Source organism: Bradyrhizobium sp. USDA 4504, assembly GCF_054063995.1.
In genome coordinates this window covers 6486138-6543808 of record NZ_JBSSGV010000001.1, presented here as the reverse complement: position 1 = coordinate 6543808, position 57671 = coordinate 6486138, and the positions used below count along the sequence as shown (strand labels likewise).

Sequence of the window (57671 nt, the reverse complement as noted above, 5' to 3'; positions counted from 1 at the left end):
GCGAGACCGAGGCGCGATACTCGATGTCGCCGGGGAAACGCTCCTCGGCGAGCGCGAGATGGGCCACATTGATGCGGTAGATGATCTCGAGATGCCGCGGCAGCAGCCGCTCGAACAGTTCGACCGGCCAGGTCTCGAGCGCCTCGGGCAGCAGCGTGTGGTTGGTGTAGGACAGGGTCGCGACCGTAATCTTCCAGGCCTCGTCCCAGCGGAAATTGTGCAGGTCGACCAGGATGCGCATCAGCTCGGTGACCGCAAGGCTCGGATGGGTATCGTTGAGCTGCACGGCCGCCTTCTGCGCAAGATTGCGCAGGCCGCCGTCGGAGGCGAGATGCCGCTTGACGAGATCCTGCAATGAGGCCGAGACGAAGAAGTATTCCTGGCGCAGCCGGAGCTCGCGGCCCGCCGCGCTCTCGTCGTTCGGATAGAGGAATTTGCAGATCGCTTCCGCGCGCGCCTGCTCGGCGCTGGCCGAGACGTAGTCGCCGGTGTTGAAGACGTCGAGCTCGAGCGGATCGGGTGCATGCGCCGACCACAGGCGGAGCGCGTTGACGTGCTGGCCGCGCCAGCCGACGATCGGCGTGTCATAGGCCATGGCCTCGACGGTTTCCGCCGGATGCCAGGTGGCGCGGTCGCGGCCGCGCTCGTCGACATGCTCGACATTGCCGCCGAAGTGAACGTTGTAGACCACCTCCGGCCGCTGGAATTCCCAGGGATTGCCGAAGGCGAGCCACTCGTCGGGATATTCCTGCTGCCAGCCCTGGTTCATGATCTGGCGGAACAGGCCGAAATCGTAGCGGATGCCGTAGCCGGTCGCGGGGATCGCCAGCGTCGCCATGCTCTCCATGAAGCAGGCCGCGAGCCGGCCGAGGCCGCCATTGCCGAGCGCCGCATCCGGCTCGCATTTGCGCAGGTCCGAAAGATCGACGCCGAGGTCGCCGAGCGCCGCCTCGAACAGCGGCAGCAGTCCCATATTGTTCAGCGCGTCGGTGAACAGGCGGCCGATCAGGAACTCGAGCGAGAGATAATAGACGCGCTTGGCGCCGGCGTCGTAGCTCTGCTTCTCGGCCGTCAGCCAGTGGTGCACGATGCGGTCGCGCAGCGTCAGTGCCGCGGCCTTGTACCAGTCGCGTCTGGTCGCAACGGTGGCGTCCTTGCCGATCGCAAGCCGGAGCTTGGCTAGGATCGCGCTCTTGATCTCGGTCAGCGCCAGCTCGTCGATCGGCTGGTTCAATGCCGGGTAGTTTGTCTGTTCCTGCAACGCGCCCAATCCCTGCCGTTCAACCGGAACATGATGCGGTGATGCGCATCATGACCCCATCTCATTGGTGGAGCATGGTTCCCCGGAGATCCCGGTTCCGCGGCCTTCCGATTACGCTCCAGCGCAATGATACCCGCCTTGCAAGGCAATCGAAACCGTCAGGGACGATGCCATACACAGCGCTGCCGTGATTTTATGCAAGGACCGGGCCGCTTCGGGAACCTTCCTGACCAGCCGTCATGGGTGTTACGATGGCGCTGCAGAAGCCGGGATTTCGCGACAATTGACCGGAGGATGCGTGATGAGACTCTTGATCGAAATCGCGGCCGCGGCGTTGCTCGTGGTGTGCATCACGGCGACCAGCGCAGCCGATGCCGCGGGCAGACCGGGCCGCAGCGCCGACGGCCTGAATTGCGGCTTCAGCGTGGCGCAGAACGCATCGCCCGCCGCGCGCTGTGCCGCCATCAAGCGGCAATGCGGCGGCAAGTTCTACGCAAATGCCTGCGGCGACAAGCTGCTCTCGGCGATGAATTGAGCGGCCGCGCAACGCGCTTTCACGCTCAATCGGGACACCGTGGTGATACGGATTTCCAAGCCTTAACGGAGCCTTTACAAACACAGCTGTCGCTCGTGGGGCGGGCACATTTTTCAGCTCCGACGCATTTCATTCCGAAGCCATTTTCAACGGGCCGCTGACCTGGTCAGCGGCCCGAATTGCTTTTTGGGGCGGCATATGCGCGCGACGGGGCGATGATACTCACTCGCGCCTCAGCCGTCGTCCTGGCGAAAGCCAGGACCCATTACCCCAATAGTCAGATGAGGCCCGACAGGTCGTTCCAATCCGGATTTTCTGCTTCGATCAGCTTGATCTTCCAGTCGCGCTTCCAGAACTTCAGCTGCTTCTCGCGGGCGATCGCTTCCTGCGGCGTGGCGAATTCCTCGACATGGACGAGGCGGAAGACTTGGTATTTGTACACAAACTTGGAGCCTCGACCGGAGCGATGCAATTCAAGCCGCGCGCCGACATCGTTGGTGACCCCGATATAGATCGTGCCGTGATGCCGGCTTGCGAGGATGTAGACGTAGTAGCTGCTTGCTGCGCTCATCGTTTGGCCCAATCTCGCGAGATGTCGGCCTATTGGGCTAATGGGTCCTGGCTTTCGCCAGGACGACGTCCGGGAACGATCATTAAACCAATCAGAACGAATTAAGAACACTTTAGCAAGTCTTTGATATATCATTGTGATTCGGCGGCTGCGCCGACACAATATCTATGGTCTTTCAGTCTCTGCGAGGACTACATGTCCACCATCGCCTTCGATCAATTCGCCCTGACCCGGATTGCCGATTTCGCGCGGTCGCTGTCGCGGCTGCACCAGGCCTCGCGCCGCCAGCCGATCGACGACGACCAGCTCGATCGCGAGTTCAACGCGGTCTGCATGTCGATCTGGGGCTACACCACGGATGATTTCAGCGACGAACTGTTCTCGGACGAGGATCACGCCTGGCTCGACTCGCTCGATGAAGCGCATGCGCGGATCTTCGCCGGCGAGCAGGGTTATGATCTCGTCGACGACCACGGCATGCTGACGGACTGGTGGGGCTATTGCTGGATGATCCTCGCCGAGAAGCGCGGCATCCTCAATCCGGAGAACCGCGCGGCCGCGCGGGCCGCGATCGAGGAGAAATACATGGCCGCGCCGAACGTGATCGGCGTGATCGTGGCGCGCTGATAGTTGTCGCGATGTCATTCCGGGGCGATGCGAAGCATCGAACCCGGAATCTCGAGATTCCGGGTCTGGTGCTTACGCACCATCCCGGAATGACGGGCTGACGCCCGTCAGTTCGCTTCGGCGCGCCTTGCCGGCTTTGCAGCGTTGCCCTTCGGCGCAACAGACGACGGCGGCGACGGCGCGACATCGCTTCTGGTTTCCGGCAGCGGCGCGTCGCCGGCGATCTCGGCGCTGACCGGGGCGACCTTCATTTCGCCGAGCCGCGCGCGGACCGCCGAAGTCAGTCCGGGATAGGAGGCAACCGGCGTGAAGTCGAACGACTGCTCGTTGCCGACACGGATGCCGGTATAGGCGACGAGGCCGTCGGTGGTCGCGATCACGTCGCCGGCACGCAGCGAGGCATCGAGCGCGAGGTCGACCGGCGCGAGCCCCGCCGGGTCGCGGCCGTTGCAGGTGCAGTCGGCGCGCAACGCCTTGCGATAGGCGAAGGCGTTCTCGCTGTCGGCGTAGCGTTCGCCAGCGGTCGATGCGGCGCTGTCGATATGGCTGCCGTAATAGACCTTGGTCGCGCTCGCCGGACAGAACGCCTGGCAAAGCTGCGCCGGCGTGGCGTTGCCGCGCATCGTCAGCGGAAAATATTTGCCGTCGCAGCTGCGCACGCAATACGCCGGTCCGGAACCGGCCACGCGCGGCGCGGAGATGGGGGCGGACGGCTGCCGTTCAGCCTGCTGGTTGAGGCCGAACGGGTCGGCGAAGAAATTGGCTTGCGGCGGCGCCTGCCGGCTCTGCTGCTTCTGGGAACCGCCGAAGAAGAAGTCGAACAGCCCTTCGGCCGACACAGGCGCGGGCACCACCAGGATGGAACCCGCAAAGGCCGCGGCGGCAAGCATCACGCGGCGCCGCATGCGCCGATCACTCAACTCTGTACGCAACGCCAACTCCACCCGACGCGCCACGCCGCGGCGACAAGCTGCCCCGGCGGCTTCACCTTAAGGCGTGATGGTAAACGAGCGATTGATTGAGCGTGACTGCGTCACAGGAAAGCGAATCTCGCTTACCTCGCCCCGCTTGCGGGGAGAGGCATAGGCCGCCTTCGGCGGCCGTCCTCAAGAACGCCGAAGCAAGGCTTCGGCTATGTCGCATCGTAAGATGCGATCCGGGTGAGGGGGTACAGGTCTCTCGACAATTGCAAGCGCGGAGAGAGGCCCCTCACCCCAACCCTCTCCCCGCATCCGCCTTCGCCCGAAGGCGGGCTTCGGCGGACAAGAGAACGGGGCGAGGGAGAAGAGAGCCGTCAGTCCTTCTTGAACTCGCCGGCCTTGTACAGCGCGCGGAATTGGAGCCCGGCTTCGGCGAACGTCTCGGTGGCGCCTTCCTCGCGGTCGACCATGGTGAAGACCAGGGCGATCTCGCCGCCGGCCTCGCGCACGGCTTCCACCGCCTTCAGCGCCGAGCCGCCTGTCGTGGTGACGTCCTCGACGATCACGATCCGCTTGCCCGCAAGGCTTTCGCCCTTGGCCAGCCCTTCGACGGACAGCTTCGCGCCGTGCTCCTTCGGCTTCTTGCGCACGAAGAACGCCGCGATCGGGTGGCCCTTCAGCCAGGACAGTTGCGCGATGGCGCCGGCGAGCGGCACCGCGCCCATCTCGAGCCCGCCGACGAAATCGAGCTTGTCGTCCTTCAGCGCTTCATAGGTGAGCTCGGCGAGCAGCGCCGCGCCCTCGGGATCGAGCATCGTCGGCTTCAGGTTGAAATAGAAGTCGCTCTTGCGGCCCGACGCCAGCGTGATCTCGCCGCGGCCGAACGAGCGCTTGCGGATGATCTCGGCGAGGCGGGCGCGGGAGGCTGATTTGGACAAAGACTTTTTCCCTTGAGGGTTTGAGGCGGGCGGCAATCTATCCACGCTTACCGGCACATTCCAGCGTGGAAATCGGGCCGTCAACAGTGCCCAAGCCGCGATTTCCGCGGGCGTGCTTTCCGGAAAGCGCGGTTGTGCGGCCGTTCCGTTCCCCGTAAGCAGGCGCCAAACACTCGGCCGAACACTTGCCCAAACACTTGCACGGGAAGCGGAAATGACCATCGAGCTGCACACCTGGAACACCCCCAACGGCCGCAAGATCTCGGTGGCGCTGGAGGAAATGGGGTTGCCCTACAAGGTGATCCCGGTGAACATCAGCAAGGGCGAGCAGATGGCGCCCGCTTTCCTCGCGATCAGTCCGAACAACAAGATCCCCGCGATCGTCGATCCGGATGGGCCGGGCGACAAGCCGGTCAGCATTTTCGAGTCCGGCGCGATCCTGCTCTATCTCGGCGAGAAGACCGGCAAGTTCCTGCCGAAGCCGCTGGCGGAGCGGATCCCGGTCTATGAGTGGCTGATGTGGCAGATGGGCGGCTTCGGCCCGATGCCGGGCCAGGTGCACCATTTCATCGCGCTGGAGAACGAGCAGGACCGCGCCTATGGCCTGAAGCGCTACATGGCCGAGACGCGGCGGCTCTACGGCGTGCTCGACCGCCGGCTTCAGGAGCGCGAATTCGTCGCCGGCGATCTCTCGGTCGCCGATTTCGCCATCCTCGGCTGGGCCTGGCGCCATCCGCGCCACAAGGTCGAGCTATCAGACTTCCCCAACGTCAAGCGCTGGTACGAGACGCTGATGGCCCGCCCGGCGACGAAGCGGGGAATGGAGGCAAAGCTGGATTGATCTTCTCCCTCGCCCCGCCCTTGCGGGGAGAGGGGTGGGGTGAGGGGCTATCTCCCCGATAACGGTGGGAATTGAATTTGCGGATGCGCCCCTCACCCGGCGCTACGCGCCGACCTCTCCCGCAAGAGCGGGGCGAGGTGAAGAAAGCTAGGCCCGCCGCGCTTCGAGCGCCATCTTCATCGCCAGCCCTGCGAGCACCGTGCCCATCAGCCAGCGCTGCACCAGGAGCCAGGTCGGGCGAGTGCCGAGAAACACCGCGATCGAACCGGCGGCGAGCGCGATCATCGCGTTGACGCTGACGCTGATCACGATCTGGATCGAGCCGAGCGCGAGCGACTGCGTCAGCACGCTGCCGCCGGTGGGATCGATGAACTGCGGCAGCAGCGCCAGATAAAGCATCGCGATCTTCGGGTTGAGCAGATTGGTGACGAAGCCCATCGCGAACAGCTTGCGCGGGCCGTCGACCTTCAGCGCCTTGACCTGGAACGGCGAGCGGCCGCCGGGCCTCACGGCCTGCCATGCCAGCCACAGCAAATAGCCCGCGCCGGCAAAGCGCAGCGCGTCATAGGCGTAGGGAATCGCAAACAGCAATGCGGTGATGCCGAACGCCGCGCACAGCATGTAGAACACGAAGCCGAGCGCCACGCCGCCGAGCGAGACGATGCCGGCCGCGGGCCCCTGCGTGATCGAGCGCGAGATCAGGTAGATCATGTTCGGCCCCGGCGTCAGCACCATGCCAAGGCAGATGAGCGCAAAGCCGAGCAAAGCGGATGTGTGGGGCATGACGGGTCTCGCGAGGGATGCGCACGCTTCTAGCGTGCCGTCCGCCGCGCGGCCATCGCGGAATTGCTCTCGGAGCAATGTGGCGGGGCGGTGGTGCGCTCCCTCGCCCCGCTCTCTTGTCCGCCGAAGCCCGCCTTCGGGCGAAGGCGGATGCGGGGTCGAGACGAGCGAAGCTCGCTCTGAGAGGGTTGGGGGTGAGGGGTTCTCTCAACGTGCAAGGACCGAGGTGAGACCTGTACCCCCTCATCCGGATCGCAAGAGCGATCCGACCTCTCCCCGCAAGCGGGGAGAGGCGAAGGAGCGGCTAATGCGCCTCGTCCCAATTGTTCGCGGCGCGGGCGTCGACCTGCAGCGGCAGCGACAGGATCACCGCCGGGAACGGCGCGTCCTGCATCACCTTCTGCACCACCGGCAGCGTCGCCGCGACCTCGTCGTCGGGCACCTCGAAGATCAGTTCGTCATGCACCTGCAAAAGCATCTGCGCCGAGAGTTTTTTCTCGGTGAGCGCGTCCTCGACGCGGATCATGGCGCGGCGGATGATGTCAGCCGCGGTGCCCTGCAGCCGCGCATTGATGGCGGCGCGTTCGTTGAAGGCGCGCACCGAGGCGTTGGACGCCTTGATGTCGGGGTAGTAGCACTTGCGCCCGAACAACGTCGTCACATAGCCGTTGCGGCGGCAGAAGTCCTTGGTCTCGTCCATATAGGCGCGGATGCCCGGGAAGCGCTCGAAGTATTTCTTGATGTAGGCCGAGGCCTCCTCGCGGGCGATGCCGAGCTGGTTGGCGAGGCCGAACGCCGAGATGCCGTAGATGATGCCGAAGTTGATCGCCTTGGCGCGGCGGCGCACCTCGCTCGGCATGTCCTTGATCGGCACGCCGAACATTTCGGATGCGGTCATGGCGTGAATGTCGAGCCCGTCGCGGAAGGCCTGGCGCAGCACCGGCACGTCGGCGATCTCGGCGAGCAGCCGCAACTCGATCTGGGAATAGTCGGCCGACACCAGCTTGTGGCCCGGCGTCGCGATGAACGCGCGGCGGATCTTGCGGCCGTCCTCGGTACGAACAGGGATGTTCTGCAGGTTCGGCTCGTTCGACGACAGCCGGCCCGTGGTGGTCGCGGCCAGCGCGTAGGTGGTGTGGACGCGATGGGTCTGCGGATTGACATAGGTCGGCAGCGCGTCGGTGTAGGTCGATTTCAGCTTCGAGACCTGGCGCCACTCCAGGATCTTCTTCGGGAATTCGTGGCCTTGCTCGGCGAGCTCGTCGAGCACCTGCGCGGTGGTCGACCACGCGCCGGTCTTGGTCTTGCTGCCGCCGGGCAATCCCATCTTGCCGAAGATGATGTCGCCGATCTGCTTCGGGCTGCCGACATTGACCGGCTCGCCGGCGATCTCCTGGATCTCGGCCTCGACGCGCGCAGCGGTCTGGGCGAAATCGCCCGACAGCCGCGACAGCACCTGGCGATCGATCGAGATGCCGCGCCGTTCCATCCGCGCCAGCACCGAGACCAGCGGCCGCTCCAGCGTCTCATACACCGTCGTCATCCGCTCGGCGACGAGACGCGGCTTCAGCACCCGCCACAGCCGCAGGATCACGTCGGCACTTTCGGCCGCATATTCGCTGGCCTTGTCGATCGTGACCTGATCGAAGGTCAGCTTGCCCTTGCCGCTGCCGACGAGGCCGCCGTAATTGACGACGGCGTGGCCGAACCAGCGCTCGGCGAGCGCCTCCAGCGCATGCGAGCCGCGGCCGGCATCGAGCGCGTAGCTCATGAGCTGCGCATCGTCGATGTTGCGCAGGGTGATTCCGTGCTGCGCCAGCATCACCGAGGTGAACTTGACGTCAAAGCCGACCTTCTGGATTCCAACGGACTCCAGCAGCGGCCTCAGCGCCGCCAGCGCCTCGGCGGTCTTGATCTGGCCCGGTGCGAGGCCGGCATCGAACAGGCCCGCGCCACCGCCGGCCTGCCGGTGGCCGAGCGGGACGTAACACGCAACGTTTGGCGCCAGCGCCAGCGCAAGGCCGGCGAGCTCGCCCTGCATCGGGTCGATCGATTCCGACATCGCCTCGATCGCGACATAACCGGTGTCGGGCACGCGGGCGATGAAGGCGTTGAGCTGATCGAGACTGCCGATCGCCTGATACGCCTTGCGGTCGAAGCCAATTTTCCGGATCGCCTCGCCACGGGCCTCGGCCAGCGTCGCCGGCGTGCCCTTGCGGCTCGAATTCTTGTCGTCGCGCGCGCCGGTCGGCTTGGCTTTCGGCAGCGGCGCCGCGGCCGATGCCGGAGCGTCTCCGGGCGCCGGCGTCACATCCGACGGCGGCAACGGCGAGAACACGCTCGCGCCGCTCTTGTTGCCGGGATCGGCATCGACATTGGCCGGGTCGATCTGCGCGTAGTCGGCGACGCGGCGGGTGAGGGTGGTGAACTCCATCGCCTTGAGGAAGGCGATCAGCCGGCGCGAGTCGGGCTCGTTCACGGCGAGGTCGTCGAGCGGCACTTCGAGGTCGACCTTGTCGTCAAGCAGCACCAGCTGGCGCGAGATGCGCGCCTTCTCGGCGTTCTCGAGCAGCGCCTCGCGCCGCTTCGGCTGCTTGATTTCGCCGGCGCGGAACAGCAGCTGATCGAGATCGCCATATTCGATGATCAGCTGCGCGGCGGTCTTGATGCCGATGCCGGGCACGCCGGGCACGTTGTCGGTGGAATCGCCGGCCAGCGCCTGCACTTCGACCACCTTCTCCGGCGGCACGCCGAACTTCTCGATCACCTCGTCGCGGCCGATGCGGCGATCCTTCATCGTGTCGTACATCACGACCTTGTCGTTGACGAGCTGCATCAGATCCTTGTCCGATGACACGATCGTCGTGGTCGCGCCGCGCTCGCTGGCGAGCCGCGCATAGGTCGCGATCAGATCGTCGGCCTCGAAGCCGACCTGCTCGAGGCAGGGCAGTTCGAAGGCGCGCACCGCCTCGCGGATCAGCGCGAATTGCGGGATCAGATCGTCGGGCGCCGGCGGCCGGTGCGCCTTGTAGTCGGGATAGAGCTTGTTGCGGAACGTGATCTCCGACTTGTCGAACACGATCGCCAGATGCGTCGGCCGGTTGTCCTCGGGCATGTCGCGGAGCAGCTTCCACAGCATGTTGCAGAAGCCGAGCACGGCGTTGACCTGCAGCCCGTCGGATTTGCGGTTCAGCGGCGGCAGCGCGTGGTAGGCGCGGAAGATGTAGGACGAGCCGTCGATCAGGAAGACATGGTCGCCCTTCGCCGTGGCCTTGGCGGCAACGGGCTTGGGGGCGGTCTTCGATGCGGGCTTGGCGGGGGCTTTGGAGGCTGTTTTCGGCATGGCCGAAACTTAGGGATTTTTGCGCGGATTGACAGCCTTTGCTGTGTGGATTCTGGGTGTGTCGCACAGCCAAATCGATAAATTCGAGGATGATGCAGGGCGTAGTCCCGTCATCCTGAGGTGCGAGCGCAGCGAGCCTCGAAGGATCGACGGCCACCAGCCGGGGCCGTGCATCCTTCGAGACTCCGCTGCGCGGCTCCTCCAGCGACAAAGGCGAAGCCTTTGCGCGGGGATGACGGGGACGGCACCGGAATGACTACGCCTTGTCGCCGGTCGGCGAGAACAGGTAGCCGCCGCCGCGGATGGTGCGGATCACGGACGGCTTGGTCGGGTCGAATTCGATCTTGCGGCGGATGCGCATGATGCGCAGGTCGACGGCGCGGTCGAAGGCCTCCGCGTCGCGCGCATTGGCGAGTTCCAGCAGCCGCTCGCGCGACAGCACCCGCTTCGGGTTGGCCGCGAACACCTTCAGCAGGCCGAATTCGGAGGCCGTCAGCGGATGCTCGTTGCCCTCGTCGTCGCGTAGCGCCTGGGCCTCGAGATCGAGCCATTTGGTGCCGAACCGAACCAGCTGCTCCTTTTCGGCCTTCGCGTTCGCCGGTTCCGGCGCCGCCGCTTTCGCCGGCCCGCTCCGCCGCAGCACCGAGCGGATGCGTGCCATCAGCTCGCGCAATTCGCAGGGCTTGGCCACGTAGTCGTCGGCGCCGAGCTCCAGCCCGACCACCCGGTCGATCGGGCTGGCAGTAGCTGTCAGCATGATGACGGGGACGTTGATCTTGCTCTTGAGGTCGCGAATGATCGACAGCCCGTCCTCCTCGGGCATGTTGAGGTCCAGCACCACGAGATCGGGCGTGCAGCCCTCGATCTCCTTGCGCAGGCTCTTGCCGCCGTCGCACAGCGTCACGCCGAAGCCGTGCATCTTGAGGTAATCGCCGACCATTTCGCGGGCCGGCGCCTCATCGTCCACGATGAAGATATGCGGGTTCTGGCTCATGATGTCTCTGTTGCCGGCAGTGTAACCGTAAAGGTCGACCCCTGTCCGGGGCCCGGGCTCTGCGCGGTCACATGGCCGCCATGCATGTCGATGATGCGCTTGACGATGGAAAGGCCGAGCCCGGTCGAGCTTTCGCCCGCGGTCGGCTTGGCCGACAGCCGCTGGAACCGGCCGAACAGCCGGCCGAGATCCTCGGGGCTGAGGCCGGGTCCCTGGTCGGCGATCCGGATCACGGTGTCGTCGCCCTCATGGCTGACTGTGACCGTGATCTTGCCGCCGATCGGCGAGTACTTGATGGCGTTGCTGACGAGGTTGTCGATCGCCTCGCGGATCCGGTCGGCGTCGCACATCGTGACGAATTGCTGCGGCCCCGAGACCGAGATGCTCTGCTGCTTGTTGACCGCCGAGGGCAGATTGGCCTCGGTGACCTCGTTGACGAGGGCCGCGACGTCGACCGGCTCGCGGCGGATGGTGATGTCGAACGCATCGGCCATCGCGTCCGAGATCAGATGGTCGACCATCGAGGTCAGCCGCTTGGTCGCGTCCCTGATGTGCTCGACCTGCGACGTGACGTTTTCCTTCGGCGAGCCGGCGCCGATCAGTTCGGTCAGCATCTCGGTGCGTCCGAGGATCACGCCGAGTGGGTTCTTCAGATCGTGAGCGACGGTGCCGAGGATTTCGTTCTTGAAGCCGTTGGCGCGCTGCAGCCGCAGCCATTGCGCCGAGAGCCGCCGGTTGGCCTGCATCAGCGCGCGGGTGCGCTGCGCGACGCGGTCCTCGAGCTGGGTGTTGGCCTCGTGCAGCTGCTGGTAGAGGATCACATTGTCGAACGCGATCGACAGCCGGCTCGAGAATATCTCGACCAGCGCACGGTCGGTGTCGGAGAGCTGGCGCTCGGCCTGCAGCAGCACCACGACCTCGCGGCCGCTGCCGGTGCGCGAATAGAGCACGCTGCGGTGGTCGGCGAACTCGTTCTTGCGGCGCTGGAATGCTTCCTCCACCATGTGCCGCAGGTCCGGATCGAGCGCCTTCGACGAGGTGGTGCCGATGAAGCGGCTGTAGCAGCCCGAGCAGGCCAGCACCGAGAAATCGGCCGCCGCCGAATTGCCGTCGTCGCGCAGCACCAGAATGCCGGCGCAGTCGACGTTGAGCAGCGAGGCGAGCTGGGTCAGCACGCCCTCGGCCAGCCGCTGCATCGATTTGAAATCGTACAGCGTCGAGGCCGCGTCGATGATGATCTCGAGCCCGCGCCGCGTCTGCACCATGCGCTCGAGCTGCTGGTAGCTGCGCAGCGCGGCGGTCAGCGACGTGAACAGCTTGTCGGCGGTGAGCTCGGTCTTCGCCTTGTAGTCGTTGATGTCGTATTGCACGATGACGCGCCGCTCCGGCGCCTGGCCGGGCTGGCCGGTGCGCAGGATGATGCGCACGGTCTCGTTCTTGATCTCGTTGCGGATGAACTCGACGAGCTCGAGGCCGGCGACGTCGGTCTCCATGATGACGTCGAGCAGCACGGCCGCGATGTCGGGGTTGTCCCGCATCAGCGTGCGGCCTTCGGCCGCAGAGTAGGCCGAGAGGATCTCCAGCGTCGAACCGTTCAGGTTGTAATCGCTCAGCGCGAAACGGGTGCCTTCATGGACGGCGTGATCGTCGTCGATGACGGCGATCTTCCATTTGCGGGCCGACGAGTCCTCCGGGGGGCTCTCGGTATCGTCGATCAGTTGGAGGACATCGTCCTGTTCGGCCATTGACTGGTTCCGTCGGCTGCTGCGTCAGCGATCGTGGGCTCGCCCTTGGCAGCCCCCTTGGCGATCCTGGGCATGATAATGCGAAAAGTGGTGCCTTGTCCTACCCTTGACTCCAGCATCATGCGTCCACCGAGCTGCTGGGTGACGAGGTTATAGACGATGTGGAGGCCAAGGCCCGTACCACCTTCGTTGCGGCGCGTCGTAAAGAACGGGTCGAACGCCTGCCGCTGCACGTCCGGCGTCATGCCCGCCCCGTCGTCTGCGAAGATGATCTCCACATCGTCGGCGCCGCGCCCGCGCGCCGAGATGGTGATGGTGCCGGAGCGGCCATCGGCAAAGGCATGATTGACGGCGTTGAGGAAAAGATTGGTTAAGATCTGCCCATAGGCGCCGGGATAGCCGTCGATCAAGAGCCCCTCGGGCACATCGACCGACAGCGCGATCGCGGCCTTCTTCAGCACCGGCCGCAGGCTCGCCACGATCTGGTCGGTGGATTCGCTCAAGGCAAACTGGCGGCGCTCGGCATGCGATCGGTCGACGGCGACCTGCTTGAACGACTGGATCAGCTCGCCGGCGCGCGTCAGGTTCGAGACCAGTTGCTGCGATGCGTCACGCGAGGCGCGGACGAACTCGTCGAGCCTGGAGCGGCGCAGCGGCTCGGTCTTCAAATCGTTCTCGAACATCTCGCTGCGGCGGGCAAAGCTCGAGGCCACCGTCAGGCTGATGCCGATCGGGTTGTTGACCTCGTGGGCGACGCCGGCAACGAGGCCGCCGAGCGCGGCGAGACGTTCGGCATCGATCAGGTTCTGCTGCGCGGTGTTGAGCTCGAGCAGCGCGCTTTCGGCCTCCTCCTTGGCGGTGCGCAGCTCGTCCTCGGTCTTGCGCTTGGCGATCGCGTTTTCACGGAACACTTCGACCGCGCGCGCCATGGCGCCGACCTCGTCCTTGGCCGACGTGCCCTGCACCGGCCGGTCGAGGTCCCCCGAGGTGATGGTGCGCATCGCGGCCATGATCTGCGCCAGCGGCAGCCGGATCGACAGCGCGATCATGACGCCGGCCGACATGATGACGCCGAGGAAGATCACGGCAATCGACAGCACCCGGCGCGAGATCGAGGTCAGCGTCTTGTCGAACGTCTCCTGCGCCTTCTGCTCGCGCTGGCGCATCTTCACCGAGAGATCGTCGATCGCGCCGATCGCATCCGCCTGGCTGGCGTCGATCGAGTTGCGCAGCAGATCGGTGCGGTTGGTGAGCTGCTCGCTGAGCTTGCCGAGCCCGTCGCGCAGCTCGGCGGTCTTGACCTTGAGCCGCGCCAGCGCCATGCGCTGCAGATCGTTCTCGGCCAGATCGGTCATGACCGGAATCGTCCGCTCGATCGTATCGATGTTGCGGCGGGCTTCCTCGGCCGACGAGGAGGCAAGCGAGAGGTAGTAGGCGTTGGCGGCGACCAGCAGCGAGGTGAACGCCTCGCGCGACTTGCCGAGCGCGGGCCAGATCAGTGCATCGCGATGGCCGGTCGCGCCCTCGATGATCGAATAGAGCCCGGCCATGTCCTTGGTCGGCGACAGCACCTGCTCGTCATAGGTCTTGGCGATCCTGGTCTGCACGGTGCGCAGTTCGCCGAAGCCGTCGAGGAAACGGCTGGTGACGCGCTCCAGCTGCTCGACCGAGCCTGACAGCATCGGGTCGGTCGAGGCCCGGTTGGTCAGCGTGCCGAGCACGGCCTCGCGGAGCAGCAGGATTTCAGCGAACAGGTCCGGGCTCGGCTGATTGATGTAGCGATGGATCAGGTTCTGCAGACGGCTGGTCTCGCTTTCGAGCTTGGCCAGGATCTTGTCGGATTCCCGCACCTGGCGGACATCCTCCCAGGCCGAGCCGAGCACCTTCGAGCCGTTCCAGATCAGCACCGCCAGCACGATCACGACCGCGGAGTTGAGCAGGGCGATCGAAAGGATGCGCCAGCGGATCGGGACCGCACGCAGCAACTGGACGATGCGGAAACGGCCCTGCGGCCCGAAGGCCGCCCGCCGTCGCTTCGTCCCGTCCTGCTCTGGTGCGTCCAAGATCCGGTTACTCCATGTTGCGGATGCGTTCGATCAGCGCTGATATCGCAGGATCGCGCTCGGCCCTGGCGTAGATGCCGGCCATCGCGGCTTCGAACGGCTTGCGGTCGATGTCGGTCACGATCTTGACGCCGGCCAGCTCCGCCTGCTGGCGCGAGCGCTCCTCGAGGTCGCGCCATCTCTCGCGCATGTAGGCGCTGGAGCGTTGCGCGGCCTCGCGGAAGATCGCCTGCTCCTCCGCCGAGAGGCTGGCCCAGGCCTTTTGCGACATCAGCAGCACGTCCGGACTGAAAGTGTGCCGGGTCAGCGTGTAGTAGCCGGCATATTTGTAGTGGCCGGTGGTGACGAAGGACGCCCAGTTGTTCTCGGCGCCGTCGATCAGCCCGGTGGCGAATCCGGTCAGCACCTGGCCGTAGGGCATCTGGACCGGCTGGGCGCCGAGCGCGCGCACCATGTCCGACATCCGTTCGGATTGCTGCACGCGCACCCGCAGTCCCTTGAGGTCGTCGAGCGAACGCACCGGGCGCACGCTGTTATAGATCGAGCGGGCGCCGGAATCGTAGAAGGCCAGCCCGACGAAGCCGTGATCCCCGAGACTGTTCAGGATCTCGCTGCCGATCGGTCCATCCAGCACGGTTTGCAGGTGTTCGGGCGATCGAAACAGGAACGGCATTGCCAGCACGTTGACCGACGGCACCATTGTCCCGATCAGCGCGACATTGGTCCGGTTCAAATCGATGGCGCCGGCCCGCGTCTGCTCCAGCGTCTCCTTCTCCTCACCCAGCTGGCGGGAATGGAAGACCACGATGCGGTGCCGGCCGGCGGTGCGTTCGGCGATCAGACGGTCCATGTAATTCAGCGCCTGGACGGTCGGATAGTCCTCATTCTGGGTATCGGCGGTCCGGAATTCGCGCGCAAAAACGCTCGCCGGGACCGCTGCCCATGACAGCGCGACGGCAAGCATCGTTATCCGCGAAAGGCCGGCGCGGCGGTACACAGGCTACTATTCCCCTTGTGAATTGTGTCCAGGGCGGGAAGAAAAGGTTCAACGCATTTTTAGCAGAATGGCGCTGGTTCGCCATCGGCCAAACGTTAAATCCGCGGTGCAACCTGCGGTGTAGGTTGAATCTGCGGTTGTGGCGCCTTATGAGGGCGTGGTGGCATCCGGGAACGGCTCGTCGTGAAGTTCGCTTTGAAGCTCGCCTTGAAGCTTTTGTACCTCGTCGTCGCGGCTCTTCTGCTTGTGTCGCCGGCGCGGGCGGCCACCGAGATCATGTGGTGGCACGCGATGTCGGGCGAGCTCGGCAAGCAGCTCGAGAAGCTTGCCGCCGATTTCAACGCCTCGCAATCCGACTACCGGATCGTGCCCGCCTACAAGGGCAACTATACCGAGACCGTCACCGCGGCGATCTTCGCCTTCCGATCGCGCAGCCAGCCGGCGATCGTTCAGGTCAACGAGATCGCGACCGCAACCATGATGGCGGCCCGCGGCGCGATCTATCCGGTGTTCGAGCTGATGCGCGATCAGTCCGAGGCATTCGCGCCGTCGGCCTATCTGCCCGCGGTGGCCGGCTACTATGCCGATGTCGACGGCAACATGCTGTCGTTCCCCTTCAATGCCTCGACGCCGATCCTCTACTACAACAAGGATATGTTCCGGTCCGCCGGGCTCGATCCGAGTGTGCCGCCCAGGACCTGGCCGGAGCTCGGCGTCGTGGCCAAGCGGCTGCGCGCGGCGGGCGCGATGTGCGGCGTGACCACGTCGTGGCCGTCCTGGATCAATGTCGAGAACTTCTCCGCCTTCCAGAATCTGCCGATCGCGACCAAGGCCAACGGGTTTTCCGGGCTGGACGCCCAGCTGATCTTCAACAATCCGCTGGTGGTGCGCCACATCGCGCAGCTCGCGCAGTGGCAGGCCGACAAGACCTTCGACTATAGCGGCCGCGGACAGGCGGCCGAGCCGCGCTTCCAGAAAGGGGAGTGCGGCATCTTCATCGGCTCGTCGGGCACGCGCGCCGACATCAAGGCCAATTCCAAATTCGAGGTCGGCTACGGCATGATGCCGTACGAACCCGACGTGCAGGGCGCGCCGCAGAACTCGATCATCGGCGGCGCGACGCTGTGGGTGCTGCGCGACCGGCCGCGCGCCGAATACGCCGGCGTGGCGAAGTTCTTCGCCTATCTGTCGCGGCCGGAGGTGCAGGCCACCTGGCACCAGAACACGGGCTACCTGCCGATCACCCGCGCCGCATTCGATCTGACCCGCGCGCAGGGTTTCTACGATCGCAATCCCGGCGCCTCGATCTCGATCGAGGAGGTGACGCTGAAGCCGCCGACCGACCATTCGAAGGGCATCCGCCTCGGCTCGTTCGTCCTGATCCGCGACGTGATCGAGGAGGAGCTCGAGCAGGTGTTTGCCGGCAAGCGATCGGCGCAGGCCGCGATGGACAACGCCGTCGAGCGCGGCAACCGCCTCTTGCGCCAGTTCGAGCGCGCCAATCCGGATAGGTGATGAGGTTATGCGTTGCCTTAACCTCCCCTTGAAGAGGGGAGGTCGCTTTGCTCGCCAGAGCAAAGCGGGCGGGGATCTTCTCTCACCACTTGCAGCGTCGCTTGCAGCTGACCCCCATCCCGACCTTCCCCCTTTCAGGGGGAAGGAGAAGACGGCTGTGTAGCCCGGATGAAGCGAAGCGAAATCCGGGGCCGGTCTTTCAGGCGGCACAGAATCCCGGATTACGCTTCGCTTCATCCGGGCTACGAAATAGCTTCCCGTCATTGCGAGGAGCGAAGCGACGAAGCAATCCATTCGCTGTACAAGCGGTGCCATGGATTGCTTCATCCGGCGGCGCTTCGCGCCGACCGGGTGGCTCGCAATGACGGTCCGAGAGATGATCGCTTCCCTTCCACTCCTCACCAACTACGACAGCTACCGCGCCTGGCGCAGCGACACGTCGCGCTGGTTGCCGGTCGCGCGCGATATTGCTGATGGCCACGGGCTGTCGTGCGTCGCGCCGCATGTGTTCTCGACCGGCACCAATCTGGTTGTCGGGCTGGACGATAACCTGATCCTCAAACTCTTCCCGCCGTTTCTGCGCCCGCAATTCGTGTCCGAGCGCGGCGCGCTTGCCGGGTTGCGCGGACGGCTCGGCATTCCGATTCCCGACCTTGTCGCGGAGGGCGAACGCGACGGCTGGCCGTATCTCGTCATCACTCGCCTGTCCGGCACCGTCGGCTCGGAGGTCTGGCCATCGCTGTCGGAAGCCGAGCGCGAGCGCGTGCTCGCCGAGATCGGGGCCGTGATTGCCGAGGTGCAGCGCGTGCCGCCCGGCAGCCTGCGCGCTATCGAGCCGCGCTGGGAGGCCTTCATGCGCGGGCAGATCGCGCAGTGCCGGGCGCGCCATGAGCGGCTCGGCCTGCCCAAAAAATTCCTCACCTCGCTCGACGATCTCCTGCGTGACGCCGCTGAGTTGATCCCAATGAACGCGCCGCCGGTGATCCTGACCGGCGAATACATCCCGGAGAACTTTCTGCTCGGACGCCGGGCCGACGGCTGGCACGTCGCCGGCCTGTTCGACTTCGGCGACGTCCGGGCCGGATGGGGCGAGTACGACCTGCTCGGTCCCAGCGCCTTCATGGCCGCCGGGCATCCGCGCCGGGTGCGCAGCCTGTTCGACGGCTTCGGCATCTCGCGCAGCGATGTGACGTTCACGCTGAAGCGGCGGCTGATGGCGCTCTTGATGCTGCACTCTGCCAGCGATCCGCTCCGGCACATCTGCATCGACGGCTGGCCGGACCGGGTCGACGACTTCGTGCAATTGCAGGAGCTGATTTGGCCGGATTAGCGCGCTTCAGCGCGCGGCCTCTATTGCCGGCCACAAAGCAAGCAGAAGCCGCTTCATGCTCATTTTTTGAGCATATAGCCTGGCTTTGTATGCAATTGGCGATCTAAGATTTTGCCCGACCGGGATACCGGCCGACGTTTTACCTCGCTCCGGCAAGGCATTAGCAGTACATAAGATTTCGTTAAGGGTTGGCACAATCCTTGCGATCTGAGTTCCAAGGCCGTTTCCCAAGGCGTTGGAGCATCACATGAAGCGTCGCGATTTCCTCAAATCGGTGTCCGGGCTGGCTGCGGGGGCGCTGGCGCCGACCGCGCCCGCGATCTGGTCGCCGGCCAAGGCCGACGCGCGCTCCGAGACGCTGCTCATCGTCTCCGAAGGCGGACCCAACAATCTCGATATCCACGGCGTCGGCACCAACGTGCCGGGCTACGAGGTGTCGTGGAATTGCTACGACCGCCTGATCAGCCACGAGATGAAGAGCGGTCCGGGCGGCGTGCCCTATTACGACCGCGACAAGTTCAAGCCTGAGCTCGCCGAGGACATCAACATCGGCGACATGTCGGTCACCTTCAAGCTGCGCAAGAACGCCAAATTCCATGACGGCACGCCTGTCACGGCGAAGGACGTCAAATGGTCGCTCGACCGTGCCGTCTCTGTCGGCGGCTTTCCGACCTTCCAGATGAGCGCGGGCTCGCTGACCAAGCCCGAGCAGTTCGTGATCGTCGATGACACCACGGTGCGCGTCGACTTCCTCAGGAAGGACAAGCTGACGATCCCCGACCTCGCTGTGATCGTGCCCTGCGTCGTCAACTCCGAACTCGTGAAGAAGAACGCCAGCGAGAAGGATCCGTGGGGCCTCGAATTCACCAAGCAGCAGACCGCGGGCTCCGGCGCCTACAAGGTGACCAAATGGACCGCCGGCACCGAAGTCGTCATGGAACGCAACGACGAGTGGGTCTGCGGTCCGCTGCCGAAGATCAAGCGCGTGATCTGGCGCATGGTGCCGCAGGCCGGCAACCGCCGAGCGCTGCTCGAGCGCGGCGATGCCGACATCTCCTATGAGCTGCCGTTCAAGGACTTCCAGGAGATGAAGGCGAGCGGCAAGCTCAACGTGGTCTCGCTGCCGTTCTCCAACGGCATCCAGTATATCGGCATGAACGTGACCAAGCCGCCGTTCGACAATCCCAAGGTACGGCAGGCGATGGCCTACGCGATGCCGTATCAGAAGATCATGGATGCGGTGCTGTTCGGTCTCGCCAACCCGATGTTCGGCGCGGCCAAGGACAGGCCGACCGAGGTCGCCTGGCCGCAGCCGACCAAATATTACACCGACATGGAGAAGGCCAAGGCGCTGCTCACTGAAGCCGGCTACGCCAACGGATTCGAGACCACGATCTCGTTCGACCTGAATTTCGCAGGGGTCAACGAGCCGCTCTGCGTGCTGGTGCAGGAGAGCCTGGCGCAGCTCGGCATCAAGACCACCATCAACAAGGTGCCCGGCGCCAATTGGCGCACCGAGCTCACCAAGAAGGAAATGCCGCTGTTCACCAACGTGTTCTCGGGCTGGCTCGATTACCCCGAGTACTTCTTCTACTGGTGCTACCACGGCAACAATTCGATCTTCAACACGATGAGCTACAAATCGCCCGAGATGGACAAGCTCATCGACGGCGCACGCATTGCCGCCGCGAATGGTGACACCGCGGCCTACGACGCCGACGTCAAGGGTTTCGTCGATCTCGCCTTCGCCGACATCCCGCGCATCCCGCTCTATCAGCCCTTCGTCAACGTCGCGATGCAGAAGAACGTGACGGGCTACCAATACTGGTTCCACCGCCGCCTCGATTATCGCGCGATGGCGAAGGGGTGAGGCGCTCATGCTTGCGATGATCGGCAAGCGGCTGCTGTTCGCGATCCCGTCGCTGATCGGGGTCGTGATCGTGACGTTCCTTTTGACGCGTGCGCTGCCGGGCGATCCCGCGGCGTATTTTGCTGGCCCCGCGGCCACCAAGGAGGCGGTCGACCAGATCCGGAAGAAGCTCGGCTTCGACAAGCCGCTGATCGAGCAGTTCGTCCGCTACACCAACGATCTCGCCCATGGCGATCTCGGCACATCGCTCACCACCGGCCAGCCGGTGGCGGCCGAGCTGCGCAACCGCCTGCCGGCGTCGGCCGAGCTCACTCTGCTCGGCCTCGTCGTCTCCATCGTGATCGCGATCCCGCTCGGCGTGCTGGCGGCGACGCGGCCGGGCTCCTGGATCGACCATCTCTGCCGCGTCACCACCACGGCCGGCGTGTCGCTGCCGGTGTTCTTCACCGGGCTCGTGCTGGTCTATCTGTTCTACTTCCGGCTCGGCTGGTCGCCGGCGCCGCTCGGCCGGCTCGACGTGTTCGCTAGCGCACCGCCGACCGTCACCGGCTTCTATCTCGTCGACACGCTGATCGCGCGGGACTTCGAGGCGTTTCGTTCCGCGCTCAGCCAATTGATCCTGCCGGCGGTGACGCTCGCGATCTTCTCGCTGGCGCCGATCGCGCGGATGACGCGGGCCTCGATGCTGGCGGTGCTGGCGTCCGACTTCGTCCGCACCGCGCGTGCCAGCGGCCTGTCGCCCGGCAAGGTGATCGTCACCTACGCCTTCCGCAACGCGATGCTGCCGGTCATCACCACGCTCAGCATGGTGTTCTCGTTCCTGTTGGGCGCCAATGTGCTGGTGGAAAAGGTGTTCGCCTGGCCCGGCATCGGCTCCTACGCGGTCGAGGCGCTGATCGCATCCGACTTCGCGCCGGTGCAGGGCTTCGTGCTGACCATGGCGGTCATGTACGTGCTGCTCAATCTGCTGATCGACATCCTCTACGGCGTGATCGATCCCCGCGTCAGGCTGGAGGGCTAGAGCATGAGCACCGTAGCTCCAACCGTCGAACCCGCAGGACCCGCCCGCACGTCGGGGCTTGCCGCGGCGTTGGAGCAGACCCGCTACGTCTTGAGCGAAAACAAGGTCACCGGCTTTGCCTTCGCGCTGCTGGTCCTGATCCTGTTTGCCGCGCTGTTCGGGCCCTACGTGGTGCCGTACGACCCGCTCGCCTCCGACACCGCGGCTGCATTGAAGCCGCCGTCCGCCGCGCACTGGTTCGGCACCGATCAGCTCGGCCGCGACATCTTCAGCCGCGTCATCGTCGCGACGCGGCTCGACACCTTCATCGCGGTCGCCTCCGTCGTGCTGGTGTTCCTGATGGGCGGGCTGGCCGGCATCGCCGCCGGCTATTTCGGCGGCTGGACCGACCGCATCGTCGGCCGCATCGCCGACACCATCATGGCGTTTCCGCTGTTCGTGCTGGCGATGGGCATCGTCGCGGCGCTCGGCAACACCGTGCAGAACATCATCATCGCGACCGCGATCGTGAACTTCCCGCTCTATGCCCGCGTCGCACGCGCAGAAGCAAACGTCCGCCGCAATGCCGGCTTCGTGCAGGCGGCGCGGCTGTCCGGCAACGGCGAGTACCGCATTCTGCTCGGGCACATCCTGCCCAACATCATGCCGATCATGATCGTGCAGATGTCGCTGACCATGGGCTATGCTATCCTCAACGCCGCGGGCCTGTCCTTCATCGGGCTCGGCGTCCGGCCACCGACCGCGGAGTGGGGCATCATGGTCGCCGAGGGCGCGGGCTTTATGGTGTCGGGCGAGTGGTGGATCGCGCTGTTCCCGGGCCTGGCGCTGATGATCGCGGTGTTCTGCTTCAACCTGCTCGGCGACGGCCTGCGCGACATCGTCGATCCGCAGCGGAGGACGTGATGATGTGGACCTGGCTAACGCATGCGCGCTTTCTTCGCCTCTCCCCGCGTGCGGGGAGAGGCCGGGCCGCGTTAGCGGACCGGGTGAGGGGGGCGCTCCGCGCACTCCTCAGCCAGTTGTACGTGCCGATAGATGCCCCTCACCCCAACCCTCTCCCCGCAAGAGCGGGGCGAGGGGGCGCACTGGACAGGCGGAGAACATGATGCCTGTCCCGGTCCGGTGCCGTGCTACCGCTCCGCTCCTTTGCATGGGGTTGATTTGCGGATTTTTGGATGACGCACCCCATGAGGGGAGGCGCGCATGACCGCCCAGCCGCTGCTCGACGTCAGCGACCTCACGGTCGAGTTCACCACCCGCCGCGGCATCGTCAAGGCGGTGCAGCACGTCAACATATCCGTCGGCAAGGGCGAGACCGTCGGCATCGTCGGCGAGTCCGGCTCCGGCAAGTCGGTGACTTCCTATGCCGTGATGCGCATCCTCGACCGCGCCGGCCGGATCGCCGAGGGCTCGGTGATGTTCTCCGGTATCGACGTCAAGTCGGCCTCGGAGAGCCAGATGCGCGATCTGCGCGGCCGCGAGGTCTCGATGATCTTCCAGAACCCGCGCGCCGCGCTCAATCCGATCCGCAAGGTCGGTCACCAGATCGAGGACGTGCTGCGCCAGCATGTGCAGCAGGCGCAGGTCACCGATCGCGGCGAGACGGCGATCGAGGCGCTGGAGCAGGTCAAGATCGCGCGCGCACGCGAGCGCTACCACGCCTATCCGTTCGAGCTGTCCGGCGGCATGTGCCAGCGCGTGGTCATCGCGCTCGCGCTGGCCTGCAATCCGCAGCTTCTGATCGCCGACGAGCCGACCACCGGGCTCGACGTCACCACCCAGAAGGCGGTGATGGACCTGATCGTCGAGCTGACCCGGCGCCGGGCGATGTCGACGATTCTGATCACGCATGACCTCGGCCTCGCCGCCGCCTATTGCGACCGCGTCGTGGTGATGGAGAAGGGCCGTGTGGTCGAGACCGCCAAGTCGGCGGACATCTTCGCCGCGCCCCGGCATGCCTACACCAGGAAGCTGATGCGCGCGACGCCGCGGCTCGGGGTGTCGCTCCGGGATCTGTTGCCGGAGGAGGATTCGCTTGCCTCTCCCCGCGTGCGGGGAGAGGCCGACACGCTCGGCAGCGCACTCGCGCGCCAGAGCGTGGCGGGTGAGGGGGACCCTCCACGGGCCGTGCCTGCGGATGCGGCCCCTCACCCCAACCCTCTCGCCGTAAAGAACGGGGAGAGGGGGCGGATGGAGCCTCTCCTGTCAGTCGAAAGGCTCGTCAAGGAATACCCGCGCCAGGGCGCGGGCGGGATGCTGGCAAAGTTGTTCGGGCGCAAGCCGCCGGTCGAGGAAGAGACCTTCCGTGCGGTCGACGGTATCAGCTTCTCGATCGATCATGGCGAGAGCGTCGGGCTGGTCGGCGAATCCGGCTGCGGCAAGTCGACGACGTCGATGATGGTGATGCGGCTGCTGGACCAGACCTCCGGCCGCATCATGTTCGACGGCGAGGACATCGGCGGCATCACGCCGCAGTCGTTCGCGCGGCTGCCGCGGCGCAGCCAGATCCAGATGGTGTTCCAGGATCCGACCGACAGCCTCAACCCGCGCTTCACCGCGGCGCGCGCCATCGCGGATCCGATCATGCAGCTCGGCGACATCCGCGGGCGCGACGCGCTCCGCACCCGCTGCGAGGAGCTCGCGCGGCTGGTCGGCCTGCCGGTCAATCTGCTGGATCGCTTCCCGCACCAGCTCTCCGGCGGCCAGAAGGCCCGCGTCGGCATCGCACGCGCCATCGCGCTGCACCCGAAGCTCGTCATCCTCGACGAGCCGACCGCGGCACTTGATGTCTCGGTGCAGGCGGTGGTGCTCAATTTGCTGCAGGACCTCAAGCAGTCGATGGGCATGAGCTATTTGTTCGTGTCGCACGACCTCAATGTCGTGCGCCTGCTGTGCGATCGCGTCATCGTGATGCGCGCCGGTCGCATCGTGGAGCAGGGCACATCCGAACACGTCTTGGGCAATCCGCAGGATGCCTATACAAGGGAGCTGCTGACGGCGATCCCGCATCCGCCGCTGCCGGTGTCTTGACGCATGATCCGGAAAAGTGGGGACCGGTTTTCCTCGCGACAAACGCGGAACGCGTTTGCGCGGAGATCATGCGCAAAATCGTTATTGGGAGCGAAATGACCGATCATCTCGACGACTATATGAACGCCGTCGCCCGCGCGATGGCGTTGCCGCTGGAGGACGCCTGGCGTCCGGCGGTGCGCGCCAATCTCGACGTCTCGCTGCGACTGGCGCGGCTGGTCGATGACTTCCCGCTGCCGGACGACGTCGTGTCGGCCGCCGTCTATTCGACCTGAGACCCCGATGTCCGAAACTCCCGTTCCCATGTCGGCCGCCGAGATCGCGCAGGCCGTCTCAAACCGCAAGATCACGGCTCTTGCCGCGACCGAGGCTGCGCTGGCGCGGATCGCCGCGCATGACAAGGTCCTCAATGCCTTCACCGACGTCACCGCCGATCGCGCGCGCGCCAGGGCCAGCGCGGTCGATGCCGCGATCGCCGCCGGTCAACCGGTCGGCCCGCTCGCCGGCGTGCCGTTCGCGGTCAAGAACCTGTTCGATGTGCAGGGCCTTCCGACCCGCGCCGGCTCGAAGATCAACCGCGACCTGCCGCCGTCGCCGCGCGATGCGACGCTGATCGAGCGGATGGAGGCGGCCGGTGCGGTGCTGGTCGGCGCGCTCAACATGGGCGAATACGCCTACGACTTCACCGGCGAGAATGTGCATGACGGCCCGTCGCGCAATCCGCATGATCCGGCGCGGATGACCGGCGGCTCCTCCGGCGGCTCGGGCAGCGCCGTCGGCGGCGCGCTGGTGCCGATCGCGCTCGGCTCCGATACCAACGGCTCGATCCGCGTGCCGTCGTCATTCTGCGGCACGTTCGGTTTGAAGCCGACCTACGGCCGGCTGTCGCGCGCGCGGTCCTATCCGTTCGTCGCCAGCCTCGATCATCTCGGCCCGCTAGCGCGCAGCGTGAAGGACCTCGCGCTCGCCTACGACGCCATGCAGGGGCCTGATGCCGATGATCCGGCCTGCATTGTGCAGTCGGTCGAGCCGACCGTGCCGTTGCTTGCCAATGATATTGGCGGGCTGCGGGTTGCGATCGCCGGCGGCTATTTCCAGCAGAATCTGTTTCCGGAGGCGGCAGAGGCGGTCGCGCGTGTCGCGAAGGCGCTCGGTGCCGCGCGGATCGTGGAGCTTCCCGAAGCTGCGCGCGCTCGCGCCGCGGCCTACATCATCACCACGACCGAGGGTGCCGCGCTGCATCTCGATCGCCTGCGCAAGCGTCCCAACGATTTCGATCCGGCGGTGCGCGACCGTCTCATTGCGGGCGCGATGATCCCGGCGGTCTATGTCGACAAGGCGCAGAAATTCCGCCGCTGGTATCGCGCGAAGGTGATGGAGCTGTTCCAGTCGGTCGACGTGATCCTGGCGCCGGCGACGCCGTGCACCGCGCCGAAGATCGGTCAGGCCAGTTTCACGCTCGACGGCGTCGAGCTTCCGGTGCGCGCCAATATCGGCATCCACACCCAGCCGATCTCCTTCATCGGTCTGCCGGTGGTCGCCGTGCCGGTGCCGCTTGAGCCGCTGCCGATCGGCGTGCAGATCATCGCGGCGCCCTGGCGCGAGGACGGCGCGCTACGGGTCGCCTATGCGCTGGAACAGATGGGCGTTGCGGCCGCGCCGGCGCCGAGAGGACTCTGATATGGAAATCGATATTCCCGACGTCGTCGCTGAGGTCACCGCGCAGTTCCAGCGATATGAGAAGGCGCTGGTCTCGAACGACGTCGCGGTGCTCGACGAGCTGTTCCGCGACGACCGCCGCACGCTGCGTTACGGTATCGGCGAGAACCTTTATGGCTATGCCGAGATCATGGCGTTTCGCGCCGGGCGCTCGCCGGTCGGGCTGATGCGCAAGCTCGAGCGGACCGTGATCACGACCTATGGCCGCGACACCGCGATCGCCTCGACGCTGTTCTACCGGGACAGCGCGCCGGGTAGAGTGGGGCGGCAGATGCAGACGTGGATTCGCTTCCCCGAGGGCTGGAGAATCGTCGCCGCCCATGTCAGCGTCATCGACGAACCCAAAGGTGCTTGAAGGGCGCTTGAGGATGAGCCTGGAAGATCTGCCGCAGGGCGCAGAATCCGAGATGACGGTGCGCCGCATCGATCGGCCGTCGTCGCTGGTCGACAAGGTCACCCGTGCCGAAGAGCTGCGGCTGCAACTCGCCGACGAGATCGTGCGTGGCACGCTGCCGCCGGGGGCCGGGCTCGATGAAACCGACCTTGCGCGGCGCTTCAACGTCTCGCGCACCCCGGTGCGCGAAGCGCTGCGGCAGCTTGCCGCCAGCGGCCTGATCGATGCCCGAGCGCATCGCGGCGCCGTGGTGGCGCGGCCCTCGCTTGAACGGCTCACCGGCATGTTCGAGGCGATGGCCGAGCTGGAGGCGATCTGTGCCGGCCTCGCCGCCGAGCGGATGACGGCGGCGGAGCGCCACGCACTGGAAGCGATCCACGAGGAGTTGCGGGTGCTGAGCTACACCGGCAATCCCGAGCGCTTCCATGAGGTCAATGAGCGCTTCCACAACGCGATCTATGCCGGGTCGCAGAACGCCTACATCGCCGAGATCACTTTGGCGACGCGGGTGCGCGTGCAGCCGTTCCGCCGCGCCCAGTTCCGCAACCTCGGCCGTCTGGCAAAATCCCACGCCGAGCACGACCGCGTCGTCGTCGCCATCATGCGCGGCGACAAGACAGGCGCCGCCGCGGCGATGCGCGCCCATATCGAGCAGGTGCGCGGGGAGTACGAGACCTACGCGGTGTCGGTGTAGCTTCTCCTTACCTCGCCCCGCTTGCGGGGCGAGGTCGGATTGCATCGCAGACGCAATCCGGGTGAGGGGGTACAGGTCTCTCGATAGTCCTCCGCGCGGAGAGATGCCCCTCACCCCCACCCTCTCCCCGCGAGAGCGGGGCGAGGGAGCGCACTTCCGCTGCGGCTAGGCTTTCGCCCTCTCCGCCATGAATGCGCGCCAGCCGCCATAGGCGGAAATGTCCTTCGCGCCCTGGATCGCGGCGGGCTCGACGATGAAGCCCTTGGCCTGCCGTCCGTCGGCGAGCCTGATCGTGCCGATCGACAGCGGCGGCGGGATCGCGGCGACGAACGTTCCGAATGCTGCCGGTGACATCGCCCACAGTTCGAGCTTGATCGCTGCGCCGGCACCGGCCTCGATGCGCAGCATGCCGGGCTTCGGCGGCGTGGTGTCGAGCGCGTAGAGCCTGTAGTCCGGTGCGGTGACCGCCTCTTCCAGCAGGCGCGCATCGAGCGTCGTCAGCTCGTGGTTCAGCGCCATGCCGGAGAGATGCGCACCGACCACCGCGATGGTGATGTCGTCGGAGCCGGCCTGCGTCGGCGCGGCGGTGAGCGGCGGCTGCGGAAGTGAATTGGCGCCGAGTGTAAGTCCGGTGTCGGCGTGAAACACGCGGCCGATGCCGGCAAGCTCGGCGTCGCGGCCGGCGCGCGCGAGCAGCGTGATGCCGAACGGCGCGCCGTCGGGCCGCATCGCTGCCGGCAGCGCCAGGCCGCACATATCGAGCAGGTTGACGAAATTGGTGTAGGTGCCGAGCCGCGAGTTCAGCTCGATCGGATTGGCGAGCACATCGGCGGTGGAATAGACGGTCGGGGCGGTCGGCAGCACGATCGCATCGAGTTGCGCAAGGCTGCGCTCGGCGACGCGGCGCAGCGCCTCGAGGCGGTACAGCGCAGAAAAAGTATCGGCGGCAGTTGGACGCGATCCGCCGACGGTGATCTCGCGCGTCACCGGATGGACCGCCTCGGGCGACGACGCCAGCAGGTCGCGGATCACGAGATAGCGTTCCGCCACCCACGGGCCCTCATAGAGCAGCCGCGCGGTCTCGTAGAACGGCGCGAGGTCGAACTCGACGAGGTTGGCGCCAAGCGCCTGCCAGCGCTTGCACGCCTCGCCATAGGCCTCCTCGGCCTCGCGATCGCCGAAGAATTTCAACTGGCCGGTTTGGGGAATGCCGAGCTTCAGCTTGGCCGGAAAGCTCGCCAGCGGGGCCAGCGCCCGGTCGCGCGAATACGGATCGGACTGATCGGGCCCGGACATGACGGCGAGCGCGGCCAGCGCGTCGTCGGCGGTGAGCGAGAAGATCGAGACGCAGTCGAGCGTGCGGCAGGCCGGCACGACGCCGGTGGTCGAGATCAGCCCGAGGCTCGGCTTGAGCCCGACGATGTTGTTGAGCATCGCCGGCACGCGGCCGCTGCCCGCGGTGTCGGTGCCGAGCGACAGCGGCACCAGGCCCGCGGAGACCGCGACCGCGGAGCCCGAACTCGACCCGCCCGGCACCAGATCGCCGCGCACCGGGTTCCTGGGAATGCCGTACGGCGAGCGCACGCCGACCAGGCCGGTGGCGAACTGGTCGAGATTGGTCTTGCCGATGATGACGGCGCCGGCCGCGCGCAGTTTCGCGACCACGGTGGAATCCTGCTCAGGCAGATAGGAGAACGCCGGGCAGGCGGCGGTGGTCGGCAGGCCCGCGACGTCGATATTGTCCTTCACCGCGACCGGCACGCCGTAAAGCGGCAACGTCGGATCGGCGAGCCGCTCGGCCTCGGCAAGCGCATCCTTCTCGTCGCGCAGGCTGATGAAGATGGCGGGATCGTTGTGCTCGCGGATGCGCTGGTAGCTGCGCGCCACGGTTTGGGCCGGCGTCATGGTCCCGGCGCGGTGCGCGGCGACGATCGCGGCGACAGTTTCAGTCACGTGCTTGGCCTCATCTCGTGAGCGGGAGGCGTCGGATGCCATCCGCAAGGGAATTGCAGCCTGGTCGAAGCAAGCAATGTGCCATTGTGTACAATTCGCCCGCGTCCGTCGCGCGGCGGATTATTGCACAATATCAGTTGCTTGAAATGCTCGTCGGGAACGGACGTAGGCCGGTATGAGAGAGTATCTGCCCAATTTAAAGGCAAATCCGGTCAAGCCGAAATCTCGGTCGAAAGGTCAGGTGAAGGAGGCGAGGATGCGCAACAAATGCTCGCGGTTTTCCTTGCCGATCTTCTCGGCCACATGCCGCTCATGCTCGGCGGCGAGCCGCTTGAACTGCGCCAGCGCGGTCTTGCCGCGCGCGGTCAGATGCAGCGCATGGGAGCGGCGGTCTGTCGCGGAGGGGACGCGGCTGACGAAGTCGCGGTCTTCCAGGCTGTCGAGCAGATGCACCAGCCGCGCGCGCTCGATCCCGAGCCGCTTTGCCACCGCCATCTGACTGAGGCCTGGATTGGCCCCGATCACGGTCATCACCGAATACTGGGTTGGGCGGATATCGACCGTCGCCAGCGTCTTGATGAAGTCCTGAAAGATCCAGAGCTGGAAGCGGCGCACCGCATAGCCGGCGTGACCGACCAGCGCGTCGAGGCCGATGTCGTCGCCGGCCTCGCCGTTGGGCGCCGCGCCATTTGCTCCGTGCGATCGGGGGCGGCGGATTGCCGCTGCCGTTCCTGCCGCCTTGCGCGATGTCTTTTGCTGGCTCGCCATGACCGCAAGGCTAGCGCGCCCAAGCTGGGATGGAAAGATTGTTGTTGACGACAACAATTGATGTCCGCAACATTATGACCAAAGAGCCCGGCCGGGACCGCGGCGCCGCACCATGTTGCGGCGCGATCCCGATAAGACACGGGTGACAAGACTTGGGCGAGGAGGAAACCATGACGATGGCCGCCGCCAGCGGAGACAATCCGAGCAGCCTGTTCGCGACGCCCGCGATCGTTGCGGATCGCCGCGACGACGGCAGCATCCTGGTCCGCTCCACCACGCCGCTGAAGCAAGGCGCCCGCTGCGTCGGCGACTGGCTGGAGCATTGGGCGCAGCAGGCGCCGGATCGCATCTTTCTCGGCGAGCGCGCCAATGCCGATGCGCCCTGGAGCACCGTCAGCTATCGCGACGCGCTCGGCATCGTGCGGCGGGCCGCATCGTGGGTGCTAGCGCAAGGGCTGAGCACGGAACGTCCGCTCGTCATCCTCTCCGACAACGGCATCGATCACGCGTTGTTCGCGCTCGCTGCGCAGCATGTCGGCGTGCCCTCGGCCGCGATCTCGCCGGCCTATTCCTTGATGTCGAAAGACTTCGACAAGCTGAAGAGCATGATCGAGCTGCTCGACCCCGGCGCGATCTACGTCGCAAGCACAAGGCCGTTCGCGGCGGCGCTTGCCGCAATCAAGCCGCTGCATCGCGCAACCATCGTCAGCGGCAATCCGGACGACGCCGACGCATTGTCGTTCCGTACCGTCGCTGCCACGCCGGAAGCGCCCGGGGTCGCCAAGGCGTTCGCGGCGGTGACGGCTGACACGATCGCAAAATTCCTGTTCACCTCGGGCTCGACGGGCACGCCGAAGGCCGTGATCAACACCCAGCGCATGCTGACCTCGAGCCAGCAAGCCAAGGCGCAGACCTGGACGTTCCTGGAGCAAGCGGGCGAGGAACTGGTGATCCTGGACTGGCTGCCGTGGAGCCACACCTTCGGCGCCAACCACAACTTCAACCTGGTGCTGCGCAACGGCGGCACGCTCTATATCGACGGCGGCAAGCCGGCGCCCGGGCTGTTCGCGACCTCGCTGGCCAACCTGCGCAGCGTGGTGCCGACGGTCTATTTCAACGTGCCGCGCGGCTTCGACATGCTGATCGCGGCGCTGCGCACCGACGACGAACTGCGCAGAAAATTCTTCGAGGGCACCAAATTCGCCTTCTATGCCGGCGCGGCGCTGCCGCAGAATCTGTGGGACGCGCTGGAGGACTTGTCGCTGCGGACGGTCGGTCGCCGGCTGCCGATGGTGTCGGCCTGGGGTTCGACCGAGACCTCGCCGCTGGCGACCGATTGCCACTTCCTGGCCAAACGCTCCGGCAATATCGGCGTGCCGATCCCCGGCACCGAGCTCAAGCTGGTGCCGTCGGGCGACAAGCTCGAGGTGCGCGTGCGCGGGCCCAACGTCACGCCGGGCTACTGGAAGGCGCCCGAGCTCACCGCTGAGGCCTTCGATGCCGAGGGTTTTTACAAGATCGGCGACGCCGTCACCTTCGCCGATCCCGCACGGCCCGATCTCGGCCTGTTCTTCGACGGCCGCGTGGCGGAGGATTTCAAGCTCAATTCCGGCACCTGGGTCAGCGTCGGCACCTTGCGCGTCGCCGGCATCGCGGCGCTGGCGCCGCTCGCGCAGGACATCGTCGTCACAGGCCATGGCCGCGACGAGGTGCGCTTCCTGGTGTTTCCGAACCTCGCCGCCTGCCGTTCGCTGGCAGGGCTGCCCGAGAGCGCCGATGCGCGGGAGGTGATCGGTCATCCGGCGGTCCGTGCTGCGGTTGGGCGGGGGCTGGCGACGCTGAAGGCGCAAGGCGGCCATTCCTCCGGCCATGCCACCCGCGCGCTGCTGCTGGCCGAGTCCGCCTCGGTCGACGGCGGGGAGATCACCGACAAGGGCTACATCAATCAGCGCGCCGTGCTGACGCGCCGCGCCGCAGCAGTGGCGGTATTGGAGGACGACGGGTCGGGTGAGGCGATCGCCTGCGCGGGCGTGTGAGGCGATTTGTGCATCTGACGCGCCAGCAGCGCGCCGCGTACACTGCCGTCGTCCCTGCGGAAGCAGGCACCCATACTCCGCGGCCGAAATTGTGAACAAAGTTCGTCGTTCCGCCGACATGCGATAATCAGCATTTTGTGGTTATGGGTCACGGCTCGGAGGCCGGGACGACACCGCGTTTGTGGCACGGATCATCCAAGTTTCAGCTGTCCAACCCGCCAAGTCCCCGCTGCTTCCACTTGCCGCGCTGCACGCGGTTGCCTTTTTAGTTGCCATAGCAACTAAGCTGTGCGAGTTTCCGAACCCATAGGGACAGGGCCGGTCAACGGCCACGCGTTTGGGAGGAGAATGTTGCGCAGCACGGCGCCAACGGCACGCATGGAAGATCGGGCGAAGACCGCGGGGGTGCCGGGCGCCGCCCATGGCCCGGCTGTGCCGTCAGGTCGTGCTTTGCCCGGTGACGGCGCCGAGATTCTCGTGCAGCCGGCGCAGCAGCTCGATCAGCACCTCGCGCTCGTCCTTCTTCAGGCACGCCAGCAGCCGCCGCTCGCGCTCCAGCGCCGCGACGATGACCTTGTCATGGACGGCGCGGCCGCGCGCGGTCAGCGTGATCGAATGGGTGCGGCCGTCGTCCGGAGCGGTGCGGATGGTCAGCAGGCCGCGCTTCTGCAATGCCGCGAGGTTGCGGCTGACCGGCCCCTTGTCGAAGCCGATCACTTGGCAGATCCGGGAAGCGGGAATCCCCGGCTCGATCGCCAGCTGCGAGATGATCCGCCACTCAGTGACGTTGACGCCGAAATTCTTCTGGTAAAACGCGGTGGCGCTGTTCGACAGCTTGTTGCCGATGAAGGTGATGAACGCCGGCACATAGCGATCAAGGTCCAGCAGCGGGCCGTCACTGGCGTCTGCGGGATCGGCCGGTCTCGGCCGGCGGGGCTTTCGGGGGAGGGGCTGGCTGCTCATCTCTCAAATCATCGCTGCGAAACTGTCCGGGAGCAATAGATATGCGGCCCGTGTTGACAAGATCAAACCTCGGGAGGTCCCGATGACTGCAACAGAAGCTGCGTCCGTCCCGCATCTCGACGTCGATCCGTTCGCGCTCGAGTTCTTCGCCGATCCATTCCCGACCCATGAGCGGCTGCGCGAGGCCGGGCCGGTGGTCTATCTCGACAAGTGGAATGTCTATGGCGTGGCGCGCTACGCCGAGGTCCATGCGGTGCTGAACGACCCCGCGACCTTCTGCTCCAGCCGCGGCGTCGGCCTCAGCGACTTTTCCAAGGAGAAGCCGTGGCGGCCGGCGAGCCTGATCCTGGAGGCCGACCCGCCCGCCCATACCCGGACCCGAGCCGTGCTGAGCACGGTGTTGTCGGCGACCGTGATGAAGCAGCTTCGCGGGCAATTTGCCGCCGCCGCGGAGGCCCGCCTCGATGCGCTGCTGGAGAAGCGCAGGTTCGACGCGATCGCGGACCTTGCGGAAGCCTATCCGTTGTCGATCTTCCCGGATGCACTCGGCCTGAGGCCGGAGGGCCGCGAGCATCTGCTGCCCTACGCCAGTCTGGTGTTCAATGCCTTCGGCCCGCCGAACGAGCTCCGCAAGGAGGCGATCGAGCGCTCGGCGCCGCATCAGGCCTATGTTGCCGAGCAATGCCAGCGCGACAATCTCACCCCGGGCGGCATCGGCGCCTGCATTCACGCCCATGTCGATAGCGGCGCCATTACCGCGACCGAGGCGCCGCTGCTGGTGCGCTCGTTGCTGTCGGCCGGTCTCGACACCACCGTCAACGGCATCGGCGCCGCCGTTTACTGCCTCGCCCGCTTCCCCGACCAGTTCCAGAAGCTGCGCGCCGATCCGACGCTGGCGCGCAACGCCTTCGAGGAAGCCGTGCGGTTCGAAAGTCCGGTCCAGACTTTCTTCCGCACCACGACGCGCGACGTCGAGCTCAGTGGAGCCAGCATTCCTGAAGGCGAGAAAGTGCTGATGTTCCTGGCAGCGGCCAATCGTGATCCGCGCCGCTGGGAAGCGCCCGATAGCTATGACATCACCCGTCGTACGTCGGGCCACGTCGGCTACGGTTCGGGCATCCATATGTGTGTCGGCCAGCTCGTCGCTCGCCTCGAAGGGGAGGTGATGCTGGCGGCGCTGGCGCGTCGTGTCGCCAGGATCGACATCACCGGCGAGCCGAAGCGCCTTTTCAACAACACGCTGCGCGGGCTCAGCAGCCTGCCGGTCGAGATCACGCCGGCCTGACGAGACGCTCAAGACCAGCAAAAGGTCGATTGAGGAAACATGGGAGGGAGACGATGAGGGGCTTCGGGGTTGGGCGATTTAGGATTGGACTTGCGCTGGCACTGGCCTGCGCCGCGGGCAGCGCACGCGCGGAGATTTCCGGCGACGTGGTCCGCGTCGGCGTGCTCAATGACATTTCGGGCATCTTCCAGGACACCAACGGCATGGGTTCGGTGGAAGCCGCGCGCATGGCCGCGGAAGATTTTGGCGGCGGCGGCAAGGGCATCAAGGTCGAGATCGTCTATGCCGATCACCAGAACAAGGCCGACGTGGGCTCTGCGATCGCGCGCAAATGGCTCGATGTCGAAGGCGTCGACGCCATCGTCGACGTGCCGAACTCGGCGGTCGGGCTCGCCATCAACACCATCCTGCGCGATAGCCGGATGACGTTCCTGGCGTCGTCGACCGCAAGCTCCGATCTCACCGGCAAGGCCTGCTCGCCGAACACCATTCAATGGGTCAACGACGCCTGGGCCACCGGCAACACCACCGCGGCCGCGATGATGCAGCGCGGCGGCAAGGACTGGTATTTCGTGACCGTCGATTATGCGCTCGGCAAAGGCATTGAGGCCGAGGCGACGAACTACATCGAGAAGCACGGCGGCAAGGTTTTGGGCTCGAGCAAGCATCCGCTCGGCACGTCGGACTTCGCGTCTTTCCTGCTGCAGGCGCAGAGCTCGAAAGCAAAAGTGATCGGGCTCGCCAATGCCGGCGGCGACACCATCAATGCGGTGAAGCAGGCGGCCGAGTTCGGCATCCAGCAGGGCGGCCAGACCATGGTGGCGTTCCTGCTGTTCGTGAACGACATCCACGGCATGGGCCTGAAGGTCGCGCAGGGCCTGCAGTTGCTGGAAGCCTTCTACTGGGACATGAACGACGACACCCGCGCGTTCGCAAAGCGCTTCGCCGCCCGTCCCGGCATGAACGGCAAGATGCCGAGCGGCAACCAAGCCGGCGTCTACGCCTCGACGCTCGCCTACCTCAACGCGGTTGCCGCCACCGGCAGCGACGACGCCAAGGCGGTGGTGCCGCAGATGAAGACCTTCAAGGGCAAGGACAAACTGTTCGGCGACACCACGATCCGCCAGGACGGCCGCGTCATCCACCCGATGTATCTGTTCGAGGTGAAGAAGCCCGAGGAGTCGAAGTACCCCTACGACTATTACAAGCTGATCGCGACCATCCCGGCCGACCAGGCGTTCCGCGCGCTGGCCGATGGCGGCTGCTCACTGGTGAAGTGAGCTCTTCGCCGCGAATGCTGCTGCGCTCCCTCTCCCCTTGTGGGAGAGGGCTGGGGTGAGGGGTATCTCTGCACACGGCGCACGGGCCGGAGAGACCGCAACCCCTCACCCGGATCGCATTGCGCTTCGCTTCATGCGATCCGGCCTCTCCCACAAGGGGAGAGGCAGACTAAGTTTGTGGCGCGCTGTTGGCGACTCACTACGCAGCCTTCGCCGCTCCGTCACCAGCCTTCACCCGCGCCAGCATCTCGGCCGCCGTCATCACATGTGCCGTTGAGAATGCGAGGATCGTCAGCGTGGCGCGGTGTACTTCGTCGGCGGACAGCGCGCCCTGGCCGACATCGGGATAGTCGAACGTGCCGGTCGCGTCCGACAGGAAGACGACCTTGTAATTGTGGAACATGGCGTCGCGCGCGGTGGCGTGGCAGCAGTTCTCGGTCGTGGTCCCCGAGATGATCACCGTGGTGATGCCCCATTCACGCAGGATGAGATCGAGATCGGTGGCGAAGAACGCGCTGTAGCGGTGCTTCTTGATGACGTGCTCGCCGGGGGCGGGGGCGAGGTCGTTGAAGATCTCGACGCCCTCGCTGCCGTCGACCAGCGACGACCGGTCGGCGATCGGCGAATAGAGATCGTCATAGAGCCCCATGTCGCTGCCGTCGCGGCGATGCACATGCGCGGTGTAGATGACGCGGATGCCCTTGTCCCGGCAGGCCTTCAGGGTCTGCGCCAGCCGCGGCACCATGGCGGCGGCCTGCGCCGAACGCAGCTTGGCGCCCTCGGCCACGAAATCGTTCTGCATGTCGACGACGATCATGACGGTTCGCGCCGGATCGATGGTTTCGCATTGGTAGCCCATGTGGTGTCTCCTCCTGGTGAGAGACAATTTCTACGCCGGTTCCCGCGATCGTTCTTGGCTGCGCCGGCCAGTCGCTGGTCTCTGCTTGCCAGAAGGGAGGGCTGGACGCAGAATGTCCCGCTGCCGGGTTGGGCGGGAGCAAGGTCCGATGCAGACCCCAGATCACACAGTCGTCGCGCAAACGCTTGTCGCGCCGGGTGACAGTTTCGACCGCTGGCATCACGTCACCTGCCGCGAATTCTCGCTGACCGAATGCCGCCGCGTCGCCGACGAGGCGTTCCAGGCATCGATCTCGATCCGCCATCTCGGCCCGCTGGCCATCAACGACATCTGGTCGTCGACGCCGGCCGCCGACCGCATCCGGGTGATGCGCAGTGCGAGCGACGTCCGCAGGGATCCGCGCGACTATTTCATGCTGTGGCTCACGCTGCGCGGCGAGGTCAGCTTTGCCCAGGGCGGCCGCGACGTGCGCATGCGCCGGGGCGATCTGATGCTGCATGACCAGGCGCAGCCGTTCACGCTCGAATTCGCCCCGAGCGCGCGCGCGATCATGGTGTCGATTCCGCGGCCGCTGCTGCTCGCACGCCTGCCGGATGCGCAGCGCCTGACGGCGCGGCGGGTCGGCAACGCGTCGAAAGTGGGAGCGCTGGCGGGATCGCTGATCCGCCGGCTGACGCGGCTCGACGACGCGGCCGGACCTGCGGCGACACGGCTTGGCGCGGCGGCGCTCGATATTTTCGCAACCACGCTGCAGACCGAGCTGACGGACGAAGGGCCGCAGCGCGGCGACGAAAGGCTGGCGCGGGTCAAGGCCTACATGCTGGCCAATCTCGACGATCCCGGGCTCGATCTCGATGCGATCGCCACCGCGCAGAACATGGCGCCGCGCACGCTCAATCGCCTGTTTGCGCGCGAAGGCACGACCCCGATCCGATGGCTGTGGCAGCAGCGCCTCGCCGCCGCCTATCAGGCGCTGGCGGAGCGGCGCTTCAGCCATGTCACCGATGTCGCGCTGAGCTTCGGCTTCAGCGACGTCTCGCATTTCAGCCGCGCCTTCAAGGCCGCGTTCGGCCGCTCGCCGCACCAGGTGATGGGGTGAGAATGCGTACAGCGCTGAGAGGCTAAGACAGATTGTTATCCGTCATCCTGAGGTGCGAGCCTTGCGGCGCAATTGCGGCGCTGGGCGAGCTTCGAAGGATGTACGGCCACTAGCGGGGCCGTCGATCGTTCGAGACGCGCGTGCCGCGCTCCTCCAGCGACAAAGGCGGAGCCTTTGCGCGGGGATGATGGATAACAGGATAGCGCAGTGCCGAGCCACCTACTGCGCGACCTTGCTGCTGCCTTGCGTGATCAGCCGCGCGGCGCGCTGGTCGCGGGTGTGGATCCAGAGCCAGTTCATCGCCACCGCAATCCGATGCCGCACGCCGATCAGGAAGTAGATGTGGGCGAGGCCCCAAATCCACCATGCCAGCGAGCCGCGCAGCTTGAGCCAGCCGAAATCGATCACCGCTTTCTTCTTGCCGATCTGGGCGAGGCTGCCGGCATGCTTGTAGCGGAACGGCGGCAGCGTCTTGCCGTCGAGCCGGGCCTTGATCTGCGCGGCGACATAGCGTCCCTCCTGCTTGGCGGCCGGCGCGATGCCGGGCACCGGATTGCCGTCGGGATCCTTGATCGTGACGGTGTCGCCGACGGCGAAGACATCGGGATGGCCGGGCACGGTGAGATCCGGCTCGACCTGCAGCCGATGGGCGCGATCGGCCGGCGCGTTCAGCCATTCGGCGGCGCGCGAGGCGCGCACGCCGGCGGCCCAGACGATGGTGCGCGCCTCCAGCCTCTTGCCGCCGAACACCACGCCGTCGGCCGAGCATTCGGTGACCGGCTCGCCCAGCATCACCTCGACGCCGAGTTTTTCCAGCGACGCCTGCGCGTAAGCCGAGAGATCGTCGGGGAAGCCGGCCAGCACGCGCGGGCCGGCCTCGATCAGCACCACGCGCGCCTTGCGCGTGTCGATGTGACGGAAGTCTTGCGGCAGCGTGTCCTTGGCGAGGTCGGCGATGGTGCCGGCCATCTCGACGCCGGTCGGGCCGGCGCCGATGATGACGAAGGTCAGCAGCGCCGCGCGCTTGTCCGGATCGGTCTCGCGCTCGGCGCGCTCGAAGGCGACCAGGATGCGCCGCCGCAGCGTCGTCGCGTCCTCCAGCGTCTTCAGGCCGGGCGCGAACGGCTCCCATTCGTCATGGCCGAAATAGGCGTGGCGGGCGCCGGTGGCGAGGACCAGCGTGTCGTAGGGAATGCTGCCGCCGTCGTCGAGCGCTACCCGCTTCGCCGCGGCGTCGATGCCGCAGACATTGGCGAACAGCGTCGTCACCTCGGGCCGGTCGCGCAAGAGATAGCGGATCGGCCAGGCGATCTCGCTGGTGGCAAGCGAAGCGGTCGCGACCTGATAGAGCAGCGGCTGGAACAAATGGTGGTTGCGACGGTCGATCAGCGTGATCTCGACCGGCGCCCCTCTGAGACCGAAAGCGGCTTCCAGGCCGCCGAAGCCGGCGCCGACGATCACCACGCGATGAGGTTTGGCCGGCGCTTGCGTCATCTGATGTCGCTCCCGGTTTCGAACGGCTTCGTCGTTTGATTATGTATTCATTCGCAGCCCCATTCCAACACGAAATGCCTGATCGCCCGATAGCAAAACCCAATCGCCGCAAGCTTCACGCGTCCTGCGGCGCGGCCGCGGCCACGGCCCGCCGCCGCATCGGCAGGAACAGTCCCGCGACCGCGCCGGCGAATGACAGCGTTGCGGCAAGGCTCATCGCCGACGCGAATCCGTTTGCGAAATGACCGGATGAATCGTCTGCGCCATTGGCGGAGAAGCTCGCCACCAACGCCGCGATACCGAACATGCCGCCGAGGAAGCGGCCCATGTTGAAGACGCCCGACGCCTTGCCCATCTCGCTGACGGCGACCGCACCCAGCACCGCGTTCTGCGCGGCCGGCATCGCCATCGACACGCCGACGCCGGCGAGCACCAGCGGCGCGACCAGCGCCGAATAATGCACTGTGGGGCTCACGATCTCGCTGATCCATCCGAGCCCGATCGCCTGCATCAGGAGGCCGGTGACGACCAGCGTGCGCTCGCCGAACCGGTTGACCGCGGCGCCGGCGATCGGCGCGGTGACGAACAGCGTCGCCGTCCACGGCAGCAAGCGCAGCCCGGCGCCGAAGGCGTCGAAGCCGAGCGCGATCTGCAGGAACTGCGGCAGCAGGAACAGCACGCCATACATCGCGGCGTAGAACAGCACGCTTGCGGCCATGCCTGACGCAAACGGCCGTGCCGCGAACAGCCGCATCGGCACCATCGGGCTTGTGGCACGCAGCTCCCACAGCACGAACAGCGCCGCCAGCGCGACGCCGGCGATCAGCGCGCCCGTCACTTCCGCGCTGGCCCAGCCGACGCCGTTGCCGCGCAGCAGGCCCCAGACCAGCGCCAGCGCCGCGAGCGCGACCAGCGTGAGGCCGGTGATGTCGAGCGGCGCCGTCGGCCCAAAACTTTCGCGCAGGCGCGTGATCACAAGGGCGATCGCGATCAGGCCGACCGGTAAGTTGATCCAGAAAATCCAGCGCCAGCCGAGATGCTCGGTGATGAAGCCGCCGATCGCGGGACCTATGATCAGCGCGCATCCGGTGATGCCGCTGAAAATGCCGAGCGCGCGGGCGCGCTCCTCCCGGCCGAACGCGCCGCTCAGGATCGCCATCGCCAGCGGCATCACCAGTGCCGCGCCCGCGCCCTGTAAGGCGCGGGCGGCGATCAGGGCCGCGGCGTTGCCGGCCAGCGCGCAGGCCGCGGACGCCACGACGAACAGGCCGATCCCGGCCGCGAACATCCTGCGCCGCCCGAAACGGTCGCCGAGCGCCGCGCCGGTCAGGAGCAGCACCGCGAAGGTCAGGTTGAAGGCATTGACGGTCCATTGCAGCGTCTCCACGGCGCTTCCGAAATCGGCGCGGATGGTGGCGAAGGCCGTGGTCATGATCATGGCGTCGAGCGCCATCATGAAGGATGCCAGCGCGGTGAGGCCGAGCACCCAGCGCTGTTCGGCGCGCTCTCGAGGGGTCTGCATGGTCGTTCTCCGTTGCTGCGCCGCGAGGTTGCGGCGCGCTTCGCCGGCAAGGACGAACCGGAACGGGCAAAGGATGCGGCGAAGAACTATTTTTGAATTTATTTTTGCCGGACCGCATCCTTTGGCGGTTCGCAAACGTCCTTGGGTCTGACGCGGCCGGTTCGGGCCGCAGAACCAGGCCAAGGAGGCCGCGATGAGACGGACCCTGATCAGGTACAAGGCGAAGCCGGAGATGGCGGAGAAGAATGCCGCGCTGGTGTCGGCCGTGTTCGCCGAGCTGAAGGCGGCGAGGCCCGACGGCGTGCGCTATCTGACCCTGCGGCTGGAGGACGATACCTTCATCCACATGGTCGAGACCACGGCCGAGGACGGTTCGAGCCCGATCCCGAAACTGGCCGCGTTCCAGGCGTTCCAGGACGGCATCCGCGATCGTTGCGCCGAGCCGCCGCTGGTTCGCTGTGCGGTGATTGTCGGGAATTATCGTATGCTGGATGAGCCGTGAACCGGCGGGCAGTGCACCGATCTGGCGGAGCCATCATGATGTCACCACACCAAGCGCCGGCCGCGACCGACGTCGACACGCTGTTGGCGGCGATGCGGCCGAGGCTGCATCGCTACTGCGCCCGCATGGTCGGATCCGTCATCGACGGCGAGGATGTGCTGCAGGACGCGCTGATCAAGGCGGTGGAAGCCTTCGGGTCCGCCGCGCCGATCCAGAATCCGCAAGCCTGGCTGTTCCGGATCGCGCACAACACCGCGCTCGATTTCCTCAGGCGGCGCAACCGCCAGGAAGCGCTCCACGCGCCGGAGGAGGTGGACATGATGGCCGGAGAGCTCGATGATTTGGGCCGCCGCGAGATCGCCGCGACCAGCCTGCGCACCTTCATGCGCTTGCCGGTGGCGCAGCGTTCCAGCGTGATCCTGATGGACGTGCTCGGCTGCTCGCTGCAGGAGATCTGCGGCATCATGGATTTCAGCCTGCCCGCGGTGAAGGCCGCGCTGCACCGTGGACGCACGCAGCTGCGCGAGTTTGCCAGCGAGCCGGACGACGCGCCGCGGCCCGGCCTGTCGCCGGCCGATCGCGTCAGGCTCAACGCCTATGTCAGCCATTTCAACGCCCGCGACTTCGACGCCATCCGCGCCATGATCGCCGATGACATCAGGCTCGAGCTCGTCAACCGCACGCGGCTGAACGGCAAGGCCGAGGTGTCGCGCTACTTCGGCAATTATTCGAAGATCGACGACTGGCACCTGGTGACCGGACAGGTCGAGGGACGCCCCGCGATCTTGGTGTTCGATCCGACCGCTCTGGACGCGCCGCCGCGATCGTTCATGCTGCTCGACTGGTCGGCCGACAAGGTTGCGACGATCAGGGATTTCCGCCACGCGTCCTATGCGATCGACGGCGCCGAATGGGCGGTGGACAAGGGGTGATCGGCTTTCGCCCCAGCCTTTGGCTCAGTGATCGCGCGGCAAACTCCGCGTCGTCCCGGACAAGCCAACGGGTCGGCGCGAAGCGCCGCCCGATGACAGGCTCCGCGCGATCCGGGACCCATAACCACCAATGGGAATCGTCTTGGATCGCTGAGGCCCCAACCCTCTTCAACAATCTAAGCCTGTGGTTATGGGTCCCTGCTCCCGTGCGCAATTGCGCACTAGGCAGGGACGACAATAGGGAGGGAGCCGCTACCGCGTCTTTCCGCCGAATTCGCCGTTGGCGATCCGCGCGACGCGGCTGCCGCCTGTGGCCGGCGTACTGCGTCTTTCGAACGGGCCATCGCCGCCGGTCTCGCGCGGCGATGGCGGGGCTTCTTCGTAATAGCCGCCGCTCCGCCAGACCAGCAGGACGATGTTCATTGCGCCATTGACGGCGGCGCCGACCACCGTTTCGGTGTGCTGATAGGTCAGCGCATATTCGGGAAATCGTCCGGCAATCGCCCTGTCGAGCACGAGGAGGGCGATCCATGCCGCCATCACGCAGACCGGATCCCAGCCCATGTCGCGCACCCGCATCGATTGCAGCATGAAGCAGATGACGAGCATGCCGTAGAAGGCAATGACCAGCACGGGGTTGCTCGATGCCTGTGCCAGCAGCACGTCCATACTGCCGCTCGCCGGTGCGTTGCCGGTGACGCCGTAGACCAGCATCATAAAGCCGAGGCCCACCACGAAGGTGCAGAAGAAGAAAGCCAGTCGGCCCATCCGGGCATTGAAGCCGAAGATGTAATTCAGCATGTGACGCACCCCTTTGCGGCAGCGTCGGCCAGGGATGCTTTCCGGACCATGAAGCCCGCAGGCGCTTGCCGGCCTGTGGTTTCCGGGTGCTTTACCGGATCGTTAAAGCCTGCTGCAGTGCGGGCGTGGGTCGTTGCGGAAGGCCGGTGCCTGCGACAATCGTTGCCCACGCAACCGGCATTATATTTCTTGCCATGGTCGATTTAGACGAATTATGATGCAAGGTGCTGGGGTATGCGCCGAAGGTTCTAAGTCAGCGCCGTCGGTTCATGCTTGCTGCAGACTTGCGATATCGCGCACAAAATACGTCACAGAACGACGCGCGCAAAGCGTGACCCCCCGGGCCCTCGTGATCGAGCCTGGTGGGATCTTTGGTTGAGGAGGGGAGTGAATATGAAAAAGGCATTTTGGCTGGCAGGCGCCATGGCTGTGGCGCTGGCGCAGCCCGCGATGGCGGCTGACAGCGTCAAGATCGGCTTCGTCTCGACCTTCAGCGGTCCGACCGCCGTGATCGGCAACGACATGCGCAATTCCTTCGAGCTCGCGCTCGACCATCTCGGCCGCAAGATCGACGGCAAGCCGGTCGAGGTGATCTACGAGGACGACCAGCAGAAGCCGGATGTCGGCAAGCAGAAGACCGAGAAGCTGGTGCAGTCCGACAAGGTCGACTTCATCGTCGGCTACATCTGGTCGAACGTGCTGCTGGCGTCGCTGAAGACCGCGGTCGATTCCAAGACCTTCCTGATCTCGGCCAATGCCGGTCCGTCGCAGCTCGCCGGCGAACTGTGCTCGCCTTACGTGTTCTCGACCTCCTGGCAGAACGACCAGACCCCGCAAGCGGTAGGCACCTACATGAACCAGAAGGGCGTCAAGTCGGTGTTCCTGATCGGCCCGAACTACGCCGCGGGCAAGGACATGCTGGCCGGCGTCAAGAGCACGTTCAAGGGCCAGGTCGTCGGCGAGGAATATACGGTGTGGCCGAGCCAGCTCGACTTCTCCGCCGAGCTCACCAAGGCGAAGAACTCCAAGGCCGAGTCGATCTTCGTGTTCTATCCGGGCGCGGCCGGCGTGCAGTTCCTGAACCAGTATGCGCAGGCCGGTATCAAGCAGCAGATTCCGCTCTACACCGCCTTCACCATCGACGAATTGTCGCTGCCGTTGCAGAAGGACAATGCGCTCGGCGTTCCCGGCGCGCAGCAATGGGTCAACGACCTGCCCAACGAGGAGAACAAGAAGTTCGTCGCCGACTACCGCAAGAAGTATCCCGGCCTGCGGCCGACCTTCTACGGCGCCCAGTCCTACGACGCTGCCAACCTCATCAACAGCGCCGTGGTCGCGGTGAAGGGCGACCTGACGAAGAAGGACGCGATGAAGGCCGAGATGGAGAAGGTGAACTTCAAATCGGTGCGCGGTCCGTTCAAGTACGGCAACAACCACATTCCGATCCAGAACTTCTATCTGCAGGACGTGGTCAAGGACGCCGAGGGCCAGCTCTCGCTGAAGACGGTCGCGACCATCGTCAAGGACGACCAGGACCGCTTCCACGACAAGTGTCCGATGAAGTGATTGTCGGGCGTCTTTTTGGCGCGCGGCTTGCTTCTCTTTACCTCGCCCCGCTCTTGCGGGGAGAGGTCAATCGCGAAGCGATTGGGTGAGGGGCTCTTTACCGGCATTCGGTTTGCGGAAAGAGCCCCTCACCCCAACCCCTCTCCCCGCAAGAGCGGGGCGAGGGAGAACCCGCAATGTGCAATGCGGCGGCGTGCTTGCGCTGCCGCTGTTTTGTTTCAGCCCGGTATGAAGGATCCATGTATCTCGTCGTCGAACAACTGCTGAACGGCCTGCAATTCGGCCTCCTGCTGTTCCTGCTGGCGGCCGGGCTGACGCTGGTGTTCGGCATCATGGACTTCGTCAATCTGGCGCACGGCTCGCTCTACATGATGGGCGCCTATTTCGCGGCGACCTTCGTGGCCTGGACCGGCAGCTTCGTGCTCGGCGCGCTGATGGCGCTGGGCGCCACGCTGCTGCTCGGCATCGTGCTGGAATATGTCGCGCTCAGGCATCTCTATGGCCGCGACCATCTCGACCAGGTGCTGGCGACGTTCGGTCTGATCCTGTTCTTCAACGACGCCGTCCGGCTGATCTGGGGCCCGGCGGGCCTCGCGCTGCCGCTGCCGGCCTGGCTCACCGTGCCGGTGCAGATCATCCCCGGCGTTTACTATCCGGCCTACCGCCTCATGATCATCGTGGTCGCGCTGGCGGTCGCAGCAATGCTCTATCTCGTCGTGATGCGTACCCGCATCGGCATGCTGATCCGCGCCGGGGCCTCCAACCGCGAGATGATCGGGGCGCTCGGCATCAACATCAAGCTGCTGTTCACGCTGGTGTTCGGCCTTGGCGCGGCGCTCGCCGGCCTCGCCGGGCTGATGCAGGCACCGATCCTCACCGTGCAGATCGGCATGGGCGAGAACATCCTGATCCTGGCCTTCGTCATCATCGTGATCGGCGGCATCGGCTCGATCCGCGGCGCGTTCATGGCCGCGATCTTCGTCGGCATCATCGACACGATGGGCCGCGCCTTCCTGCCGGACCTGCTGCGCAAGGTGCTGAGCGGGGCGGCGGCGTCCACCGCGGCGCCGGCGCTGTCCTCGATGCTGATCTACCTCCTGATGGCCATCATCCTTGTGCTGCGGCCCGAGGGGCTGTTCCCGGCGGCCAAACGATGATGCGAAAGCTCAACGTCTCCAATGCGGTCGCGGCGCTGATGTGCGCCGCCCTGATGCTGCTGCCGCTCTATTCGGCGGTCACGGGCAATATCTTCATCCTCACGCTGTTCACCCGGATCGTGATCTTCGCGCTCGCCGCCGCGAGCCTCAATCTGATCATGGGCTATGGCGGCATGATGAGCTTTGGCCACGCCGCCTATCTCGGCATCGGCGGCTATGCCGTCGGCATCCTCGCCGCCGAGGGCATCGGCTCCGGCTTCATCCAGTGGCCGGTGGCGCTCGCCGTCTCGGCGCTGTTTGCGCTGCTGATCGGCGCGCTCAGTTTGCGCACCCGCGGCGTCTACTTCATCATGATCACGCTGGCCTTTGCGCAGATGGCCTACTACATCGCCTCCGCGCTGTCGCGCTACGGCGGCGACGACGGGCTCACCGTCTACAAGCGCAGCGATTTCGCCGGCCTGATCAACCTGTCGGATCGCAACCAGTTCTATTACCTCTGCCTGGCCTGCCTGTTCGGCGGCCTCTACCTGATCTGGCGCATCGTCAATTCGCGCTTCGGCCTCGTGGTGCAGGGCGTCCGCTCCAACGAGCAGCGCATGCAGGCGATCGGCTTCCATGCCAATCGCTACCGCCTGGTCTGCTTCGTGATATCAGGCACGATCTGCGGCCTGGCCGGCGCGCTGCTTGCCAACAACACCGATTTCGTCAGCCCCGCCGTGATGTACTGGACCCGCTCCGGCGATCTCATGGTGATGGTGATCCTCGGCGGCATGGGCTCGCTGTTCGGTCCCGTCATCGGCGCGATCGTCTATCTCCTGCTCGAGGAGCTGCTGTCGCAGTTCACCGAATATTCGGGGCTGATCCTCGGTCCGGTGCTGCTCCTGATCGTGCTGTTCGCGCGCGGCGGCATCATGGGCCTGCTCGGGAGGATGCGCCGTGGCTGATTCCTTGCCTGATCCCTTGCTCCGCGTCGACAATCTGGTCCGCCGCTTCGGCGGCATCACCGCGACCGACAACCTCTCGATGGAGGTGGTGCCAGGCGAATTGCACGCCATCATCGGCCCCAACGGCGCCGGCAAGACCACGCTGATCAGCCAGCTCACCGGACAGGTGATGCCGAACTCCGGCACCATCCGCTTCGCCGGCCGCGACGTCACGAACCTGCCGTCCTACAAGCGCAGCCGCCTCGGGCTGGCGCGCTCGTTCCAGATCACCTCGCTGCTGAAGGATTTTTCCGCGATCGACAATGTCGCGCTGGCGGCGCAGGCGCATGACGGCCACTCGTTCCGCTTCTGGGGCAGTGCGCGCAAGGAACGGCATCTGCGCGAGGCCGCGCGCGCGGCGCTCGAGCGCGTCGGCCTCGGCACGCGCGCCGATATCGTGGTGTCGCAGTTGAGCCATGGCGAGCAGCGCGAGCTCGAGCTCGCGGTCGCGCTCGCCACCAGGCCGCAACTGTTGCTGCTGGACGAGCCGATGGCCGGGCTCGGCGTCACCGAATCGACGCGGATGGTTGCGCTGCTGAAGGAGCTGCGCAAGGAAGTCACCATCGTGCTGGTCGAGCACGACATGGAGGCGGTGTTCGCGCTGGCCGACCGCATCACGGTCTTGGTTTATGGCCGCGTCATCGCCTGCGACGTGCCGGACGCGATCCGCAAGCACGACGAGGTCAAGCGCGCCTATCTCGGCGAACAGCATGCGGTGACGCGCCATGGCTGAGACCAAAATGACTGAAACCTTGCTTGCAGTGGATGGCATCGAGACCTGCTACGGGCTGAGCCAGGTGCTGTTCGGCCTGTCGCTCAAGATCAAGTCGGGCGAGATGGTCGCGCTGATGGGCCGCAATGGCATGGGCAAGACCACGACGATCCGCTCGATCATGGGCCTGACGCCGGCGCGGTCAGGCGCCATCCGCTTCGCCGGCGAGGCGGTGCGCGGCCTGCCGTCCTACAAGATCGCAAAGCTCGGCATCGGCCTGGTGCCGGAAGGCCGCCAGATCTTCCCCAACCTCACGGTGCGCGAAAATCTCGTCGCCGCGTCGGGCAATCGCTTCAGTGCCTCCGATCCGTGGACCATCGACAAGATCCACGCGCTGTTTCCTCGGCTCGCCGAACGCACGAATAATATGGGCGTCACGCTGTCGGGCGGCGAGCAGCAGATGCTGGCGATCGGCCGCGCGCTGATGACCAATCCGAAATTGCTGATCCTCGACGAGGCGACCGAGGGTCTTGCGCCCCTGATCCGCGACGAGATCTGGAGCTGCCTGTCGATGCTGAAGGAGCGCGGGCAGTCGGTGCTGGTGATCGACAAGAACGTCGGAAACCTCGCCCGCATCGCCGACCGCCATTACATCATCGAGCGCGGCCGCACCGTGTGGAGCGGCACCAGCGAGGAGCTGATCGCCGAGCCGGATCTGCAGCACAAGTATCTGGGGATTTGAGCAGCAAGCATTGCCGTATCGCCGTCATCCTGAGGAGCCTGCGTTGCAGGCGTCTCGAAGGATCGATGGCCCGGCTGGTGGCCGTGCATCCTTCGAGACGCGCTACGCGCTCCTCAGGATGACGGATCAGAGAGGCGGGCTGCCGCGGCTTACCGTGAAGAGCCTCGCAGCAGTCGTTTCGCTGCGTCGGCCGCTGCTGCGGCATAGGCGCGATCGCCATGCACCAGCATCAGGGAGATCGCGCCCTCGGACAGCAGCCAGATCTCGCGCGCACGGCGGTGAGCGTCGCGGACACCGGCCCGCTTCAGCAGCGCGCCGAGATGGGTTTCGAGCAAGGCCTTGTGCCGGCGCGCAATTGCGCGTGCGGGATGGCCAGGGAGATCGGCCAACTCGATGACCAGCCTGGTGAATCCCGAGCCGGCCCATCGCGGCCTGTCCGCCCAGACCGCCAGGTCGCGGAACAGGCCGTCGATGATCGCCGCCGGCGAGCCGGACAGCTTGTCGCCGAACGTCGCGAACGCGGCCAAGGCCAGTTCGTTCTGGGCTTCGAGCACGAAGGCGAGCAGCTGATCCTTGCTTTGAAAATGGTTGTAGAGCGTGCGCTTCGTCACCCTCGTCGCCGATGCGATTTCGTCCATGCTCACGCGGCTGTATCCGCGCTGGCGAAAAAGGACGTATGCGGCAGCAAGGATGCGCCGCCGTGTCGGTTCTGCAGATCGCGCCATGCAGTCACCTCTTAAATATACCGAGTAGTGAATTTACATCGGTTGAAAAACCAATTGGAATGGCTTCCGGGATTTTTCGGCCCGCGCCAGTCAGCTTCCTCGCGCTGCGAAAGCCATTGCCATGCCCGATTCATTGACGCTCAGAGAGATCAAAGCTCGTCCGGTGGTGCTGAAGCTGAAGCGGCCCGTGGTCGCGCGCATTGTCACGATATCGGAGTGGCCGCTCGTCCTCATCGATCTGGTGACGGAGGAGGGCATTGTCGGGCGCGGCTATCTCGAGCCTTACATCGTGAAATCGCTGCGATATCTGGTTCCGGTGTTGCATGATCTCGGCGAATTGCTCAGAGGTCGGAGCGTGGCGCCTGTCGAGTTGTTCGAGGCGGCGCGCAAATCGCTTCACTTTGTCGGCTATGAGGGATTGTCGATGATCGCGGCGTCGGGCCTCGACATGGCCGCGTGGGACGCGTTGGCGAAAGCCGCAAACAAGCCGCTGTGCGTGCTGTTGGGGGCGACGGTCGGCGCCGTGAGATCCTACAATAGCAACGGCCTTTGGCTGAAGGAGCCGGCCGCCGTCGCGGCCGACGCTTTGGAATTGCGCGACGAAGGAGGGTTCTCAGCCCTGAAATTGCGCCTCGGCAGAAGCGATCCGCGCGAGGATCTGACGACCCTTGACGCCGTTCGAAAAGCAGTCGGGGATCGGATGCATTTGATGGTGGACTACAACCAGGGGCTAAATCTCGCCGAAGCCATCGAGCGGTGCCATACGATCGATGACTATGGCCTCGACTGGATCGAGGAGCCCGTCGTCTATGACAATCTTGACGGGCACGCCCGACTGGCGGCGGAGCTGAAGACGCCGATCCAGATCGGTGAGAACTTCTATGGTCCGAGGGAGATGCATAAGGCGATCGCGAGAAAGGCCTGCGACCTGGTGATGCCGGATTTCATGCGTATCGGCGGAGTGACGGGCTGGATGCGGGCGGCTGCGATCGCCGGCGCCGCGGGTATCCCCATCTCAACGCATCTTTATCCGGAAGTCGCCGCTCACGTCATGCGCGCAACCGAGACCGCTCACTGGTTGGAATGGCAGGACTGGGCCGATCCGATTCTCGAACGGCCGTATGAAATCAAGGATGGTCTTTTGCATATTCCCGACACGCCTGGTGTCGGTCTGGAATGGAACGAAGCGGCCGTCGCGGCTCACCTTGCAAGCGTCTAAAGCGCGATGAGATTGGGTTGAATCGTCATCGCGCTTTAGCTCTTTGTTTGAGCATGATCTTTGCGGAAAATCGCTTCACACTTTTCCGGATCATGCTCTAGAGCGGCGGAGCGCCTACGCCGACGCTTCCGTCAAAACATCTCGAAATATTCGCGGTGCTCCCAGTCCGACACCTCGGCCTGGAAGCGTTCGATCTCCGCGTTCTTGATGAAGACGTAATAGTCCACGAATTCCGGCCCGAGCGCCTGGCGGAAGAACGGATCGTCGTTGAGCGCGAACACGGCCTCGCGCAGCGACTTTGGCAACAGCGCGGCCTTGGCCTCGTAGGGCGTGTCGGCCGACGGGCCGGGGTCGAGCTTGCGGTCGACGCCGTCGAGGCCGGAGAGGATCTGGCTTGCCATGTAGAGATAGGGATTGGCGGCGGGTTCGCCGATCCGGTTCTCCAGCCGGGTCGCCGGATCGCCGGCGCCGCCGAGCACGCGGATCATCACGCCGCGGTTGTCGCGGCCCCAGATCGCGCGGTCCGGCGCCAGCGAATAGGAGCGGTAGCGCTTGTAGCCGTTGATGGTCGGCGTCGTGAACACGGTCGAGGCCCGGGCGTGCTCGATCAGGCCGGCGAGCCAGCCGCGGCCGAGCGCACTGAGCGGCTCGCCGGTCTCCTTGGCCATGAAGGCGTTCTCGCCATTGGCGCGCGACACCAGCGACTGGTGCAGGTGCCAGCCGCTCGCGAACACGTTCGGCAGTTTCGGCCGGCACATGAAGGTCGCGTGATAGCCGTGGCGGCGCGCGATCTGCTTCACTGCCGAACGAAACAGTACCATGGTGTCGGCCGGCGCAAGACCGACAGTCGGTGCGAAAGTGAATTCGCACTGGCTCGGACCGAATTCGACCTCGACCGAGCGCAACGGCAGGTCGAGCGCGATGATGTCGCGGCGGATGATCTCGAGCGCCGGCTCCATCAGGTCGTAGCGCTGCTCGGTGAGGTATTGATAGCCGTGCGATAGCAGGCTGACCGACGGCGGCCGTCCGGGCTGGCCGGCATCCTCCGGCGCCATGTGGGCGTCGTCGAGCTTGAACAGGTGGAATTCGACCTCGAGGCCGGCGACGAAATCGTAGCCGCGGCCGGCGAGCTGATCGAGCACCTTGCGATAGAGGTTGCGGGTCGCGAACGGCACCGGCCGGCCGTCGCTGAAATAGAGGTCGCAGAGCAGCCAGCCGGTGTTTTGCGCCCAAGGCAGCACGCGGAAGGTGGTGGGGTCGGCGACCATCAGCACGTCGGCCGCGCCTTCCATCTCCTTCATGCCGAAGCCGCCGCCTGATGTGAACACCGGAAACACCGTCTTGTGCGAGGTGTCCTTGGCGAGCATCGTCGTGGTGATGGAGCAGCCGCTTTCCAGCGAGCGCACCGCTTCGCCGGCGATCAGCGTCTTGCCGCGCAGGATGCCGTGCTGGTCGGGGAACGACAGGCGGATGACTTCGAGGTTCTTCTCCTCGACGATGCGGCGGAGGCGTTGTGCGGCCTCCTTCTGCTCATCCGACCACAGGCCGTGACGCTCGACGAAGCTCACCGCGTCACTCCTTCACTTCTCCCTCGCCCCGCTCTTCGCGGGGAGAGGGTCGGGGTGAGGGGCTCTCTCCGCCGACTCGATATGCCGATAGACCTGTACCCCCTCACCCGGATCGCTAACGCGATCCGACCTCTCCCCGCAAGCGGGGCGAGGTGAAGGATACAATGCGGAGCCATTGATACCATCTTCACTCCGCCGCCGTCAGATGATGCACCTTGCCGGCGATCTCGCGCGGCACGGGAGCTGCCCATGGTGCGCCGCGGCGGCGCTTGACGTCGACTTCCATCCAGTAGAGCTCCCAGCCCTGGGTCGGGCCGATGCCGTCCATCGTGGCCGGGCCCTGGATACTGCGCGCGGAGGCGTCGTCGAGGAACAGCATCGGCTTCTCGCCGCCGGAGACCTTCTCGATCTCCTGCCGCAGCAGGCGGCGGTACTGCACGATCGCCTTGTCGCTCTGGCCGAGATGCTCGTTGGTGCGGTCCTGAATCGCCCCCATCGACTCCACTGCCCACTGGTCGTGGACATTGATGTCGGTGCCCATGCCGGTATAGGTCTCGGTCGCCTGCTCGTGCGGATCGAAGCCGTAATCGTTGCTCTTGTTCTTGCGCGACTTGTAGTCCGGCAGCGTATAGAGCTCGAGCCGCTGGTCGCGCATCTTCTGCTTGTCGACCGGCGCCGCATAGCTGGTGAAGATCGCGTACCAGTAGCAGTTCTCGTCGTCGACCGGCACGTGCCACTGCGTGATCGTCATCTCGGTCGACATCGGGATGACGAAGCCGTGCGGGAACAGCTGGTTGGTGACGCGCACATGGGTGCGCTCCGCGTCGAGCTCGCGCAGCGCAATCAGGCGCAGGCCATATTCGGTGTGCTCGACATTGATGATCGGCCGGTCATATTCGCGCAGGATCTTGGTCATCGGCATGTCGCTGCCGGCCGAGGCGCCGCGGAACTGCTTGCCGTAAGCCGCCGAGGTGTCCTCGTCCTCGAAGAAGCGATGCAGAAAGGAGGCGTGCGCCGGATCGATGCCGACCTCGAGCGCCTGCAGCCAGTTGCAGTTCATGTGGCCCTTGAACGCAAACGTATGGCTTCCGGGCGCAACGAAGCAGTCGAGCTCCGGAAAGGCGGGCGGGGCGCCTTCGCCGAGCCAGGCCCACAGGATGCCGCTCTTCTCGACCACGGGATAGGAACGCTGCCTGATGCCCTTGCACAGCTGCGAACCGGCCGGCTCCGCCGGCGTCTCGATGCACTGGCCTGACGTGTCGAATAGCCAGCCGTGGAAGGCGCAGCGCAGCCCGCCATGCTCGAGCCGGCCGAAGGCGAGATCGGCGCCGCGATGCGCGCAGTGGCGATCGATCAGCCCGTAGCTTCCGTCCTCGCCGCGGAACAGCACCAGGTTCTCGCCGAGCAGCCGCACCGGTCGTACCGGGCGCGGCCCGTCCAATTCGTCCACCAGCGCCGCCGGCTGCCAGTAGCTCCGCATCAGCTTGCCGCACGGGTCCTTGCGCCCGGTGCGGGTGATCAGATCGTTCGCTTCCTGGCTCATCATGGCGGCGTCTCCCGGATTTGGATTTGTTCGCCTATTGAACGAATGTGCGAATTATGCCATGTCTGTTTTGGACAGCAAGCGCAATTTTTGAACCGTTCAAAGCCAAAGCCCAACCTGAAAACGCCATGCCCAAGCTGAAGCGGACCGACCAGGACGAGCGCGCCACCGACTTCGTCGAGGCGCTCGATCGCGGCCTGCGCCTGTTGCAGGTGTTCGGCACCGTGTCGGGTCCGGCGACGCTGAGCGACCTCGCGCGCGCCGCCGATCTGCCGCGCGCCACCGCGCGCCGCATCGTGTTCACGCTGGCGCATGGCGGCTTCGTTGCCACCGACGGCAAGCTGTTCACGCTGACGCCGCATGTGCTGACGCTCGCGGGCTCGTTCCTGCAATCCAACCAGGTGGTGACGGTGCTGCAGCCGGTGCTCGATCGCATCGCGAGCGCGGCACAGGAGATCGCCTCGCTCGCCTTGCTCGACGGCGACGACGTCGTGTTCGTGGCGCGCTCGAGCCCGACGCGCGTGTTCTCCGCCGGTCTCGACATCGGCTACCGGCTGCCAGCGTTCTGCACCTCGGTCGGCCGCACCATGCTCGGCCGCCTCACTGATGCCGAGCTCGCGACGCGGCTGAAGGCGATGCGCCGCGATCCGGTGACGCCGCAGACCACGACCGATCCGAAGAAGCTGCTCGCCACCATCGTCACCGACCGCGCGCAGGGCTATTCCCTCGTCGACCGCGAGGCCGAGCCGCATTTCCGCTCCATCTCGGTGCCGGTGCGCCGCTACGACGGCACCATCGTCGCCGCAATCAACATGGGCGCGCATGTCGATCGCGTACCGATGCAGGAATTGATTGACCGCTTCCTGCCGCTGCTGCGGGATGGTGCTGATGATGTGAAGAGCCGGCTGCTCTAAGGTAGTCCAACTTCGCTGACGATTTTCGTCATTGCGAGGAGCGATAGCGACGAAGCAATCCATGCATCCACGCGCGCGGAGAGATGGATTGCTTCGCTTCGCTCGCAATGACGGGGGTAGTGTTTCTTTTTGTGCTGTGAGATTACAGCGCCACGCTGCGCAGACCGAACGAGCGCGCCTCGTTCTGCAGTACCGGCCGCACGGAATCGATCAGCCGCGCGGCGGCGGCGTCGACCGAGAGGCCGGCGGTGTCGACCACCGCCGATGCGCGGGCGTAGAGCGGCTCGCGGCTGACCAGGATGTTGCGCAATTCCGCCATCGCCGAGCGGTCGTCGGCCATCGGGCGCAGATCGCCTTGGCGGCGCACGCGCGCCATGTGCTCCTCCGGCTCGGCCTTCAGCCAGATCGTGTAGAACGACGACAGGATCAAATCGAAGGTCAGCGCCTCGGAGACGATGCCGCCGCCGGTCGCCAGCACCATCAATTCCTTGCGCGCCAACAGCTGCGTCAGCGCGGCCTGCTCCATGCGGCGGAAGCCTTCCTGGCCGTACAGCGCGATGATCTCGGCGACCGAGAGGCCGTTCTGCGCCTCGATCTCCTTGTTGAGCTCGACAAAGCTCCAGCCGATCTTCTTCGCCAGCATCCGGCCGAGCGTGGTCTTGCCGGCGCCGCGCAGGCCGATCAGCGCAATGCCGGAGAACGAGGCGCGCCGCGGCGCCAACGGGCTGCTGCCGGCGAGCATGTCCTTGGCCTGCGCGATCTGGTTGGGCGACGCCTTGCGCAAGAGATCGCGGATCACGGCCCAGTCCGGCACGGGCTCGCTGGACGGGATCAGGTCCTCGAGATGCGCGCCCATTGCGCCTGCGACACGGCGCAGCAGCACGATCGAGACATTGCCTTTGCCGCTCTCGAGCTGGGCGATGTAGCGTTCGGAAATGCCGGAAACCTTGGCGAGCACCTTGCGCGACATGCCGCGCAGGGCGCGCATCGTGCGCACGCGCTGGCCGAGCTGTTCAAGGAAGTCGGTTTCCGGGTCGTTGGCTGCGGTCATGATCCCTGTGCGACGCGCGGTCCTGACTGAATCAGACCGAGGTTCTAGGAAACATAGTGCCGATAAGGATTGACAGCAAGCCAACGTGGTGGCTTTGTATGAATTATAATTCTTAAATTCACAGGAGAGGGAAGCGTGGCACGTCCGGGTCCGAGGAGCGGAGCATGACTTACAACGCGGTCTCCTGGCTGCTCGACCGCAACGTCGATGAAGGCCGCGGCGACAAGGTCGTGTTCGACGATACGGTGTCGCAAATCACCTATGGCCAGTTGCAGCAGCAGACCCGCCGCGTCGGCAACATGCTGCGCCAGCTCGGCGTCCGCCGCGAAGAGCGGGTCGCCATGATCATGCTGGACACGGTCGATTTCCCGATCGTGTTCCTCGGCGCGATCCGCGCCGGCGTGGTGCCGGTGCCGCTCAACACGCTGCTGACTGCGGAGCAATACGCCTACATCCTCGGTGATTGCCGCGCCCGCGTGCTGTTCGTGTCGGAAGCGCTGCTGCCGGTCGTGAAGGACATCATCGCGCGCATGCCCGACCTCGAGCATGTCGTGGTCTCCGGCAAGGATGCGCATGGCCATAAGAAGCTGTCCGATGAGATCGCGCGCGAGAGCGACGTGTTCGCCACCGCGCCGACCCATGCCGACGAGCCGGCATTCTGGCTCTATTCGTCGGGCTCCACCGGCATGCCGAAGGGCGTGCGCCATCTGCATTCCAATCTCGCGGCGACCGCGGAGACCTACGCCAAGCAGGTGCTCGGGATCCGCGAGGATGATGTCGGCCTGTCGGCGGCCAAGCTGTTCTTCGCCTACGGGCTCGGCAATGCGCTGACCTTCCCGATGTCGGTCGGCGCCACCACGGTGTTGAACTCCGAGCGGCCGACGCCGGCGGTGATGTTCGCGCTGATGAACAAATATCATCCCAGCATCTTCTTCGGCGTGCCGACCCTGTTCGCGGCGATGCTGAACGACGAGGCGACCAAGGCGCAGTCCGGCGGCAATCGCCTGCGCGTCTGCACCTCGGCCGGCGAGGCGCTGCCGGAGTCGGTCGGCAATGCCTGGAAGACGCGGTTCGGCGTCGACATCCTCGACGGCGTCGGCTCGACCGAGCTGTTGCACATCTTCCTGTCGAACGCGCCCGGCGACATCAAATACGGCTCGTCCGGCCGTCCGGTGCCCGGCTACAAGGTGAGGCTGGTCAATGAGGCCGGCGCCGACGTCGCGGACGGCGAGGTCGGCGAACTCTTGGTCGATGCGCCCTCGGCCGGCGAGAGCTACTGGAATCAACGGGCCAAGAGCCGCGCCACCTTCGAGGGCGCCTGGACCCGCACCGGCGACAAATACACGCGCGATGCCGACGGCCGCTACACCTTCTGCGGCCGCGCCGACGACATGTTCAAGGTCTCCGGCATCTGGGTGTCACCGTTCGAGGTCGAGAGCGCGCTGATCACCCATCCCGCGGTGCTGGAGGCGGCGGTCGTGCCGGAGGCCGATCCGGAAGGGCTGCTCAAGCCGAAGGCGTATGTCGTGCTGCGGCCCGACAGTTCAGTCGCCGGCCTGCACGAGGCGCTGAAGGAGCACGTCAAGCAGAAGATCGGCCCGTGGAAATATCCGCGCTGGATCGATGTGGTCGACAATCTGCCGAAGACGGCGACCGGAAAGATCCAGCGGTTCAAATTGCGGGAACACGAGCACTAGCTCCCCGCGTCGTCCCGGCCTAGTGCGCAATTGCGCACGGGAGCCGGGACCCATACGCCGCGGCCTTCGTTTCGAGAGACGCTGTTCAACAGCTTTGCGCAACAACTAACGCCTGTGGTTATGGGTCCCGGCTTTCGCCGGGACGACGATGAGGAAGGCCTACCATGACAAACTTGAAACCCTCCGGCTTCCTCAGCATCGACGGCGCCGAGCTCGAATACCGCATGATCGGTCCCTCGCCGGACGCGGCGCCGACCATCGTGATGCTCCATGAAGGCCTCGGCTCGGTCGGGCTGTGGGGCGACTTCCCCGAGAAGCTGCAGGCGGCGACCGGCGCCGGCGTGTTCGCCTATTCGCGCGCGGGTTATGGCGCCTCGTCGCCGGCGAAGCTGCCGCGTCCGGTCGACTACATGCACCGCGAGGCGCTCGACGTGCTGCCGAAGCTGCTCGATCGGATCGGGTTCCGCCGCGGCTTGCTGCTCGGTCATTCCGACGGCGCGTCGATTGCCGCGATCTATGCCGGCGCGCAACAGGATCATCGCCTGCACGGCCTGGCGCTGCTGGCGCCGCACTTCATCGTCGAGGACATTTCGGTGAAGTCGATCGCCGAGATCAAGACCGCATACGAGACCACCAATCTGAAGGAGAAGCTGGCGCGCTGGCACAAGGATGTCGACAACGCCTTTTATGGCTGGAACGGCGCCTGGCTCGATCCGGCATTCCGCGACTGGGATATCTCCGACTATCTCGCCTATATCCGCGTGCCCGTGCTGATCGTGCAGGGCGCGGCCGACCAGTACGGCACCATGCGCCAGGTCGAGATCGCCCAGGAGGAGTGCTACTGCCCGGTCGATGTCACGGCCATCGATGGTGCCGGCCATTCGCCGCATCGCGAGGCGCCCGCGGTGACGCTCGAGGCGGTCGCCGAATTCGCCAAAGCGGCGCTGCGCGACGACCCGGCACTGGCGGCCTGACCTTTGGTGCCGATGCCAGGTCATTGGCCGAGCGAGTGAATTTCGTGAACATGAAACAAAATGCATGTTTTTGCGTTTTGAACTAGACCAGATCAAAAACATGCATTATTGTGCATGAAGACCTCGACGACGAAC

At 65.6% G+C, this 57671-nt stretch carries 49 protein-coding genes (1 of these 49 only partly in view); 28 read left to right on the top strand and 21 right to left on the bottom strand.

The features are described 5' to 3' along the window. Positions 1–1270, bottom strand: partial view of a glycogen/starch/alpha-glucan phosphorylase gene (locus ACVMB1_RS30755; RefSeq protein WP_141339784.1) — the 5' portion only. Its footprint begins 1250 nt before the window's first position; the window shows 1270 of its 2520 coding nt (coding positions 1–1270); it begins with the start codon at positions 1268–1270; its stop codon lies off the left edge, out of view. 292 nt (positions 1271–1562) lie between these two features. Between ACVMB1_RS30755 and ACVMB1_RS30750 the strand changes: the two genes are divergently transcribed. Beyond that, complete coding sequence (locus ACVMB1_RS30750; RefSeq protein WP_057019498.1) at positions 1563–1796, top strand: hypothetical protein; 234 nt, start codon at positions 1563–1565, stop codon at positions 1794–1796. A gap of 277 nt (positions 1797–2073) precedes the next feature. On the opposite strand, the gene ACVMB1_RS30745 is transcribed toward ACVMB1_RS30750, so the two are convergent. Next, positions 2074–2367 (bottom strand): GIY-YIG nuclease family protein, encoded by a 294-nt coding sequence (locus ACVMB1_RS30745; protein WP_076831108.1) that lies wholly within the window; start codon positions 2365–2367, stop codon positions 2074–2076. Positions 2368–2562: 195 nt separating this feature from the next. Here ACVMB1_RS30745 and ACVMB1_RS30740 point away from each other — a divergent pair, with 195 nt between their 5' ends. Then, positions 2563–2994: a hypothetical protein gene (locus ACVMB1_RS30740; protein ID WP_016843277.1), complete on the top strand. Its 432-nt coding sequence runs from the start codon at positions 2563–2565 to the stop codon at positions 2992–2994. Between the two features lie 107 nt (positions 2995–3101). On the opposite strand, the gene ACVMB1_RS30735 is transcribed toward ACVMB1_RS30740, so the two are convergent. Together ACVMB1_RS30735 and pyrE are read right to left on the bottom strand one after the other, a co-directional pair. Further along, positions 3102–3899 (bottom strand): DUF2865 domain-containing protein, encoded by a 798-nt coding sequence (locus ACVMB1_RS30735; protein WP_076831105.1) that lies wholly within the window; start codon positions 3897–3899, stop codon positions 3102–3104. A gap of 389 nt (positions 3900–4288) precedes the next feature. Next, positions 4289–4852, bottom strand: a complete 564-nt coding sequence (pyrE, locus tag ACVMB1_RS30730) for an orotate phosphoribosyltransferase (RefSeq protein WP_076831103.1) — start codon at positions 4850–4852, stop codon at positions 4289–4291. Between the two features lie 214 nt (positions 4853–5066). On the opposite strand from pyrE, the gene ACVMB1_RS30725 reads away from it, so the two are divergent. Next, a complete protein-coding gene (locus tag ACVMB1_RS30725) occupies positions 5067–5693 on the top strand; it encodes a glutathione S-transferase family protein (protein WP_076831100.1) in 627 nt (208 codons plus the stop codon). Positions 5694–5840: 147 nt separating this feature from the next. On the opposite strand, the gene ACVMB1_RS30720 is transcribed toward ACVMB1_RS30725, so the two are convergent. The 6 genes from ACVMB1_RS30720 to ACVMB1_RS30695 all read right to left on the bottom strand — a co-directional run bounded on the left by ACVMB1_RS30720 (position 5841) and on the right by ACVMB1_RS30695 (position 15585). After that, positions 5841–6476: a LysE family translocator gene (locus ACVMB1_RS30720; RefSeq protein ID WP_076831097.1), complete on the bottom strand. Its 636-nt coding sequence runs from the start codon at positions 6474–6476 to the stop codon at positions 5841–5843. Between the two features lie 304 nt (positions 6477–6780). After that, complete coding sequence (gene polA, locus ACVMB1_RS30715) at positions 6781–9819, bottom strand: DNA polymerase I (protein ID WP_076831067.1); 3039 nt, start codon at positions 9817–9819, stop codon at positions 6781–6783. A gap of 256 nt (positions 9820–10075) precedes the next feature. After that, positions 10076–10813, bottom strand: coding sequence for a response regulator (locus ACVMB1_RS30710; RefSeq protein WP_076831064.1), 738 nt, complete (start codon positions 10811–10813; stop codon positions 10076–10078). Then, the gene (locus tag ACVMB1_RS30705) at positions 10810–12558 is read right to left on the bottom strand and encodes an ATP-binding response regulator (protein WP_057019490.1); all 1749 of its coding nucleotides are present in this window, start codon (positions 12556–12558) and stop codon (positions 10810–10812) included. Before ACVMB1_RS30705 ends, ACVMB1_RS30710 begins: the two co-directional genes overlap by 4 nt. Then, positions 12528–14525, bottom strand: coding sequence for a sensor histidine kinase (locus ACVMB1_RS30700; protein WP_168859052.1), 1998 nt, complete (start codon positions 14523–14525; stop codon positions 12528–12530). Before ACVMB1_RS30700 ends, ACVMB1_RS30705 begins: the two co-directional genes overlap by 31 nt. Positions 14526–14628: 103 nt before the next feature. Further along, positions 14629–15585, bottom strand: a complete 957-nt coding sequence (locus ACVMB1_RS30695; RefSeq protein ID WP_076831094.1) for a TRAP transporter substrate-binding protein — start codon at positions 15583–15585, stop codon at positions 14629–14631. 228 nt (positions 15586–15813) lie between these two features. Between ACVMB1_RS30695 and ugpB the strand changes: the two genes are divergently transcribed. From ugpB to ACVMB1_RS30645, 10 genes are all read left to right on the top strand, one after another. Next, complete coding sequence (gene ugpB / locus ACVMB1_RS30690; RefSeq protein ID WP_083715136.1) at positions 15814–17133, top strand: sn-glycerol-3-phosphate ABC transporter substrate-binding protein UgpB; 1320 nt, start codon at positions 15814–15816, stop codon at positions 17131–17133. Positions 17134–17494: 361 nt separating this feature from the next. Next, positions 17495–18463, top strand: coding sequence for an aminoglycoside phosphotransferase family protein (locus tag ACVMB1_RS30685; RefSeq protein WP_244558913.1), 969 nt, complete (start codon positions 17495–17497; stop codon positions 18461–18463). 247 nt (positions 18464–18710) lie between these two features. Next, on the top strand, positions 18711–20333 hold the full coding sequence (locus ACVMB1_RS30680) for an ABC transporter substrate-binding protein (protein ID WP_057019531.1): 1623 nt from the start codon (positions 18711–18713) through the stop codon (positions 20331–20333). 7 nt (positions 20334–20340) lie between these two features. After that, positions 20341–21354 carry an ABC transporter permease gene (locus ACVMB1_RS30675; protein ID WP_057019487.1) on the top strand — a complete coding sequence of 338 codons (1014 nt, stop codon included), beginning with the start codon at positions 20341–20343 and terminating at the stop codon, positions 21352–21354. A 3-nt stretch (positions 21355–21357) separates the two neighbouring features. Further along, positions 21358–22257, top strand: coding sequence for an ABC transporter permease (locus tag ACVMB1_RS30670; RefSeq protein ID WP_057019486.1), 900 nt, complete (start codon positions 21358–21360; stop codon positions 22255–22257). Between the two features lie 300 nt (positions 22258–22557). Beyond that, the gene (locus tag ACVMB1_RS30665) at positions 22558–24384 is read left to right on the top strand and encodes a dipeptide ABC transporter ATP-binding protein (protein WP_076831059.1); all 1827 of its coding nucleotides are present in this window, start codon (positions 22558–22560) and stop codon (positions 24382–24384) included. A 95-nt stretch (positions 24385–24479) separates the two neighbouring features. After that, the gene (locus ACVMB1_RS30660; protein ID WP_018269566.1) at positions 24480–24659 is read left to right on the top strand and encodes a DUF4089 domain-containing protein; all 180 of its coding nucleotides are present in this window, start codon (positions 24480–24482) and stop codon (positions 24657–24659) included. 7 nt (positions 24660–24666) lie between these two features. Next, positions 24667–26064 (top strand): AtzE family amidohydrolase, encoded by a 1398-nt coding sequence (locus ACVMB1_RS30655; protein WP_076831056.1) that lies wholly within the window; start codon positions 24667–24669, stop codon positions 26062–26064. Between the two features lies 1 nt (position 26065). Beyond that, positions 26066–26458, top strand: coding sequence for an oxalurate catabolism protein HpxZ (gene hpxZ, locus ACVMB1_RS30650; protein WP_076831053.1), 393 nt, complete (start codon positions 26066–26068; stop codon positions 26456–26458). Between the two features lie 13 nt (positions 26459–26471). Next, positions 26472–27191, top strand: coding sequence for a GntR family transcriptional regulator (locus ACVMB1_RS30645; protein ID WP_057019483.1), 720 nt, complete (start codon positions 26472–26474; stop codon positions 27189–27191). A 165-nt stretch (positions 27192–27356) separates the two neighbouring features. On the opposite strand, the gene atzF is transcribed toward ACVMB1_RS30645, so the two are convergent. Both atzF and ACVMB1_RS30635 read right to left on the bottom strand, forming a co-directional pair. Continuing rightward, complete coding sequence (atzF, locus tag ACVMB1_RS30640; protein ID WP_076831050.1) at positions 27357–29186, bottom strand: allophanate hydrolase; 1830 nt, start codon at positions 29184–29186, stop codon at positions 27357–27359. Positions 29187–29381: 195 nt separating this feature from the next. Next, entirely contained in the window at positions 29382–29912 is a 531-nt protein-coding gene (locus tag ACVMB1_RS30635) for a MarR family winged helix-turn-helix transcriptional regulator (RefSeq protein ID WP_141339780.1), read from the bottom strand. A 170-nt stretch (positions 29913–30082) separates the two neighbouring features. Here ACVMB1_RS30635 and ACVMB1_RS30630 point away from each other — a divergent pair, with 170 nt between their 5' ends. Further along, positions 30083–31948 carry a feruloyl-CoA synthase gene (locus ACVMB1_RS30630; protein WP_375166543.1) on the top strand — a complete coding sequence of 622 codons (1866 nt, stop codon included), beginning with the start codon at positions 30083–30085 and terminating at the stop codon, positions 31946–31948. Positions 31949–32386: 438 nt separating this feature from the next. On the opposite strand, the gene ACVMB1_RS30625 is transcribed toward ACVMB1_RS30630, so the two are convergent. Then, positions 32387–32911 (bottom strand): MarR family winged helix-turn-helix transcriptional regulator, encoded by a 525-nt coding sequence (locus ACVMB1_RS30625; protein ID WP_076831045.1) that lies wholly within the window; start codon positions 32909–32911, stop codon positions 32387–32389. An 82-nt stretch (positions 32912–32993) separates the two neighbouring features. Between ACVMB1_RS30625 and ACVMB1_RS30620 the strand changes: the two genes are divergently transcribed. Further along, positions 32994–34196, top strand: a complete 1203-nt coding sequence (locus ACVMB1_RS30620) for a cytochrome P450 (RefSeq protein ID WP_141339779.1) — start codon at positions 32994–32996, stop codon at positions 34194–34196. 53 nt (positions 34197–34249) lie between these two features. Next, positions 34250–35476, top strand: coding sequence for an ABC transporter substrate-binding protein (locus ACVMB1_RS30615; RefSeq protein WP_456849645.1), 1227 nt, complete (start codon positions 34250–34252; stop codon positions 35474–35476). 199 nt (positions 35477–35675) lie between these two features. On the opposite strand, the gene ACVMB1_RS30610 is transcribed toward ACVMB1_RS30615, so the two are convergent. Continuing rightward, positions 35676–36335 (bottom strand): isochorismatase family protein, encoded by a 660-nt coding sequence (locus ACVMB1_RS30610; RefSeq protein ID WP_141339777.1) that lies wholly within the window; start codon positions 36333–36335, stop codon positions 35676–35678. A gap of 148 nt (positions 36336–36483) precedes the next feature. On the opposite strand from ACVMB1_RS30610, the gene ACVMB1_RS30605 reads away from it, so the two are divergent. Then, complete coding sequence (locus tag ACVMB1_RS30605; RefSeq protein WP_141339776.1) at positions 36484–37434, top strand: AraC-like ligand-binding domain-containing protein; 951 nt, start codon at positions 36484–36486, stop codon at positions 37432–37434. 219 nt (positions 37435–37653) lie between these two features. On the opposite strand, the gene ACVMB1_RS30600 is transcribed toward ACVMB1_RS30605, so the two are convergent. Both ACVMB1_RS30600 and ACVMB1_RS30595 read right to left on the bottom strand, forming a co-directional pair. Further along, positions 37654–38928 carry an NAD(P)/FAD-dependent oxidoreductase gene (locus tag ACVMB1_RS30600; protein WP_076831032.1) on the bottom strand — a complete coding sequence of 425 codons (1275 nt, stop codon included), beginning with the start codon at positions 38926–38928 and terminating at the stop codon, positions 37654–37656. Positions 38929–39043: 115 nt separating this feature from the next. Next, complete coding sequence (locus ACVMB1_RS30595) at positions 39044–40450, bottom strand: MFS transporter (protein WP_076831029.1); 1407 nt, start codon at positions 40448–40450, stop codon at positions 39044–39046. A gap of 193 nt (positions 40451–40643) precedes the next feature. Between ACVMB1_RS30595 and ACVMB1_RS30590 the strand changes: the two genes are divergently transcribed. Together ACVMB1_RS30590 and ACVMB1_RS30585 are read left to right on the top strand one after the other, a co-directional pair. Further along, positions 40644–40952, top strand: coding sequence for a hypothetical protein (locus ACVMB1_RS30590; protein WP_076831026.1), 309 nt, complete (start codon positions 40644–40646; stop codon positions 40950–40952). A 35-nt stretch (positions 40953–40987) separates the two neighbouring features. Further along, positions 40988–41884, top strand: a complete 897-nt coding sequence (locus tag ACVMB1_RS30585) for a sigma-70 family RNA polymerase sigma factor (protein WP_371852167.1) — start codon at positions 40988–40990, stop codon at positions 41882–41884. Between the two features lie 252 nt (positions 41885–42136). Here the strand turns inward: ACVMB1_RS30585 and ACVMB1_RS30580 are convergent, their stop codons facing one another. Beyond that, entirely contained in the window at positions 42137–42685 is a 549-nt protein-coding gene (locus tag ACVMB1_RS30580) for a hypothetical protein (RefSeq protein ID WP_076831024.1), read from the bottom strand. Between the two features lie 393 nt (positions 42686–43078). On the opposite strand from ACVMB1_RS30580, the gene ACVMB1_RS30575 reads away from it, so the two are divergent. From ACVMB1_RS30575 to ACVMB1_RS30555, 5 genes are all read left to right on the top strand, one after another. Then, entirely contained in the window at positions 43079–44251 is a 1173-nt protein-coding gene (locus ACVMB1_RS30575) for an ABC transporter substrate-binding protein (protein ID WP_076831021.1), read from the top strand. 239 nt (positions 44252–44490) lie between these two features. After that, complete coding sequence (locus ACVMB1_RS30570; RefSeq protein ID WP_018269575.1) at positions 44491–45408, top strand: branched-chain amino acid ABC transporter permease; 918 nt, start codon at positions 44491–44493, stop codon at positions 45406–45408. Then, positions 45405–46352: a branched-chain amino acid ABC transporter permease gene (locus ACVMB1_RS30565; RefSeq protein ID WP_375166544.1), complete on the top strand. Its 948-nt coding sequence runs from the start codon at positions 45405–45407 to the stop codon at positions 46350–46352. The genes ACVMB1_RS30570 and ACVMB1_RS30565 overlap by 4 nt, the downstream gene beginning before the upstream one ends. A 4-nt stretch (positions 46353–46356) precedes the next feature. Continuing rightward, positions 46357–47124 carry an ABC transporter ATP-binding protein gene (locus ACVMB1_RS30560; protein WP_057019469.1) on the top strand — a complete coding sequence of 256 codons (768 nt, stop codon included), beginning with the start codon at positions 46357–46359 and terminating at the stop codon, positions 47122–47124. Next, complete coding sequence (locus tag ACVMB1_RS30555; protein ID WP_076831018.1) at positions 47117–47845, top strand: ABC transporter ATP-binding protein; 729 nt, start codon at positions 47117–47119, stop codon at positions 47843–47845. Before ACVMB1_RS30560 ends, ACVMB1_RS30555 begins: the two co-directional genes overlap by 8 nt. 149 nt (positions 47846–47994) lie before the next feature. Here the strand turns inward: ACVMB1_RS30555 and ACVMB1_RS30550 are convergent, their stop codons facing one another. Then, complete coding sequence (locus tag ACVMB1_RS30550) at positions 47995–48570, bottom strand: TetR/AcrR family transcriptional regulator (protein ID WP_057019467.1); 576 nt, start codon at positions 48568–48570, stop codon at positions 47995–47997. A 121-nt stretch (positions 48571–48691) separates the two neighbouring features. Here ACVMB1_RS30550 and ACVMB1_RS30545 point away from each other — a divergent pair, with 121 nt between their 5' ends. After that, on the top strand, positions 48692–49789 hold the full coding sequence (locus tag ACVMB1_RS30545; protein ID WP_057019466.1) for an enolase C-terminal domain-like protein: 1098 nt from the start codon (positions 48692–48694) through the stop codon (positions 49787–49789). A 131-nt stretch (positions 49790–49920) separates the two neighbouring features. Here ACVMB1_RS30545 and ACVMB1_RS30540 read toward each other — a convergent pair whose 3' ends face one another. Together ACVMB1_RS30540 and ACVMB1_RS30535 are read right to left on the bottom strand one after the other, a co-directional pair. Next, entirely contained in the window at positions 49921–51357 is a 1437-nt protein-coding gene (locus ACVMB1_RS30540) for a glutamine synthetase family protein (RefSeq protein ID WP_141339775.1), read from the bottom strand. A 187-nt stretch (positions 51358–51544) separates the two neighbouring features. Then, the gene (locus ACVMB1_RS30535; protein ID WP_141339774.1) at positions 51545–52903 is read right to left on the bottom strand and encodes an aromatic ring-hydroxylating dioxygenase subunit alpha; all 1359 of its coding nucleotides are present in this window, start codon (positions 52901–52903) and stop codon (positions 51545–51547) included. Positions 52904–53028: 125 nt separating this feature from the next. On the opposite strand from ACVMB1_RS30535, the gene ACVMB1_RS30530 reads away from it, so the two are divergent. After that, positions 53029–53814, top strand: a complete 786-nt coding sequence (locus ACVMB1_RS30530) for an IclR family transcriptional regulator domain-containing protein (protein WP_141339773.1) — start codon at positions 53029–53031, stop codon at positions 53812–53814. A 142-nt stretch (positions 53815–53956) separates the two neighbouring features. Here ACVMB1_RS30530 and ACVMB1_RS30525 read toward each other — a convergent pair whose 3' ends face one another. After that, on the bottom strand, positions 53957–54949 hold the full coding sequence (locus tag ACVMB1_RS30525; protein ID WP_256521265.1) for a helix-turn-helix transcriptional regulator: 993 nt from the start codon (positions 54947–54949) through the stop codon (positions 53957–53959). Between the two features lie 80 nt (positions 54950–55029). Between ACVMB1_RS30525 and ACVMB1_RS30520 the strand changes: the two genes are divergently transcribed. Then, a complete protein-coding gene (locus tag ACVMB1_RS30520) occupies positions 55030–56562 on the top strand; it encodes a benzoate-CoA ligase family protein (RefSeq protein ID WP_057019463.1) in 1533 nt (510 codons plus the stop codon). Between the two features lie 164 nt (positions 56563–56726). Beyond that, entirely contained in the window at positions 56727–57536 is an 810-nt protein-coding gene (locus tag ACVMB1_RS30515) for an alpha/beta fold hydrolase (protein ID WP_057019462.1), read from the top strand. Positions 57537–57671 lie beyond the last annotated feature (135 nt).

Coding starts and splice junctions, on each gene's coding strand:
- ACVMB1_RS30585 (WP_371852167.1), top strand. CDS start 40,988: ATGATGTCACCACACCAAGCGCCGGCCGCGACCGACGTCGACACGCTG.
- ACVMB1_RS30740 (WP_016843277.1), top strand. CDS start 2,563: ATGTCCACCATCGCCTTCGATCAATTCGCCCTGACCCGGATTGCCGAT.
- ACVMB1_RS30515 (WP_057019462.1), top strand. CDS start 56,727: ATGACAAACTTGAAACCCTCCGGCTTCCTCAGCATCGACGGCGCCGAG.
- ACVMB1_RS30655 (WP_076831056.1), top strand. CDS start 24,667: ATGTCCGAAACTCCCGTTCCCATGTCGGCCGCCGAGATCGCGCAGGCC.
- ACVMB1_RS30610 (WP_141339777.1), bottom strand. CDS start 36,335: ATGGGCTACCAATGCGAAACCATCGATCCGGCGCGAACCGTCATGATC.
- ACVMB1_RS30620 (WP_141339779.1), top strand. CDS start 32,994: ATGACTGCAACAGAAGCTGCGTCCGTCCCGCATCTCGACGTCGATCCG.
- ACVMB1_RS30660 (WP_018269566.1), top strand. CDS start 24,480: ATGACCGATCATCTCGACGACTATATGAACGCCGTCGCCCGCGCGATG.
- ACVMB1_RS30615 (WP_456849645.1), top strand. CDS start 34,250: ATGAGGGGCTTCGGGGTTGGGCGATTTAGGATTGGACTTGCGCTGGCA.
- ACVMB1_RS30530 (WP_141339773.1), top strand. CDS start 53,029: ATGCCCAAGCTGAAGCGGACCGACCAGGACGAGCGCGCCACCGACTTC.
- ACVMB1_RS30545 (WP_057019466.1), top strand. CDS start 48,692: ATGCCCGATTCATTGACGCTCAGAGAGATCAAAGCTCGTCCGGTGGTG.
- ACVMB1_RS30720 (WP_076831097.1), bottom strand. CDS start 6,476: ATGCCCCACACATCCGCTTTGCTCGGCTTTGCGCTCATCTGCCTTGGC.
- ACVMB1_RS30565 (WP_375166544.1), top strand. CDS start 45,405: ATGATGCGAAAGCTCAACGTCTCCAATGCGGTCGCGGCGCTGATGTGC.
- ACVMB1_RS30575 (WP_076831021.1), top strand. CDS start 43,079: ATGAAAAAGGCATTTTGGCTGGCAGGCGCCATGGCTGTGGCGCTGGCG.
- ACVMB1_RS30590 (WP_076831026.1), top strand. CDS start 40,644: ATGAGACGGACCCTGATCAGGTACAAGGCGAAGCCGGAGATGGCGGAG.
- ACVMB1_RS30550 (WP_057019467.1), bottom strand. CDS start 48,570: ATGGCGCGATCTGCAGAACCGACACGGCGGCGCATCCTTGCTGCCGCA.
- ACVMB1_RS30625 (WP_076831045.1), bottom strand. CDS start 32,911: ATGAGCAGCCAGCCCCTCCCCCGAAAGCCCCGCCGGCCGAGACCGGCC.
- ACVMB1_RS30580 (WP_076831024.1), bottom strand. CDS start 42,685: ATGCTGAATTACATCTTCGGCTTCAATGCCCGGATGGGCCGACTGGCT.
- ACVMB1_RS30735 (WP_076831105.1), bottom strand. CDS start 3,899: ATGCGGCGCCGCGTGATGCTTGCCGCCGCGGCCTTTGCGGGTTCCATC.
- ACVMB1_RS30710 (WP_076831064.1), bottom strand. CDS start 10,813: ATGAGCCAGAACCCGCATATCTTCATCGTGGACGATGAGGCGCCGGCC.
- ACVMB1_RS30645 (WP_057019483.1), top strand. CDS start 26,472: ATGAGCCTGGAAGATCTGCCGCAGGGCGCAGAATCCGAGATGACGGTG.
- ACVMB1_RS30600 (WP_076831032.1), bottom strand. CDS start 38,928: ATGACGCAAGCGCCGGCCAAACCTCATCGCGTGGTGATCGTCGGCGCC.
- ACVMB1_RS30555 (WP_076831018.1), top strand. CDS start 47,117: ATGGCTGAGACCAAAATGACTGAAACCTTGCTTGCAGTGGATGGCATC.
- hpxZ (WP_076831053.1), top strand. CDS start 26,066: ATGGAAATCGATATTCCCGACGTCGTCGCTGAGGTCACCGCGCAGTTC.
- ACVMB1_RS30745 (WP_076831108.1), bottom strand. CDS start 2,367: ATGAGCGCAGCAAGCAGCTACTACGTCTACATCCTCGCAAGCCGGCAT.
- ACVMB1_RS30570 (WP_018269575.1), top strand. CDS start 44,491: ATGTATCTCGTCGTCGAACAACTGCTGAACGGCCTGCAATTCGGCCTC.
- polA (WP_076831067.1), bottom strand. CDS start 9,819: ATGCCGAAAACAGCCTCCAAAGCCCCCGCCAAGCCCGCATCGAAGACC.
- ACVMB1_RS30635 (WP_141339780.1), bottom strand. CDS start 29,912: ATGGCGAGCCAGCAAAAGACATCGCGCAAGGCGGCAGGAACGGCAGCG.
- ACVMB1_RS30675 (WP_057019487.1), top strand. CDS start 20,341: ATGCTTGCGATGATCGGCAAGCGGCTGCTGTTCGCGATCCCGTCGCTG.
- ACVMB1_RS30680 (WP_057019531.1), top strand. CDS start 18,711: ATGAAGCGTCGCGATTTCCTCAAATCGGTGTCCGGGCTGGCTGCGGGG.
- ACVMB1_RS30750 (WP_057019498.1), top strand. CDS start 1,563: ATGAGACTCTTGATCGAAATCGCGGCCGCGGCGTTGCTCGTGGTGTGC.
- ACVMB1_RS30695 (WP_076831094.1), bottom strand. CDS start 15,585: ATGCTTGCCGTCGCGCTGTCATGGGCAGCGGTCCCGGCGAGCGTTTTT.
- ACVMB1_RS30665 (WP_076831059.1), top strand. CDS start 22,558: ATGACCGCCCAGCCGCTGCTCGACGTCAGCGACCTCACGGTCGAGTTC.
- ACVMB1_RS30670 (WP_057019486.1), top strand. CDS start 21,358: ATGAGCACCGTAGCTCCAACCGTCGAACCCGCAGGACCCGCCCGCACG.
- ACVMB1_RS30630 (WP_375166543.1), top strand. CDS start 30,083: ATGACGATGGCCGCCGCCAGCGGAGACAATCCGAGCAGCCTGTTCGCG.
- ACVMB1_RS30535 (WP_141339774.1), bottom strand. CDS start 52,903: ATGATGAGCCAGGAAGCGAACGATCTGATCACCCGCACCGGGCGCAAG.
- ACVMB1_RS30520 (WP_057019463.1), top strand. CDS start 55,030: ATGACTTACAACGCGGTCTCCTGGCTGCTCGACCGCAACGTCGATGAA.
- ACVMB1_RS30605 (WP_141339776.1), top strand. CDS start 36,484: ATGCAGACCCCAGATCACACAGTCGTCGCGCAAACGCTTGTCGCGCCG.
- ACVMB1_RS30595 (WP_076831029.1), bottom strand. CDS start 40,450: ATGCAGACCCCTCGAGAGCGCGCCGAACAGCGCTGGGTGCTCGGCCTC.
- ACVMB1_RS30685 (WP_244558913.1), top strand. CDS start 17,495: ATGACGGTCCGAGAGATGATCGCTTCCCTTCCACTCCTCACCAACTAC.
- ACVMB1_RS30725 (WP_076831100.1), top strand. CDS start 5,067: ATGACCATCGAGCTGCACACCTGGAACACCCCCAACGGCCGCAAGATC.
- atzF (WP_076831050.1), bottom strand. CDS start 29,186: ATGGCATCCGACGCCTCCCGCTCACGAGATGAGGCCAAGCACGTGACT.
- ACVMB1_RS30705 (WP_057019490.1), bottom strand. CDS start 12,558: ATGGCCGAACAGGACGATGTCCTCCAACTGATCGACGATACCGAGAGC.